Origin of the sequence: Palleronia abyssalis, from assembly GCF_900302445.1 — a bacterium.
Taxonomy (GTDB): domain Bacteria; phylum Pseudomonadota; class Alphaproteobacteria; order Rhodobacterales; family Rhodobacteraceae; genus Palleronia; species Palleronia abyssalis.
In genome coordinates this window covers 281,075-335,357 of sequence record NZ_ONZF01000003.1, presented here as the reverse complement: position 1 = coordinate 335,357, position 54,283 = coordinate 281,075, and the positions used below count along the sequence as shown (strand labels likewise).

The 54,283-nt window shown below is 64.7% G+C and carries 54 protein-coding genes and 1 tRNA gene (2 of these 55 cut by a window edge); 25 read left to right on the top strand and 30 right to left on the bottom strand.

The annotated features are described in order from the left end of the window. Both PAA8504_RS08920 and PAA8504_RS08915 read right to left on the bottom strand, forming a co-directional pair. On the bottom strand, positions 1 to 1,574 hold the 5' portion of the coding sequence (locus PAA8504_RS08920; RefSeq protein ID WP_108893833.1) for a TadE/TadG family type IV pilus assembly protein. It extends 28 nt beyond the left edge of the window; the window shows 1,574 of its 1,602 coding nt (coding positions 1-1,574); it begins with the start codon at positions 1,572 to 1,574; its stop codon lies off the left edge, out of view. Between the two features lie 275 nt (positions 1,575 to 1,849). After that, positions 1,850 to 2,332, bottom strand: a complete 483-nt coding sequence (locus tag PAA8504_RS08915; RefSeq protein ID WP_108893832.1) for a fasciclin domain-containing protein — start codon at positions 2,330 to 2,332, stop codon at positions 1,850 to 1,852. A gap of 170 nt (positions 2,333 to 2,502) precedes the next feature. Here PAA8504_RS08915 and PAA8504_RS08910 point away from each other — a divergent pair, with 170 nt between their 5' ends. The 5 genes from PAA8504_RS08910 to PAA8504_RS08890 all read left to right on the top strand — a co-directional run bounded on the left by PAA8504_RS08910 (position 2,503) and on the right by PAA8504_RS08890 (position 7,882). Next, the gene (locus PAA8504_RS08910) at positions 2,503 to 2,940 is read left to right on the top strand and encodes a hypothetical protein (protein ID WP_108893831.1); all 438 of its coding nucleotides are present in this window, start codon (positions 2,503 to 2,505) and stop codon (positions 2,938 to 2,940) included. Positions 2,941 to 2,980: 40 nt separating this feature from the next. Next, a complete protein-coding gene (gene dnaG / locus PAA8504_RS08905; protein WP_108893830.1) occupies positions 2,981 to 4,909 on the top strand; it encodes a DNA primase in 1,929 nt (642 codons plus the stop codon). A gap of 145 nt (positions 4,910 to 5,054) precedes the next feature. Beyond that, positions 5,055 to 7,061, top strand: a complete 2,007-nt coding sequence (gene rpoD, locus PAA8504_RS08900) for an RNA polymerase sigma factor RpoD (protein WP_108893829.1) — start codon at positions 5,055 to 5,057, stop codon at positions 7,059 to 7,061. Between the two features lie 128 nt (positions 7,062 to 7,189). Beyond that, positions 7,190 to 7,468: an HlyU family transcriptional regulator gene (locus PAA8504_RS08895; RefSeq protein WP_108893828.1), complete on the top strand. Its 279-nt coding sequence runs from the start codon at positions 7,190 to 7,192 to the stop codon at positions 7,466 to 7,468. Between the two features lie 63 nt (positions 7,469 to 7,531). Next, positions 7,532 to 7,882, top strand: coding sequence for a hypothetical protein (locus PAA8504_RS08890; RefSeq protein WP_245897572.1), 351 nt, complete (start codon positions 7,532 to 7,534; stop codon positions 7,880 to 7,882). 13 nt (positions 7,883 to 7,895) lie between these two features. On the opposite strand, the gene PAA8504_RS08885 is transcribed toward PAA8504_RS08890, so the two are convergent. Continuing rightward, entirely contained in the window at positions 7,896 to 8,096 is a 201-nt protein-coding gene (locus PAA8504_RS08885) for a hypothetical protein (protein ID WP_108893827.1), read from the bottom strand. Between the two features lie 110 nt (positions 8,097 to 8,206). On the opposite strand from PAA8504_RS08885, the gene PAA8504_RS08880 reads away from it, so the two are divergent. Continuing rightward, positions 8,207 to 8,278 (top strand) — tRNA-His (locus tag PAA8504_RS08880). Between the two features lie 19 nt (positions 8,279 to 8,297). Here the strand turns inward: PAA8504_RS08880 and PAA8504_RS08875 are convergent. Further along, complete coding sequence (locus PAA8504_RS08875; protein ID WP_108893826.1) at positions 8,298 to 8,588, bottom strand: DUF6476 family protein; 291 nt, start codon at positions 8,586 to 8,588, stop codon at positions 8,298 to 8,300. Here PAA8504_RS08875 and PAA8504_RS08870 point away from each other — a divergent pair. From PAA8504_RS08870 to PAA8504_RS08860, 3 genes are all read left to right on the top strand, one after another. Continuing rightward, positions 8,587 to 9,612 (top strand): RluA family pseudouridine synthase, encoded by a 1,026-nt coding sequence (locus PAA8504_RS08870; RefSeq protein ID WP_108893825.1) that lies wholly within the window; start codon positions 8,587 to 8,589, stop codon positions 9,610 to 9,612. The two genes, PAA8504_RS08875 and PAA8504_RS08870, sit on opposite strands and share 2 nt — an antisense overlap. A gap of 139 nt (positions 9,613 to 9,751) precedes the next feature. Then, a complete protein-coding gene (gene rpoH / locus PAA8504_RS08865) occupies positions 9,752 to 10,648 on the top strand; it encodes an RNA polymerase sigma factor RpoH (protein WP_108893824.1) in 897 nt (298 codons plus the stop codon). Between the two features lie 81 nt (positions 10,649 to 10,729). Beyond that, the gene (locus PAA8504_RS08860) at positions 10,730 to 11,710 is read left to right on the top strand and encodes a Gfo/Idh/MocA family protein (RefSeq protein ID WP_108893823.1); all 981 of its coding nucleotides are present in this window, start codon (positions 10,730 to 10,732) and stop codon (positions 11,708 to 11,710) included. Here the strand turns inward: PAA8504_RS08860 and PAA8504_RS08855 are convergent. The 6 genes from PAA8504_RS08855 to PAA8504_RS08830 all read right to left on the bottom strand — a co-directional run bounded on the left by PAA8504_RS08855 (position 11,707) and on the right by PAA8504_RS08830 (position 18,358). Then, complete coding sequence (locus PAA8504_RS08855; protein WP_108893822.1) at positions 11,707 to 12,231, bottom strand: hypothetical protein; 525 nt, start codon at positions 12,229 to 12,231, stop codon at positions 11,707 to 11,709. The two genes, PAA8504_RS08860 and PAA8504_RS08855, sit on opposite strands and share 4 nt — an antisense overlap. 105 nt (positions 12,232 to 12,336) lie before the next feature. Further along, on the bottom strand, positions 12,337 to 14,151 hold the full coding sequence (locus PAA8504_RS08850) for a M3 family oligoendopeptidase (RefSeq protein WP_108893821.1): 1,815 nt from the start codon (positions 14,149 to 14,151) through the stop codon (positions 12,337 to 12,339). A gap of 63 nt (positions 14,152 to 14,214) precedes the next feature. Then, entirely contained in the window at positions 14,215 to 15,147 is a 933-nt protein-coding gene (locus tag PAA8504_RS08845; protein WP_181375742.1) for an amidohydrolase family protein, read from the bottom strand. Next, entirely contained in the window at positions 15,140 to 16,735 is a 1,596-nt protein-coding gene (locus PAA8504_RS08840) for an ATP-dependent DNA ligase (protein ID WP_108893819.1), read from the bottom strand. The genes PAA8504_RS08845 and PAA8504_RS08840 overlap by 8 nt, the downstream gene beginning before the upstream one ends. 133 nt (positions 16,736 to 16,868) lie before the next feature. After that, positions 16,869 to 17,879 carry a ligase-associated DNA damage response exonuclease gene (locus PAA8504_RS08835; RefSeq protein ID WP_108893818.1) on the bottom strand — a complete coding sequence of 337 codons (1,011 nt, stop codon included), beginning with the start codon at positions 17,877 to 17,879 and terminating at the stop codon, positions 16,869 to 16,871. A 50-nt stretch (positions 17,880 to 17,929) separates the two neighbouring features. Continuing rightward, a complete protein-coding gene (locus PAA8504_RS08830) occupies positions 17,930 to 18,358 on the bottom strand; it encodes a BLUF domain-containing protein (RefSeq protein WP_108893817.1) in 429 nt (142 codons plus the stop codon). 153 nt (positions 18,359 to 18,511) lie between these two features. Between PAA8504_RS08830 and PAA8504_RS08825 the strand changes: the two genes are divergently transcribed. Genes PAA8504_RS08825 through PAA8504_RS08815 form a run of 3 tightly spaced genes read left to right on the top strand, consistent with a single transcriptional unit; the run spans position 18,512 to position 21,709 of the window. Continuing rightward, complete coding sequence (locus tag PAA8504_RS08825; protein WP_108893816.1) at positions 18,512 to 19,927, top strand: circularly permuted type 2 ATP-grasp protein; 1,416 nt, start codon at positions 18,512 to 18,514, stop codon at positions 19,925 to 19,927. Positions 19,928 to 19,931: 4 nt separating this feature from the next. Then, positions 19,932 to 20,888, top strand: a complete 957-nt coding sequence (locus PAA8504_RS08820) for an alpha-E domain-containing protein (RefSeq protein ID WP_108893815.1) — start codon at positions 19,932 to 19,934, stop codon at positions 20,886 to 20,888. Then, positions 20,885 to 21,709, top strand: a complete 825-nt coding sequence (locus tag PAA8504_RS08815; RefSeq protein WP_108893814.1) for a transglutaminase family protein — start codon at positions 20,885 to 20,887, stop codon at positions 21,707 to 21,709. Before PAA8504_RS08820 ends, PAA8504_RS08815 begins: the two co-directional genes overlap by 4 nt. Here PAA8504_RS08815 and PAA8504_RS08810 read toward each other — a convergent pair. Both PAA8504_RS08810 and PAA8504_RS08805 read right to left on the bottom strand, forming a co-directional pair. Further along, positions 21,675 to 23,576: a phosphatidylglycerol lysyltransferase domain-containing protein gene (locus tag PAA8504_RS08810; protein WP_146190470.1), complete on the bottom strand. Its 1,902-nt coding sequence runs from the start codon at positions 23,574 to 23,576 to the stop codon at positions 21,675 to 21,677. The genes PAA8504_RS08815 and PAA8504_RS08810 overlap by 35 nt on opposite strands. A 181-nt stretch (positions 23,577 to 23,757) precedes the next feature. Beyond that, a complete protein-coding gene (locus tag PAA8504_RS08805; RefSeq protein ID WP_108893812.1) occupies positions 23,758 to 24,255 on the bottom strand; it encodes a PRC-barrel domain-containing protein in 498 nt (165 codons plus the stop codon). A gap of 153 nt (positions 24,256 to 24,408) precedes the next feature. Between PAA8504_RS08805 and PAA8504_RS08800 the strand changes: the two genes are divergently transcribed. Next, positions 24,409 to 25,125 carry a proteasome-type protease gene (locus PAA8504_RS08800; protein WP_108893811.1) on the top strand — a complete coding sequence of 239 codons (717 nt, stop codon included), beginning with the start codon at positions 24,409 to 24,411 and terminating at the stop codon, positions 25,123 to 25,125. Here the strand turns inward: PAA8504_RS08800 and PAA8504_RS08795 are convergent. Further along, entirely contained in the window at positions 25,122 to 26,072 is a 951-nt protein-coding gene (locus PAA8504_RS08795; protein ID WP_108893810.1) for an alpha/beta fold hydrolase, read from the bottom strand. The genes PAA8504_RS08800 and PAA8504_RS08795 overlap by 4 nt on opposite strands. Beyond that, positions 26,072 to 26,356, bottom strand: a complete 285-nt coding sequence (locus PAA8504_RS08790) for an SCP2 sterol-binding domain-containing protein (RefSeq protein ID WP_108893809.1) — start codon at positions 26,354 to 26,356, stop codon at positions 26,072 to 26,074. The genes PAA8504_RS08795 and PAA8504_RS08790 overlap by 1 nt, the downstream gene beginning before the upstream one ends. A gap of 71 nt (positions 26,357 to 26,427) precedes the next feature. On the opposite strand from PAA8504_RS08790, the gene PAA8504_RS08785 reads away from it, so the two are divergent. The 6 genes from PAA8504_RS08785 to PAA8504_RS08760 all read left to right on the top strand — a co-directional run bounded on the left by PAA8504_RS08785 (position 26,428) and on the right by PAA8504_RS08760 (position 31,902). Then, positions 26,428 to 26,985, top strand: a complete 558-nt coding sequence (locus PAA8504_RS08785; protein WP_108893808.1) for a tetratricopeptide repeat protein — start codon at positions 26,428 to 26,430, stop codon at positions 26,983 to 26,985. A 143-nt stretch (positions 26,986 to 27,128) separates the two neighbouring features. Continuing rightward, the gene (locus tag PAA8504_RS08780) at positions 27,129 to 27,392 is read left to right on the top strand and encodes a hypothetical protein (protein ID WP_108893807.1); all 264 of its coding nucleotides are present in this window, start codon (positions 27,129 to 27,131) and stop codon (positions 27,390 to 27,392) included. A 103-nt stretch (positions 27,393 to 27,495) separates the two neighbouring features. Next, positions 27,496 to 30,408 (top strand): helicase-related protein, encoded by a 2,913-nt coding sequence (locus PAA8504_RS08775; protein WP_108893806.1) that lies wholly within the window; start codon positions 27,496 to 27,498, stop codon positions 30,406 to 30,408. Position 30,409: 1 nt separating this feature from the next. Next, positions 30,410 to 30,781 carry an Hsp15 family ribosome-associated heat shock protein gene (locus tag PAA8504_RS08770; RefSeq protein WP_108893805.1) on the top strand — a complete coding sequence of 124 codons (372 nt, stop codon included), beginning with the start codon at positions 30,410 to 30,412 and terminating at the stop codon, positions 30,779 to 30,781. Positions 30,782 to 30,860: 79 nt separating this feature from the next. Then, positions 30,861 to 31,196 (top strand): ferredoxin FdxA, encoded by a 336-nt coding sequence (gene fdxA / locus PAA8504_RS08765; RefSeq protein ID WP_108893804.1) that lies wholly within the window; start codon positions 30,861 to 30,863, stop codon positions 31,194 to 31,196. Between the two features lie 187 nt (positions 31,197 to 31,383). After that, positions 31,384 to 31,902 (top strand): CarD family transcriptional regulator, encoded by a 519-nt coding sequence (locus tag PAA8504_RS08760; RefSeq protein ID WP_108893803.1) that lies wholly within the window; start codon positions 31,384 to 31,386, stop codon positions 31,900 to 31,902. 76 nt (positions 31,903 to 31,978) lie between these two features. On the opposite strand, the gene PAA8504_RS08755 is transcribed toward PAA8504_RS08760, so the two are convergent. Then, the gene (locus PAA8504_RS08755; RefSeq protein WP_108893802.1) at positions 31,979 to 33,934 is read right to left on the bottom strand and encodes a monovalent cation:proton antiporter-2 (CPA2) family protein; all 1,956 of its coding nucleotides are present in this window, start codon (positions 33,932 to 33,934) and stop codon (positions 31,979 to 31,981) included. A 58-nt stretch (positions 33,935 to 33,992) separates the two neighbouring features. Further along, positions 33,993 to 37,154, bottom strand: a complete 3,162-nt coding sequence (locus PAA8504_RS22030) for a hypothetical protein (protein WP_181375741.1) — start codon at positions 37,152 to 37,154, stop codon at positions 33,993 to 33,995. 152 nt (positions 37,155 to 37,306) lie between these two features. Here PAA8504_RS22030 and PAA8504_RS08745 point away from each other — a divergent pair, with 152 nt between their 5' ends. Then, positions 37,307 to 38,011 carry an SIMPL domain-containing protein gene (locus PAA8504_RS08745; RefSeq protein ID WP_181375740.1) on the top strand — a complete coding sequence of 235 codons (705 nt, stop codon included), beginning with the start codon at positions 37,307 to 37,309 and terminating at the stop codon, positions 38,009 to 38,011. Here the strand turns inward: PAA8504_RS08745 and PAA8504_RS08740 are convergent. Both PAA8504_RS08740 and PAA8504_RS08735 read right to left on the bottom strand, forming a co-directional pair. Beyond that, positions 38,008 to 39,297: an O-acetylhomoserine aminocarboxypropyltransferase/cysteine synthase family protein gene (locus PAA8504_RS08740; RefSeq protein WP_108893800.1), complete on the bottom strand. Its 1,290-nt coding sequence runs from the start codon at positions 39,295 to 39,297 to the stop codon at positions 38,008 to 38,010. The two genes, PAA8504_RS08745 and PAA8504_RS08740, sit on opposite strands and share 4 nt — an antisense overlap. Positions 39,298 to 39,365: 68 nt before the next feature. Beyond that, complete coding sequence (locus tag PAA8504_RS08735; protein WP_108893799.1) at positions 39,366 to 39,884, bottom strand: DUF421 domain-containing protein; 519 nt, start codon at positions 39,882 to 39,884, stop codon at positions 39,366 to 39,368. Between the two features lie 84 nt (positions 39,885 to 39,968). Between PAA8504_RS08735 and PAA8504_RS08730 the strand changes: the two genes are divergently transcribed. After that, positions 39,969 to 40,382: a VOC family protein gene (locus tag PAA8504_RS08730; RefSeq protein ID WP_108893798.1), complete on the top strand. Its 414-nt coding sequence runs from the start codon at positions 39,969 to 39,971 to the stop codon at positions 40,380 to 40,382. Positions 40,383 to 40,397: 15 nt separating this feature from the next. Here PAA8504_RS08730 and mtnA read toward each other — a convergent pair whose 3' ends face one another. From mtnA to PAA8504_RS08680, 10 genes are all read right to left on the bottom strand, one after another. Then, on the bottom strand, positions 40,398 to 41,492 hold the full coding sequence (gene mtnA, locus PAA8504_RS08725) for an S-methyl-5-thioribose-1-phosphate isomerase (RefSeq protein ID WP_108893797.1): 1,095 nt from the start codon (positions 41,490 to 41,492) through the stop codon (positions 40,398 to 40,400). Continuing rightward, positions 41,489 to 42,427: a transaldolase gene (gene tal, locus PAA8504_RS08720; protein WP_108893796.1), complete on the bottom strand. Its 939-nt coding sequence runs from the start codon at positions 42,425 to 42,427 to the stop codon at positions 41,489 to 41,491. The genes mtnA and tal overlap by 4 nt, the downstream gene beginning before the upstream one ends. A 61-nt stretch (positions 42,428 to 42,488) precedes the next feature. Next, complete coding sequence (locus PAA8504_RS08715) at positions 42,489 to 43,175, bottom strand: M48 family metallopeptidase (RefSeq protein WP_108893795.1); 687 nt, start codon at positions 43,173 to 43,175, stop codon at positions 42,489 to 42,491. Between the two features lie 120 nt (positions 43,176 to 43,295). Continuing rightward, entirely contained in the window at positions 43,296 to 43,727 is a 432-nt protein-coding gene (locus PAA8504_RS08710; protein WP_108893794.1) for an OsmC family protein, read from the bottom strand. A gap of 129 nt (positions 43,728 to 43,856) precedes the next feature. Further along, positions 43,857 to 44,300 carry a DUF2383 domain-containing protein gene (locus PAA8504_RS08705; protein ID WP_108893793.1) on the bottom strand — a complete coding sequence of 148 codons (444 nt, stop codon included), beginning with the start codon at positions 44,298 to 44,300 and terminating at the stop codon, positions 43,857 to 43,859. A 12-nt stretch (positions 44,301 to 44,312) separates the two neighbouring features. After that, positions 44,313 to 45,137: a manganese catalase family protein gene (locus PAA8504_RS08700; protein ID WP_108893792.1), complete on the bottom strand. Its 825-nt coding sequence runs from the start codon at positions 45,135 to 45,137 to the stop codon at positions 44,313 to 44,315. A gap of 75 nt (positions 45,138 to 45,212) precedes the next feature. Then, positions 45,213 to 46,397, bottom strand: coding sequence for a vWA domain-containing protein (locus PAA8504_RS08695; RefSeq protein WP_108893791.1), 1,185 nt, complete (start codon positions 46,395 to 46,397; stop codon positions 45,213 to 45,215). Then, positions 46,397 to 46,564, bottom strand: coding sequence for an apolipoprotein acyltransferase (locus PAA8504_RS08690; RefSeq protein ID WP_108893790.1), 168 nt, complete (start codon positions 46,562 to 46,564; stop codon positions 46,397 to 46,399). Before PAA8504_RS08690 ends, PAA8504_RS08695 begins: the two co-directional genes overlap by 1 nt. After that, complete coding sequence (locus PAA8504_RS08685; protein ID WP_108893789.1) at positions 46,561 to 47,931, bottom strand: DUF2927 domain-containing protein; 1,371 nt, start codon at positions 47,929 to 47,931, stop codon at positions 46,561 to 46,563. Before PAA8504_RS08685 ends, PAA8504_RS08690 begins: the two co-directional genes overlap by 4 nt. Before the next feature lie 97 nt (positions 47,932 to 48,028). Then, positions 48,029 to 48,871, bottom strand: coding sequence for an AAA family ATPase (locus tag PAA8504_RS08680; RefSeq protein ID WP_108893788.1), 843 nt, complete (start codon positions 48,869 to 48,871; stop codon positions 48,029 to 48,031). Positions 48,872 to 49,152: 281 nt separating this feature from the next. Here PAA8504_RS08680 and dksA point away from each other — a divergent pair, with 281 nt between their 5' ends. Both dksA and PAA8504_RS08670 read left to right on the top strand, forming a co-directional pair. Continuing rightward, positions 49,153 to 49,575 carry an RNA polymerase-binding protein DksA gene (gene dksA / locus PAA8504_RS08675; RefSeq protein WP_108893787.1) on the top strand — a complete coding sequence of 141 codons (423 nt, stop codon included), beginning with the start codon at positions 49,153 to 49,155 and terminating at the stop codon, positions 49,573 to 49,575. 75 nt (positions 49,576 to 49,650) lie between these two features. Continuing rightward, positions 49,651 to 50,721: an FAD-dependent oxidoreductase gene (locus PAA8504_RS08670; protein WP_108893786.1), complete on the top strand. Its 1,071-nt coding sequence runs from the start codon at positions 49,651 to 49,653 to the stop codon at positions 50,719 to 50,721. A 6-nt stretch (positions 50,722 to 50,727) separates the two neighbouring features. Here PAA8504_RS08670 and tpiA read toward each other — a convergent pair whose 3' ends face one another. Beyond that, positions 50,728 to 51,483, bottom strand: a complete 756-nt coding sequence (tpiA, locus tag PAA8504_RS08665; protein ID WP_108893785.1) for a triose-phosphate isomerase — start codon at positions 51,481 to 51,483, stop codon at positions 50,728 to 50,730. Positions 51,484 to 51,585: 102 nt separating this feature from the next. Here tpiA and PAA8504_RS08660 point away from each other — a divergent pair, with 102 nt between their 5' ends. After that, positions 51,586 to 52,491 carry an isopenicillin N synthase family dioxygenase gene (locus PAA8504_RS08660; protein ID WP_108893784.1) on the top strand — a complete coding sequence of 302 codons (906 nt, stop codon included), beginning with the start codon at positions 51,586 to 51,588 and terminating at the stop codon, positions 52,489 to 52,491. 19 nt (positions 52,492 to 52,510) lie between these two features. Here the strand turns inward: PAA8504_RS08660 and PAA8504_RS08655 are convergent, their stop codons facing one another. After that, complete coding sequence (locus PAA8504_RS08655; protein ID WP_108893783.1) at positions 52,511 to 53,251, bottom strand: DsbA family protein; 741 nt, start codon at positions 53,249 to 53,251, stop codon at positions 52,511 to 52,513. A 142-nt stretch (positions 53,252 to 53,393) separates the two neighbouring features. Between PAA8504_RS08655 and PAA8504_RS08650 the strand changes: the two genes are divergently transcribed. Next, positions 53,394 to 54,283 carry the 5' portion of a pyridoxal phosphate-dependent aminotransferase gene (locus PAA8504_RS08650; protein ID WP_108893782.1) on the top strand. 250 nt of this gene lie beyond the right edge of the window, so 890 of the gene's 1,140 nt are visible here — the first part of the coding sequence; it begins with the start codon at positions 53,394 to 53,396; the stop codon falls past the right edge of the window.

Here is a 54,283-nt window from a genome sequence, read left to right as displayed (position 1 = left end):
GTAGTGGCGATCGCCGAGAAGGCGTAGGTGATCTGGCTTCCGGTGACGTTGAAATAATTGTTCCCCGAGCTGGCACAGTCTTTCAGAAGCGTGCTGTTCGCCTCGGAAATGTTGAAGGCAATACTGTAGACGACCACGCCGTTTGCCTTGATCGTGTCGCACATGTCGGCCATCCGATTGTTCTTCTCCGAGGCGCCGATGGACTTCACGACATCGGTGTACCACGCGTCGTAGACGGCAGATTTGGTGCTGTCGTAATAGTGCTGATCGGCACGGCCCGACCAAGCGTGCCAGCGTACGGAAAGATTGGCCCAAACCTCCGGCCAAGTCAGCGCCCGTGCCCAGTTGCCCGGATCGCTTCGCCAGTAGTCGCCGCCGGGCACATAGTAAGGTTCGTTGTAATAGCCGTCACGGTCGCGGTTTCCGTCTTCGATGTCGCGGATCGTAATACGCCAGTTGTCGCCGAAATACCCCACATAGACGTCCGATTCGACATTGGGGTAAAGTGCCGGGTCCAGCATGTACTGGGTCGTGTTCTGACCGTCAGTCATCACGATCAGGACCTTGATCGTCTGGGCGCGCCCGTAATCGTAAGGGCGTTCAGAAAAATTCGAATCTGCCGCACCCGAATTGACCAACGCGGTCCGCATAGTCGGATCAAGCAGGCCCATACCCCATTTCAGCCCGATCTCGACCGAGGTGTTTCCAGCGCCCCTCAAGTCATTGATCTTGTCTTTCAGCTTGGACTTGTCGTCTTGTAGATAGAGGGGGGCCATATCGCTGTCGGTCCGACAGGGTGCCCAGGATTCGTCCATCATCATGCCCGACGTGACGCCATCGAAATGCGCGGTCTGGACGATCGAAGTCGACGGATCGATGGCGGGCGTCTGGAAATCGCCTGCCCCGAAATCCAGGCAGTTCGAATAGCCATGGCGGTTGGTGACGGTCATCTGCGACAAAAGCCGGGGATCCGCTTGGACCTGGGATGAGTAGGGAATAATACTGATCGACACGCGGCGGTTCGTGTCCCCGTCCTTTAGCATGGCATCGATGAATTTGTTGGCAGCGGTCTTCAGATGCGTCAGCTTGCTATCGCGCGTCATCGAGCCGGACACGTCTAAGACCAGCGAAATCTCCACATCCTGGATCGCCTCGCGTGCTGTACCGCCGCTGGTAAGTCCCAGGTCGTCGACACCCACCGCGCTTATGAACCAGGTTGGAATCGTGGCTTTGGCGACGGCTCTGACCGTACGTGAATTGATCGTTTCGCTGACTTCCACGGAGTCCAGGGCGTCGGCGACGCCGGCCTTGTCGAAATAGTCGTTGACGACCGCGGTCGGGTCGAGGGTCTGGTTCAGGTCTGCCGCCGCAAGGGTCGCCGAGTCGATAGTGTTCTGGAGTCGGGTGCGCGCGTAATCGTGGCGCAGGATGTCGACCGCCAGGCCGCCGACGAGGATCATCGCTAGGAACAGGTACAACGCGAACAGGACGAAAGACCCGTCTTCGGACCGGCCGAACCTAGCGATCAGCTTGCCAACCTGCACTTCGGTCATGTCGCGGTCGCGATGTTCCACTGTTCCGGCCTTTCAAACCGTCTCTCGAAAGCGGACCTGCGTCGGAATGCATCGCGTGATGCCCGTATACGGACAACACGACTCGGTTCGCGTTCTAGGCGGTAAACGTAGCAGCAGATTTCGGGTGATATTGTGGCACCCCCACGCCGAAAGGGCGGCAGTTCGCGGAATCTGGCTCCAATCCGGTCGAACGGGACGGTTCGTTCAGGCAGTGGCGACAGCGCAAAAGAAAAGGGCCGCCCGAAGGCGGCCCCCGAAATTGGTGGATCGAAATCTTACATATCGCCGGAAGGCATCAGCACGGTGTCGATCACGTGGATCACGCCATTCGAGGCCTCGATATCGGCGGTTGTTACGGTAGCGCCGCCAACCATGACGGTTTCGCCGTCGATGGAAACCTCAAGCTCTTCGCCGTTCACCGTTTCGATCATCTGACCATCGCTCAGGTCGCCGGACATGGCGGCCATCGGAACGACGTGGTAGGTCAGGATGTCAGTCAATTCCTCTTCGCTGAGTTCGTCCAGCGTGCCTTCGGGAAGTTCCGCGAAGGCATCGTCGGTCGGTGCGAAGACGGTGAACGGACCTTCGCCCGACAGCGTTTCGGCCAATCCGGCCGTCTCGGCCGCGGAGAGGAGCGTGGAGAAGTTGCCGGCGTCCTGCGCGGTCTCGACGATGTTCATCGTGTGCGCGGCGCCGAAGGCGACCCCGGCGGCGACGGTGGCAGCTGCAGTGGTCGTAATGAAAGTTCTGCTAAGCATAATTTTCTCCCTAGATATCTGATCAGCCCGTTTTCGTTTGGGCTGGTTGGCAAACACGGAATGCGGGAATGCGTTTCTGCGTCATTCGCCCGCACTGCGGCAATCTGGCGGGATCGGTTGTGCCCATCGGCGGATTTGCGCAAGGTCGGTCCAAACACAGGAGATCACGTATGCTGCACCGTCTTGCCCTTCTTGCCCCCCTGGCCCTTCTGGCCTGTGCGCCGACCGGCCCCGCGCCCGAGGTAGAGATGACCGTAGATTCCGAAGGTGCCGCCCAAGCGGCGTCGACTTCGCCGCAACTGACTGCCGTCGCCGAGGCCCTGAACGCGCGCCAAGGGACGAGCCTTTCCGCCGAGTCCGATTTGACGATCACCGGGGCAGAGGCCCGCGGGAACCAGCTTTACATGCAGTTCCGACACAACCAGCCCGCGTCCGCGTTCGGCCCGGCCGCGCGCGAAAGCTATGAGATTGTCGCCGCGCGCACCTTGCGGCAGAACCTGTGCGCCGAGCCTGCGCTGGCCCGCTTCGTCGATACCTACGGGCTTGCCGCCGACATCACGACAAATGACGGTCAACCTTTGGCGACCGTGGCGGTCGACGACTGCTAGCCCTCTGGACAGTGGGGGGGCTGACCCAAATATAGGGGTCATGAGCCTCCCGCCCGGATTCCTTGATGAGCTTCGATCCCGCGTCAGCCTGGCTCAGGTTGTCGGACGCAAGGTCATGTGGGACACCCGGAAGTCCCAGCAGGGAAAGGGTGACATGTGGGCGCCCTGTCCGTTCCACCAGGAAAAGACGGCGAGTTTCCACGTCGAGGACCGCAAGGGCTTCTATTATTGCTTCGGATGCCACGCGAAGGGCGACGCGATCACCTTCGTGATGGAAAGCGAGAACGTGCCGTTCATCGAAGCAGTGAAAATCCTGGCCGACGAGGCGGGGATGCAGGTCCCAGAAAGCGATCCCCGCGCCAAGGAAAAGGCGGATCGGCGGACGATCCTGATTGGCGTGATGGACGAGGCGGTCAAATTCTTCCGTCTGCAGTTACGCACGGGCGATGGGGCCGCCGCCAGGGCCTATCTGGAAAACCGCGGCCTGACATCGGACGCGATCGACCGCTGGGAGCTGGGGTTCGCCCCGGATGACTGGCGCAGGCTGACCGATCACCTGAAGGCCAAGGGGATCGCGCCCGACCTCATCGCGGCGGTCGGCCTGTCCAAGACGAGCGCGAAGGGCGGCGAGCCGTACGACACGTTCCGCAACCGGATCATGTTCCCGATCCGCGATGCGCGCGGCCATACCATTGCCTTTGGCGGCCGCGCGATGGACCCGAACGATCAGGCGAAGTACCTGAACTCGCCCGAGACGGAGCTTTTCGACAAGGGCCGGCAACTTTACAACCACGGCAATGCCCGCGCCGCCGCCGGACGGGATGCCCAGCTGGTCGTGGCCGAAGGCTACATGGATGTCATCGCGCTGAGCGAGGCCGGGTTCGGCGCCACCGTTGCCCCCCTGGGTACCGCCGTGACCGAGGACCAATTGAACCTGCTGTGGCGGATTCATGACGAGCCTGTCATCGCACTGGACGGCGATACGGCCGGACAGCGCGCAGCGATGCGGGTGATGGACCTGGCGCTGCCCTTGCTTGAGGCCGGAAAATCCCTGCGGTTCTGCTTGATGCCAGAAGGCAAGGACCCCGACGACCTGCTGCGCGCCGAGGGGCCCGAGAAGATGCGCGACTTGCTGGGGCGCGCGCGCCCGATGGTGGATCTTCTCTGGACGCGGGAAACCGACGGCGTGAGCTTGGATAGCCCGGAACGGCGCGCCGCGCTCGATAAGAAACTGAAAGCTGCGCTGAACAGGATCAAGGACCCTTCGATCAAGCGCCATTATGGCGAGGCCATTCGGGAGCGCCGCTATCACCTCTTCAATCCGCGCCGGGCGTGGGTGCCGAAAGGCAAGGCGGTCGCACCGGTGGCGGTGACGTCCACCCGCAGCTCGGAGCTTGTAATGGGCGGGGAGGGGGACCGGGTGCGCGAGGCGGTCGTCCTTGCTGTGTTGATGAAGCACCCCCATCTGATCGAGGTGTTCGAGCCAGTTCTGGAAAAGGCGGAATTCGCCGATCCAACCCACCGGCGCCTTGTGTCCTGCCTGCTGTCGGTCGTTGCGTCGGACGCCGAGGGATGCCGCCGCGAGGTGGAGGGCATTGTCGGCGGTGATACCCTTGAAAAGCTGTATGCGACGCGCCATCTCGGGGTCGTGCCAGCCCTGCGGTCAAATGATCCTGACATCGCACGACAATGCATCGCCGAAGAGCTTGCGAAACTGGTTGCCCGTCGCGGGGCCGCCCGCGAGGTCGAGGAGGCGCTGACGGATATCGGTGCAGTTGCTGACGAAGCATTGACCTGGCGCCTGCGTCAGGCGGCGCAGGCGCTGGAGCGGGCAGGCAAGAGCCAGTCCGAGGACAAACGGGAGTTCAACGTCGCGCCGAATGGCGTGCGTCTTGATCGTGATGAAGTGAGTGCCTTCGACCGTCTGCTCAGCCAGATCGGATTCGATGGCGGCTCGGATGAAAAGTGAAGGCGGGACTCTGGGTTCGGGGTGCTGCAATTGGTAAGAGAATCGCGGTAACAACGTGTGATTAGTTGATTCGGTCGGCTGATTCGCGAAAGTTTGACCGGCGCCGTTATATCCGGCGCGGGACCTGCGTTAAGGGGAGAGCCGAATGGCTGCCAAGGACAACACCGACGAACGCAAGGATGATCAAGACGGCGAGGCCATGCTCGATATGAGCCAAGCCGCCGTCAAGAAGATGATCGCCGACGCGCGCGAGCGCGGATACATCACTTATGATCAGCTGAACGCGGTTCTTCCGCCCGAACAGGTCAGTTCGGAGCAGATCGAAGACGTCATGTCCATGTTGTCCGAGATGGGCATCAACGTCATCGAGGATGACGAGGCCGAGGAAGAAGAGAAGAAGTCCACCGAGGTCGTCACCCGCAACGACAGCCGCGAAGTTGCCGTGTCGTCCGGGGAGGGCGAGAAGCTCGACCGGACCGACGACCCGGTGCGCATGTACCTGCGCGAGATGGGGTCGGTCGAACTTCTGTCCCGCGAGGGCGAAATCGCCATCGCCAAGCGGATCGAGGCCGGTCGCAACACCATGATCGCAGGGCTTTGCGAAAGCCCGCTGACCTTCCAGGCCATCACGATCTGGCGTGACGAGCTTCTGTCCGAAGACATTCTTCTGCGCGACGTCATCGACCTCGAAACGACGTTCGGCCGGTCGATGGGCGAAGAGGGCGAGGAGCCTGTCGTCTCGGACCTTGGCTCGACCCCGCAGGAGATTCGCGAGGCGCCTTCTCCCAAGGCCGATACCATCAAGGAAGAGGTCGACGCTGACGGTAACCCGATCGGCAAGTCCGACGACGAAGACAGCGACGACGAGGACGAACAGGCGAACCTGTCGCTTGCCGCGATGGAAGCTGCGCTGAAGCCGCGTGTCCTGGAAATGCTGGATGCGATCGCCGGCGACTACGAGCAACTGGCCGAGATGCAGGATCTGCGGATGTCCGCGACCCTGAACGAGGATGGCAGCTTCACCACGGATGCCGAGGAAAAGTACCAGAAGCTGCGCGGCGAGATCGTCGTGCTGGTCAAAGAACTGCACCTCCACAACAACCGTATCGAAGCGCTGATCGACCAGCTCTACGGGATCAACCGCAAGATCATGTCGATCGACAGCGCCATGGTGAAGCTCGCCGACCAGGCCCGTATTAACCGGCGCGAGTTCATCGAGGCCTATCGGGGCGCCGAACTGGATCCGGCCTGGATGGACAAGATGCGCGAGAAGCCGGGGCGCGGCTGGCAGTCTTTGTTCGAGCGGTCGACCGGCAAGATCGAGGAACTGCGCGGCGAGATGGCCCAGGTCGGCACCTATGTGGGCGTCGACATCACCGAGTTCCGCCGCATCGTCCAGCAGGTCCAGAAGGGTGAGAAAGAGGCGCGTCAGGCCAAGAAGGAAATGGTCGAGGCCAATCTGCGACTCGTGATCTCGATCGCCAAGAAGTATACGAACCGCGGTTTGCAGTTCCTGGACCTGATCCAGGAAGGTAACATCGGCCTGATGAAGGCCGTCGACAAGTTTGAGTATCGCCGCGGTTACAAATTCTCGACCTATGCGACCTGGTGGATCCGCCAGGCGATCACCCGGTCCATCGCCGACCAGGCCCGCACGATCCGTATCCCGGTCCACATGATCGAGACGATCAACAAGCTGGTCCGCACGGGCCGGCAGATGCTGCACGAGATCGGCCGCGAGCCGACGCCCGAGGAAATGGCCGAAAAGCTCCAGATGCCGCTGGAGAAGGTTCGCAAGGTGATGAAGATCGCCAAGGAACCGATCAGCCTCGAAACCCCCATCGGGGACGAGGAAGACAGCCAGCTTGGCGACTTCATCGAGGACAAGAACGCTGTCTTGCCGCTCGACAGTGCCATTCAGGAGAACCTGAAGGAAACGACGACCCGCGTTCTGGCCAGCTTGACGCCGCGGGAAGAGCGGGTTCTGCGGATGCGGTTCGGGATCGGCATGAACACCGACCACACGCTGGAAGAGGTCGGCCAGCAGTTCAGCGTGACGCGCGAACGTATTCGCCAGATCGAGGCCAAAGCGCTGCGCAAGCTCAAGCACCCGTCGCGCAGCCGGAAACTGCGGTCCTTCCTGGATCAATAGGTGGACCGCGTCGGGGCGTTTTTTGATCCGCCCCGACGTCGCCCTAGCCTAAGCCGAAGTCGCCCTAGCCTAAGCCGAAAGCGTTGATCGACTTATGACGGCTGGGCTGCGCATAGGGGGAAACTGCGATGAGTATCTGGTCTAGGCTGTTTGGCAAACCGAAGTCGTCGGCACCCGAACAACGTCCGTCCGAAAGCTACAAGGGCTTCACGATATATCCGGCCCCGATGGAAGAAGGTGGGCAGTATCGCCTTGCAGCGATCATCGAGAAAGAAATCGCAGGCGAAACCCAAAGCCATCACTTGGTTCGCGCAGATCTTCTTCGCGATCCCGAGTTATGTGCCGAAGCCGCCGTGGCGAAAGCCAGGACCATGATCGACGAGCAGGGCGACCGGATCTTCGACTGATCCGGTCACTTCGCCCACGGGGTAGGTAAAGGTTCGAACCGTTTGCAGAAGGAACATCAGCCAATGCCCTTCGACGTGACAAACCCGTTCCCTGACCGGCGAAGCCACTTCGGCAGGCTGCCCCGTATCGTGCGCCTTTATATCGTCAACTGTGCCATTGGTTTTGCCGTGGCAGGCGCGTTCACTGCGGCGGTTCTGGCCTTCGATGTCGCGGGACTTGGCCACTTGGTAACAACCGTCTCAGGCGGCTGGCTGGCCGCCCTGGTTTTTTTCATGCTGAACGGAATTGTCTTCGCCGGCGTACAGACAAGCATCATCGTGATGACCCTAGACCGGCCGGGTGGGGGAGGGAGCGGTAAGCCTCGCAGAAACCTTGCCCCGCTGCCGGTCGAGATCTCGGATCGTTCTGCCTAGACGTCTTACAACCTCAGGTCCGATTGCCCTGGTTGGGGTCGCTCGTGCTTCCCGGTCCTGTCTTTGGGTCGTCCGGATCACTCTGATCGTTCTTGATTGACGGTTTGACGGGCGCTTTTTCTGGTAAATCCGTCCGGTTGGCTTGGTTCGGATCGTCCGTCGATCCGGGGCCCTTTCGGGGATCGGCCTTGTCGCGGTCTTCCATTTTGATCATGTCCTCTCTTTTGGCGTGAACTAGTCGAAATTACGCCCGCGCCCAGCCCGGTATGGACGGTGAACCTCTTGACCGCATGGCATTGTCTGTTTAGGTCCTGCGCACGCGTTGCCGAGGTAGCTCAGGGGCAGAGCACCTGATTGTGGATCAGGGGGTCGGCGGTTCGAAACCGCCCCTCGGTACGCGGCAAATCCCAAATAATCACTGCGTCGGTTCGATATGCCGGAACAGAGTGCCGTCCAGGTCAAAAAACAGGATGTCGCCGTCTTTGGTCACCACGACGGTGAGGTCCTCGGCCAGCGTGACGGCTGCTGGTGTCTTACCTTCCGGCAGGTCCAGCGTCTCGGGAACAGCGGGGGCCTCGTCATTCAGAGTCGTCAGAATGGCGAAGATCAGGACCATCCCCAGTGCGATCATGGTTGCGGTCAACGCAATCACCATCCATTTCACCACGCGAATGGTATGATCCGGCCGAGGGGAGTCGTCGCTCATGTCGCAGCGCCTTGTCGTCACGATCGGGGAAAATCCACCCGCGCGTCTGGATAAGGCACTCGCGCGGGACGTGCCAGAGCAGGCGCACTTGTCCCGCTCGCGGCTCGCGCGCTTGATCGGCGAGGGCGCCGTGAGCCGCGACGGGCGCGTCCTCGACAGCCCCAAGGCGCAGGTGGAGGCCGGGCAGGAGATTACCGTCGTGGTGCCTGACGAGGCCGAGACCGAAATGCGGGCCGAGGATATCCCCCTGAACATCGTCCACGAGGACGCCGATCTGGTCGTCGTCGACAAGCCGGCCGGCATGGTCGTCCACCCTGCGCCCGGCAGTCCCTCGGGCACGCTGGTCAACGCGCTTTTGCACCACTTCGACGGGCGGCTGTCCGGGGTGGGGGGAGAGAAGCGCCCCGGCATCGTCCACCGGATCGACAAGGATACCAGCGGTCTTCTGGTCGTGGCCAAGACCGACCGGGCCCATCACGGTCTGGCCGAACAGTTCGCCGCCCATAGCGTGATGCGCGAGTATCTCGCCCTCTGCCACGGGGTTCCCAGTCCGTCGGACCCGCGTATGGCGGGCATGAAAGGCGTGCATATCGAGGGGAACGGGATCATCCGAATTTCCTCTGGGTTGGCCCGGCATCCAACGGATCGACAACGACAGGCGGTTACGTTCGACGGCGGTCGGCACGCTGTGACGCGGGTGAGGCTGCAAAGGGACTGGGGCGCTGTTGCGATGGTTACGTGCCGTTTGGAAACGGGGCGGACGCATCAGATCAGGGTGCATATGCGCCATGTGGGTCACCCATTGGTCGGGGATCAGACATATGGCGGCCAGCGAAGGGTTTCTGTGCGCCTGCGCGCGGCCGAGGCGGTGAACCAGTTTGCCAGGCAAGCACTTCACGCCCGTGAGCTGGGCTTCGTCCACCCCGGGAGCGGCGAAAGAATGATATTTACCAGTAGGTTACCTATTGATCTCCAAGGTTTGGTCGACGAACTGGATGATGTGCCGGGCGACACAAACGCGTGAGATTATTCCGACATCTGAACCTGAAATCTTAGCAATCAGTTAGAGTACGAAGTCTAAACTGCGGCCAAGGACTTGAACTGAACCGATCGGTTCACCAAATAGTTGTCAGGCAGGAAAGCCGTTCGAAGGAGGGGGCCCCATGGCGAGCTACGCAAATCTTCCCGCACCGAGCCCGGAACAGGGACTCAACCGTTACATGCAGGAGATCCGGCGCTTCCCGATGCTGGAGCCGGACGAGGAATACATGCTGGCCAAACGCTGGGTCGAGCATGAGGATACCGAGGCGGCGCACAAGCTGGTTACGTCCCACCTGCGCCTCGCGGCCAAGATCGCCATGGGCTATCGCGGCTATGGCCTTCCGCAGGCCGAGGTCATTTCGGAAGCGAATGTCGGCCTGATGCAGGCGGTCAAGCGGTTCGATCCTGAAAAGGGCTTCCGTCTTGCGACCTACGCGATGTGGTGGATCCGTGCCTCGATCCAGGAATACATCCTTCGGTCATGGAGCCTTGTGAAACTCGGGACGACCAGCGCACAGAAAAAATTGTTCTTCAACCTGCGCAAGGCAAAGAACCGGATCGGCGCCCTGGAAGACGGCGACTTGCGGCCGGAGAACGTGAAGCAGATCGCGACCGATCTGGGTGTTACCGAGGACGAAGTGATCTCGATGAACCGCCGCATGGCGGGCTCGGACGCGTCGCTGAACGCCACGATTTCGAACGATGGCGAGGGCACGGCGCAATGGCAGGATTGGCTGGAAGATGAAGATGCCAACCAAGCCGACGACTATGCCGAGCGTAATGAACTCGAGACCCGCCGCGCGCTGCTGACCCAAGCGATGGACGTTCTGAACGACCGTGAAAAGGACGTTCTGACCCAGCGCAGGTTGCTCGACCAGCCTGTGACCCTTGAAGAGTTGTCGGGCGTCTACGACGTCAGCCGGGAGCGTATCCGTCAGATCGAGGTGCGTGCCTTCGACAAGCTTCAGAAGCGCATGACCGAACTGGCGGGTCAAAAGGGCATGATGGCCGACGCTTGACGTCGCGGCGAAATTGCTAGTTGTGGCATCGGGCCGGTCTTCGCACGTGAGGATCGGCCCGATGCAATTTGGAGGGACCTGATGACCGATCCGATCCGATGGGGCGTCGTAGGCGCGTCGAATTTTGCCCAGACGACAATGGCTCGGGCGATCCACCTTGCAAAGGGGGCGAAGCTGGCCGCGTTGGCGACGTCGAACCCGGCAAAAGCCAAAGGCTTCACCGACTTTGCACCAGATCTGCGGGTGGAAGACACCTACGATTCTTTGCTGTCCGCTGAAGATATCGACGCGATCTATGTTCCGTTGCCAAATCATCTTCATGTGGAATGGGTGATCCGGGCGCTTAAGGCGGGCAAGCATGTTCTGTGCGAAAAGCCGATCGCCATGCAGGAGTCCGATTTCGACGCAATGATCGAGGCACGGGACGCGGCCGGGAAATTGGCGGCCGAGGCGTTCATGATCGTCCATCATCCTCAATGGCAGCGCGCCCGCGCTCTCCTGTCCGACGGCGCAATCGGACGCCTCCGGCATGTCGAGTCGGTCTTCAGCTACAACAATCCAGACCCGTCAAACGTTCGAAACCGGTCCGGAATGGGCGGTGGCGGATTGCGCGATATCGGCGTCTATACGTTTGGTGCTGCGCGTTTCGCGACCGGCGAAGAGCCTGAGGAGATGTCGGCCATCGCCGAGTTCGAGCAGGATTTCGATGTCTATGCCGAAGTCCGCGCCCGCTTCCCGTCATTCACGTTCCACAGCCTGATCTCGACCCGCATCGCGCCGCGCCAACGTGTCGTTTTCCATGGCGAGGGTGGAACGATCGAACTGACCGCTCCGTTCAACGCCGGAACTTTCGATCAGGCGGAGCTGATCGTCGAGACCTCTGCGACGGCGCGGACGGTCGAACGATGGCCGGGGGTGAACCAGTATGTCCGGCAAGTCGAGGCGTTCGTTCAATCAGTCCAAGCCGGCGATACCTATCTCTGGACGCTTGAGAACGCAAAGGGCACACAAGCCATGATCGACAGCGCTATCCGCTTGGGACGGGAGCATGCCAACCGTTAGACCCCTTTCAGGACGATGGAATCGAGGTTTACGGGTCGATCGCTGCGGACCATGGCAACCACCACGCCACCGAGTACGACGGCCGAGATTCCATTGTCCCCTTCCTTTACCGACAGGCTTCCGGGGTCATTTTCTGCGGGGAACTCGATGACCAGTGTATCCATACCCTCTTCGAAATCGGTTACCTCTAGCTCGGTGTCGTAAAGTCCGAGTTCTTGGGCATTCGTAGCATTGCCCTCTGCCTCCGCCCCCAGCATCGGCAGCGCGAGGTCTTCGCTGTGAAGCATGTCGTACCAGCTGCTCAGATCCATGTGGGGAACGCCATCCTCCGCAGCCCCGAGAGGGTCGGTTCCAGCGTCCGCGCCACCCAACGCAAGGCTGGAAAGGTCTGCGTGCCGACCAGATGGAATGCTGTCATCGTCGGCCGGGCCAGGCTCGGACGGCGAGAAGTCGAGGAAGGCGAACATGCCCGCGAACAGGACGTAAAGTGCACTACCGAAGAGGTGAGGGTCAGATAACATGACACGTTTCCCGAATGACGGTTAACGCGCAGCTTTGACTCAGATTGTGGACAAACTAGGGAACTGACGTGGCGCGCGCCGAACAATTGCCCGGCGCGCTCGGGATTAGCCCTCCATGGCTTCCAATTCGTCGATCATGCCTTCGATCATGGACAGGCCTTTGTGCCAGAATGCGGGATCGCTGGCGTCGAGGCCGAAAGGCTGCAGAAGCTCCGAGTGGTGCTTGGACCCGCCGGCCTTCAACATGTCGAAGTATTTTTCCTGAAAGTCCGGGGTGCCTTCCTCATAGGCCGCGTAGAGGGCGTTTACCAATCCATCCCCGAACGCATACGCATAGACGTAGAAGGGAGAATGGACGAAATGGGGGATGTAAGCCCAGAACACTTGGTAGTCGTCCATGAAGTCGAACGCATCGCCCAGGCTTTCGGCCTGCACCGACATCCAGAGGGCATTGATCTCGTCCGGCGTCAGCTCCCCTTCGTTGCGGGCGGCGTGAAGCTTGCACTCGAAATCGTAGAACGCGATCTGGCGGACGACCGTGTTGATCATGTCCTCGACCTTGCCGGCCAGAAGAACCTTGCGCTGCTGCTGGTCCTTGGCGCCCGCCAGAAGCTTGCGGAAGGTCAGCATCTCGCCAAAGACGCTGGCGGTCTCGGCCAGGGTCAGGGGGGTGTTGGCCAGAAGCTCTCCCTGATCCGCGGCGAGCCGCTGGTGGACGCCGTGACCAAGCTCATGCGCAAGGGTCATGACATCCCGTGGTTTACCTAGGTAGTTCAGCATCACGTAGGGGTGCGCATCGGTGACGGTGGGGTGCGCGAACGCGCCGGGGGCCTTGCCGGGGGTGACGCCTGCGTCGATCCAGCCTTTGTCGAAGAAGGGCTGCGCAAGGTCGGCCAGCTTGGGCGAGAAGTCGGAATAGGCGTCCATCACCATTCCGCGGGCCTGGTCCCAATCGATCCGGCGCTCGTCTTCCATGGGCAGCGGCGCGTTGCGGTCCCACACATGCATCCGGTCGAGGCCCAGCCACTTGCGCTTTAACTCGTAATAACGGTGCGACAAACGTGGATAGGCCTCGACCACCGCATCGCGCAGGGCCTCGACCACCTCGGGCTCGACATCGTTCGAAAGGTGGCGGCCAGTCTGCGGCGTGGGCATGTTGCGCCAGCGATCCTCGACCTCCTTTTCCTTGGCGAGTGTATTATGCACGCGGGCGAAGGTCTTGACGTTGGCCGAGAAGACGCGGCCCAGCTCGCGTGCGGCGGCTTCGCGGGTGGCGCGGTCCTGCTCGGTCAGCAGGTTCAGCGTCGCCTCGATTCCCATAACCTCGTCGTTTACGGTGAATTCAAGGCCCGAGATCGTTTCGTCGAACAGCTTGTTCCAGGCCGTGGCACCCACCACCGACTGGTCGTGAAGGAACTTCTCCAGCTCGTCGGAGAGCTGATAGGGTCGCATCTTGCGCAGCCGGTCGAAAACGGGCTTGTAGCGGGCCAGCGCGGCATCCTCGAACAGTGCGTCCAGCTTCGCGTCCTCGATCCGGTTCACCTCAAGCGAGAAGAACACGAGCGGCGCGGTATAGGTCGTCAGCCGGTCCTGGCAGTCGGACAGGAAGGCCGCACGTTCGGGGTCGGTCGTCTGCTGGTAATAGCGCAAGCCGGCATAGGACATGATGCGGCCGCCCACCCGGTCGATGGCCTCGTAGCGGTCGATCAGCTTCAGCATGGCCTCGGCGTCGAGATCGGCCAGCTTGCCCTCGTACTCGGACGCGAAGGCGGCGCATTCCGTCTGCAACCAAGACAGGTCGCGCTCGATCTCGGGCGCGTCCGGCGCGGTATAAAGGTCGCTTAGGTCCCAGACGGGAAGGTTGCCCAGGTTCCTGCCCTGGGCGGTGGCGTTGGCGTCGAAAACGGGCTGGCTCGGCATGGTCGCTCCTCGGAAATGTCGAATTGGACATATGGGCTGAGCGGCGCCGCGCCAACCCGTCCGTCAGAAGCCGTAAAGGTCGGCCGGCGCGTCCACGAGGATCGCCTGGCGCCGCTCGGCATCGGTGACGTGGTCGAAGAACCGGTCGAGAAGCACGCCCGCGTCGGGCACCGATGCCCCGTTCAGCATCAGGTGGGGCCAGTCCGACCCCCACAGGCAGCGTTCCGGCGTGGCCGCCAGCGCGTCGACGAAGGGCGCCGCGGCGTCATAAGGCGCGTCGGCCAGGCGGTAGAGGCCTGTCAGCTTGGCATAGGCCTTGCCCTCAGCCACCAGCCTCCGCACCGCCTGAAAGCCCGGAGCATCCGCGCCAGCCGCGATATCGGGCCAGCCCAGGTGGCCGATCACAACGTCGCAGGGCAACTCGCTGATCTGTTCGGAAAGCTCCGCGATACGGTCGGCCGGTTGCAACAGTTCCAGATGCATGCCGCGCTCCGCCAGCCCGTGGGCAAGGTGCTTGGCCCCCTCCCAGCTGAGCGGGCCATCGAAGACCTCGTTCAGGCGGATGCCGCGCACGCGGGCCTCGGCCAGCCGGTCCAATACGTCTTCGTTCGCGTCGTCCCGGACAAGGCCGACGCCGACGTAGCCTTGCCCCAGCCGTTTCAGTGCTTCGATCGTGACCGAGTTGTCGTCGCCGTAAAGCGTGGAATGGACGATCACCCCGCGCGACAGTTCCAGCGTGCTCATGTGCGTGCGCAGCAGGTCCAGCCAGTCCTCGAAACCGCGGCCGGGGGCGGGATCCTCCTTTCGCTCGGCCCAGAGCGGGAAGTCGTTCTTGCCGCCGACAAGGTGCAGATGCGTGTCGCAAGCGCCCTGCGGCGGAAGGGTCGAGGGCACCTTGGGCCGGTCCGCGGGGAACATGCCGCAGGGCAGTTCCGAAACGGTGTCGTAGTCGCGGTCCGGGGTGGCGTCGGGGAGGTCTCTGTCATCGTCAACCATAGGCGGCCAGCATCTCCTTGAGATCATTCAACGTATTCGCCTCGGCCAACGGTTTGTCGTGGCGCCAGCGGGCCATGCGGGGGAAACGCAGGGCGACGCCGGACTTGTGGCGGGGGCTTTCCTGTATTCCCTCAAACGCGATCTCGAACACATGTTCCGGTTTGACCTGCCGAACCGGGCCATAGCGTTCGAGGGTGTTCTTGCGCACCCATGCGGTGATCTTGCGAAACTCGGCGTCGGTCAGGCCCGAATAAGCCTTCGTGAAGGGGACCAAATTGTCGTCGTCCCAGACAGCGAACGTGAAATCGGTGAAGAGGTTCGCCCGGCGGCCATGGCCTTGTTGCGCATAGATCATCACGGCGTCGATGGTCAGGGGATCGACCTTCCATTTCCACCAGTCGCCCTTCTTACGACCGTCCCGGTAAGGGGCGTCCCAGCGTTTGAGCATGATGCCTTCGGCGTTGTATTTGCGGGATTTCTCGCGGATCGCGGCCAGTTCATCCCAACTGTCGAACGTCAGCAAGGGCGACGCGCGGAGGGGGGCGTCGGACGGGACTTGCGCCACCAGATCGTCAAGGCGGGCGCGGCGGTCGCGGAAGGGGTGGGGGCGGATATCCTCGCCCTGCCATTCCAGCAGGTCGTAGGCATAAAGGATGACGGGCGCTTCGGTCAGGAGTTTCTTCGGGACGGTCTTGCGGCCGATCCTTTTCTGCAGCAAATTGAAGGACATGGGGCTGTCTTCGGCCCAGGCCAGAACCTCTCCGTCCAGAACGGTGCCGGGGGGAAGGTAGTCGATCAGGCGGGCAAGCTCGGGGAACCGGTCGGTCATCAGTTCTTCGCCGCGGGACCACAGGAAATGCTGGCCGCCACGCAGGACAAGCTGGCCGCGGATGCCATCCCACTTGCGTTCGGCCGCCCAGTCGTTGCTTGATGTGTCGAGTGAAGAAGGTCCTCCATCAAGTTGATAGGCCAGATAAAATGGATACGGCTTGGAGAGGTCCGTCTCGGGGTCCGGGGCGCGGATGAGGGCGTCGAAGCTAGTCGTCTCGGGACGCCAGTCACCCATGAGGCGGTGGGCGAGGTCGGGCTCGGGGATATGGGTGGCGCGTGAAAGGGCGCGGGTCATCAGTTTCTGACTCACGCCCATGCGGAAGCCGCCGGTCAGCAACTTGTTGAAAACGAACCGCTCCTTGGCGCGAAGCTGGTCCCACGCGCTGAGGATGGCGGCCTTGCGCTGCGCCTCGTCGAGGGTGGGCAGGGTACGGACCATGTCGATCCAATGCGTCAGCGTGTTGTCGCTCTCGCGGGTCGCATCGGGCAGGATAAGGGCGATGGTCTCGGCCAGATCGCCGACGATGGGGTAGGATTCTTCGAACAACCATAATGGGATAGACGCCCGTTCGGCGGCCCATTCGCGCAGATATGTCGTAGTAATCGCGCGTTTGGGGCGGCGTCCGGACAGAAGCGCGATGGTCCACAGGCGGTCGGTTTCGGGCGCGTCCTGGAAATAGGCGGCCAGCGCGTCGACCTTGGCGTTCGTCTTCGTCGTCTGATCGAGCCGCGTGAACAAGTCGGTGAACCGCTTCATCGCCCGCCCCCCGGAATCCCGTCGGGCACGCGTCGGGCATCCGTCGGACATCGGTCGGGCAAACGTCGGGCCTGCGCCCCGCGGCGGTCGGACAGGCGCCGGGCAACCGCCGGACATGTGCCGGGCAGGGCGGTCATGCCTCGTCCTGGGTCTCGACGCTCTCGCCCTCGTACTCGGTTTCCACCACGGCGGCGTCGTAGCCCTGGCTGTCCAGCCAACGCCGGAAGATCGAAGTGTATCCGTGGGTGGCGAAGATCCGGGTCGCGCCGGTCTCGCGGATCGCGGTGTTCAGCCCCTCCCAGTCGGCGTGGTCGGACAGGACGAAGCCGCGATCGGCGGCGCGACGGCGGCGCACCCCCCGCAGCGCCATCCATCCCGAGGCGAACCCGGTCGAGGCGGGGCCGAAGCGGCGCGCCCATGGAGTGCCGAGGGCAGAGGGCGTGGCGAGGATCAGCGCGCCGGGATGGTCCTTCGGGTCGAGGTCCGGGGTGACGCGGATGGTGTCGGGCAGGGCGATGCCCTGGGCGCGCAGTACCTCGTTCGTGTTCTCGACCGCGCCATGGGTCAGGATCGGCCCGATGGAGGCATCGATCGCCGATAGAAGACGCTGCGCCTTGCCCAGCGCGTATGCCCCGAGGATCGTCGCACGCCCGTCGGCCGCGTTCCGGCGCCACCAGTCGTCGATCTGGCCCGCGACGGTGGGCTGGCTGTCCCACCGGAAGACCGGCAGGCCAAAGGTGCATTCGGTGATGAAGGCGTGGCAGCGCACAGGCTCGAACGGCTCGGACAGGCCGTCATCCTCGACCTTGTAGTCGCCCGAGGCGACCCAGACCTCGCCCCCGACCTCGACCCGGATCTGGGCGCTTCCGGGCACGTGACCGGCGGGGTGGAAGCTGATCAAAGCGTCACCGATGCGACGCTGTTCGCCGTAGCGGGTCGTTTCGATTGCAACGTCGCCCAGCCGGTGGCGCATGACGGGGGCCGCCGCGTCGGTGGCGAGGTAGCGCGCCATGCCGGGCCGCGCGTGGTCGGCATGGCCGTGGGTGATCAGTGCGCGGTCCACCGGCCGCCACGGGTCGATGAAGACATCGGCGGCGGGACAATAGATGCCGCGGTCGGTGAAGGTCAGGACGGGATCGGCCATGAACCGGAGAGTAGGGCGGCCGTGCGGACGGTCGATGCCGCCTGAAGTCGTCAGTGTGACGCGGTCGCGTCTTCGACCGCGCGATGGGCCATCGCGCGGATGAGCGCGGTTGCCGGACCGGGGCCCGCGCCATCGTGAAGCTGCCGGACCAGATCGGCGACCCCGTCGCGCGCAGCTTCCTGCGGATCGGCGAAAGCCATGGCGAACCGGCTGAACGCGCGCAATTCGACCATGCGGTCGGATACGATATCGAGGCCGGTATGCCGGTGATCGTCGCGGATCTCTGCCACTACGTGATCGAGGACTTCGGGGTCACCTTCGAGAACCTGCACATAGGTCCCCGACGTCATCGTCAGTGCCCCGGTAATGCCCAGCGCCGGGTTGTTCCGCCGTGATACGGCCAGAATCCCGTCCAGCACCTCGCCCGGCGTGCCGGCGTCAGGGCAAGGGTCGCTGAGGTAGAGTATCTGACGGATCATTCGGAAGCTCGAAAATAACGCATGGGCAACAGGCTGCTTTGCATTCTGCTGTCCGACCCTTAATGCGAAGTGAACGCGCGGCGGGCGATTTGTTGATCTCGGCCAGCCAACCTCTAAGCTCAGAGGCAACAAACAGGGACAGGCCGCAACAATATGCCAGACTATTTCAACGAAATGTATCAGGACGGCCGGGTGCGCGAGCCCTATGCGGGGATCGAAGACTGGGCCAACGACATGCCGGTCGATCTTCGGGGCATGAAACAATCCGAGGCCGAGGCGCTTTTCCGGCGCATCGGGATCACCTTCGCGGTCTATGGCGAGGGGGGCAGCCCCGACCGGCTGATCCCGTTCGACATGTTCCCGCGCGTGTTCTCGGCGCGGGAGTGGGACCGGCTGGACCGGGGGATCAAGCAACGGGCGCGGGCACTGAACGCGTTCCTCGCGGATGTCTACGACCGCGGCGAGATCGTGCGCGCGGGGCGGATCCCGGCGCACCTTGTCTATCAGAACGACGCGTACGAGATCGCGGCGACCGGGTTTACGCCGCCGCAGGGCATCTTCAGCCATATCGTGGGCATCGACCTTGTGCGCACCGGCCCTGAGGATTTCTTCGTGCTGGAGGACAACTGCCGCACGCCCTCGGGGGTCAGCTACATGCTGGAGAACCGCGAGATCATGATGCGGATGTTCCCCACGTTGTTCCAGAACAACCGGATCGCCCCGGTCGAGACCTATCCCATGCAGCTCAAGCGGACGTTCGATTCCGTGGCGCCGAAGAAATGCGACGGAGATCCGTGCGTGGTGGTGCTGACGCCAGGTCACTTCAACTCGGCCTATTACGAGCATTCGTTCCTGGCCGACATGATGGGGGTCGAGCTTGTCGAAGGCTCGGACCTGTTCGTGGAAGGCGATTTCGTCTGGATGCGCACGACCGAAGGGCCAAAGCGCGTCGACGTGATCTATCGCCGGCTGGACGACGCGTTCCTCGACCCGCTGTGCTTCCGGTCGGACTCTATGCTGGGCGTGTCGGGGTTGATGAACGTCTACCGCTCGGGCGGGGTGACGATCTGTTCGGCCCCCGGGGCGGGGGTCGCGGACGACAAGGCGATCTATACTTTCGTGCCCGACATGATCCGCTTCTACCTGGGCGAAGAGCCGATCCTGAAGAACGTGCCCACATGGCAATGCGCCAAGTCCGACGAGTGCAAATACGTGCTGGAGAACCTGCACGAGCTGGTCGTCAAGGAGGTCCACGGATCGGGCGGCTACGGGATGTTGGTGGGTCCGAAATCCACCAAGGACGAGATCGCGCTGTTCCGCACCAAGATCGAGGATAACCCCGAGAACTACATCGCTCAGCCCACGCTGGCGCTGTCGACATGTCCGACCTTCGTCGAGGAAGGGTTCGCGCCGCGGCACGTGGATTTGAGGCCCTATTGCCTTGTCGGCAAGGACATCACGCTGGTGCCCGGGGGACTGACGCGGGTTGCGCTGACGGAAGGGTCGCTGGTGGTGAACTCGTCGCAGGGCGGCGGCGTGAAGGACACCTGGGTCATGGCGGAGGGTTGATGACATGCTGAGCCGGACCGCAGATAACCTGTACTGGATGGCGCGCTACATGGAGCGCGCCGAGACAAACGCCCGCCTGCTGGAGGTCGCCGCGCGCAACGCGCTGCTGCCCGATACGGGCGGGGGCAACCGCAACGAGTGGGATTCGGTGTTGCAGGCGGCGGGCACGCGCGACGCGTACCGCACCAAGTTCGGCCGCGATGCCGTGCAGCGCAATGTCGAGACTCACATGTTCTTCGACCGCGACAACGCGTCCTCGGTCGCGGCCTGCATCCATTCGGCGCGCGAGAACGCCCGGATCGTGCGCACCGCGCTGACCACCCAAGTGTGGGAGGCGATCAACGACGCCCATGCCGAGATGACCGAGTTGGCGCGGCAGGAACGTTCGACCCTTTCGACCTCGTTCATGAAGGATTTCGCGCTGCGCCACATGGCCCATGTCCGGGGCGCGATCCTGGCCACGCAGCTGCGCAACGACGGCTATGACTTCATGAATATCGGCCACTATCTCGAGCGGGCGGATTCCACCGCGCGGATCGTGGATGTGAAATATTACGTACTGCTGCCCAACGTCTCGATGGTGGGGTCCGGGCTGGACAACTATCAGTGGCGCACGGTGCTGCATGCCATGAACGCGCAACGGGCCTTCGCGTGGGTCTATGGCGGCGAGGTGACCGCGCGCAAGATCGTGGATTTCCTGGTGCTGAACCGGCAGTCGCCGCGGTCATTGATCGCTTCCTCGGACGGCGTGATGGAGCATTTGGAACGCCTGTCGCGGGGATATGGCCGAACGACGTCGGCCACGTCGCGGGCGCGGACGGTCAATGCGATGCTGTCCGAAGTCACGGTCGAGGACATCTTCGAAGAAGGGCTGCATGCGTTCCTGCAGCGGGTCCTCAATGAGGTGGGCGCGTTGGGCCACGAAATCACGACGAGCTACCTGAACGGAGAAGCGCGATGAAGCTTCATGTGACGCACCGCACGGAATACACCTACGACGCGCCGATCCGCAGTCTGGTTCAGTCGCTCAGGCTGTGGCCGTCCGAGTTCGATGGGCAGGACGTCCATGCCTGGAATGTCGGGATCGAGGGAACCGCGGTCGAGCGCGGCGCGGCCTTCCGCGACGGCGCGGGCGACTGGATCGAGACCGTCTCGGCCCGGGACGTGTCGCAACTGGCGATCGTGATCGCGGGCGAGGTCGAGACCCGCGACCTGACCGGGGTCGTGCGCGGCCTGCGCGAGAAGGTGCCGCCGCAAGCCTATTTGCGGCCGTCGAACATGACGCGGCTGAACCAGGACTTGCGCGAGCTGGCGCAGGATGCCGTCTCGGGGATCGACGACGAACTGTCCCGGGCGCATGCTCTGTCGCGGGCGGTGGCCAGCGCCATCGTCTATACCCCCGGATCGACCGAAGCCGATACCACGGCTACCCAGGCGCTGGAGATGGGCAAGGGCGTCTGCCAGGACCAGACCCACGCGGTCATCGCGGTGGCCCGCGCCGTCGGGATGCCTGGGCGGTATGTCGTTGGCTATCTTCATGCCACGTCGGACGGAACGACCCATCAGGCCAGCCATGCCTGGGCCGAAATCTGGGTCGAGGGGCTGGGCTGGGTCGGATTCGACGCGGCGAACGGATGCTGCCCGGACGAGAAGTATATCCGTCTGGGATCGGGCCTCGACGCCCATGCCGCCGCGCCCATTCGCGGGCGGTCCCTGGGCGGGGGCCTCGAGGACATGTCCGTGGATGTCAGGGTGCTGGACGAGCAACAGCAGCAACAGTGATCCCGGTGGGCACTGCCCCGGCCGGGGCGGCTCGGGTCGGCGCCTCGTCTTGCTTGGCGGGACGGGCGATTTCCCGCGCAAGGTCCGTCCAGACAATGGCCAGTTGCAGGGCACTGGGGGCGGCGATATAACGCCCTTCCCACGCCGGGGCGAAGGCGGTCTTGAACTGCCGCAGACCGGCGGTGCCCATCTTTCTTTCGGCTATGCATCGCAGGCGGGCGGGCAAGACGCGCGGGGCCGTGGGAACGGATGCGAGGCTGAGCCGGTGGCATCCTTCCGACCCGGCGGCAGCGATCGCGTGCGCGACGAGAGCGTGCATCGTCCCGTCCGGCGCGCCGTCATGCCGCACGAGGTCCAGAACCCATTCCCGCGCCGACGTGTGGAAGCTGACGAACGCGCGAACCTGGCCGTCGATCTCGGCCGTGAACAGGCGTTGGGCAGCAACGTATTCGGCGTCGAACCGTCCCATCGTGACCCCCCGTGCCCCTGAATTGGCTGCGACCCAGTGCCGGTCGATCCGCTCAAGCTCGGGCAGGGTGGGGCCGAGGTCGGCGACCTCGCGCAGGACCACGCCGGCCTTGAGCGCTTTCTTCAGCTTGCGCCGCAATTGCGCCCGAGCCGGACCGTCGATCGTCCACCCGGTGGGGTCGAGGATGGCTTCGGCCCCCGTGCGGGCCACCGTCCAGCCGGTCTTCCGCACGGCTGCGGCGAGTCGCGCGTCGATCCGGTAGAGGCAGGCGATCCGCCCTGATTCCTTCGCCGCGGTCGCGAATCCGGCCAGCAGATCAGGCACGGTTCCCGGCAGAACGCGATCGAGGAAGGCCAGATGCACAAGGCCGTGGCCGGTGCGCGTCACGACCTGCCGCGCGGATTCGGGAGTGCACAGAAGGCCCATGTGACCCTGGCGCGCCAATCCGGCCTCGGCCTGGACTGGGTCGTTCAGCCGCCAGTCCGTTGGCGATAGAGGCGTATCCGTGGCAATTGCTTCGGCCGCCCGGGGGCCCTGCAGCAGGACCAAAAGTCCGAGGATTGCCGGTCCCGCGAAATAGACCACCCGGTAGGCCACTATGGCCGAGAGCAGGGTTGCGGGATCGACGCCGGGCAAAAGGGCGATCAGCGTCGCCTCGAACGGGCCGACCCCGCCTGGCACGCCCGAGACCAGGCCGACCCCATAGGCCACCACGAAAGCGGCGAGGACCTGGGTGCCGGGGGCGTCGGGCAAGAAGCAGATCAGGACCATTCCCGCGGCAAGAAGGTCGGCCGCGGCCAACGGAAGGATGGCCGCGGCCGTCCTGAGACTGGGCATGGACCGCCCCATGCGACCCGGTCGCCAAGCGATGACCGGGATCGCAGCGGCGGCCAGCGCCAGGATCAGCACAGAGAGGGGGCGCAAACCAGGCAAATCTGGCGACAGGACCAGGGTTGCAGCTGCTGCAAGGACAGCCCACGCGGCGAGAAAACTGATCGAGACGTAGAAAGACAGGCGTGCGGCCGTCCAGAGCCCCAGGGACGGGATCAGGTGACGGCGGATGAACGCTCCGACAACAAGGCCGAATCCGGTCGTCTGCGAGACTGCGATGGCGGCAATTCCCGCGCGGGTGGCTAAGGCGGGCGGCGTCGCGGTGCCCATATGACGGTGAAGGACGCGGTCGTAGCGGCCAATGGCCCAGAACCCGAGCGCGGCGAACGCCGCGGCCACGCCCCACCGCCAGGTGCCGAAATCGCCCAGATCCGCGATCGCCGCCGCTGCGTCGAGATCGAGGTTCGACAGGCAAAGCCACGCGATGGCAAGGCAGGGGACGGCTAACAGAGTTTGCCTGAGGATTGCGCCGCGCAGGGGCATTGCGCGCGAGTGGTCTGTACGCACCGGTCTGTTCGCCTTCCGTTCTGTCCTCTTCGAACCCGGTCTTCGTCCGACTTCGTGGCCAGACCGGGGCAGGACTTGAACGCTGTGCGGTTCTTTACGCCGGATTCGAGGTGAATGTAGTTCGACTGCGCATGAAAAAGGGGCCCCGAGGGACCCCTTTCATAGCTTCAATCGGACTGGATCAGTTCCAGAAGCCTTCGTCGACGCCTTCGCGGCTTTCCAGCTCTTCTTCGCTGTAGCGCGTGACGTAGGCGTAGGTGGCATCGTCGACGGCGACGAGGTTCAGATCGTCGACCGAGATGACGACGTGCTTGTCGGCCACGTCGAGGAAGCCGCCGACCTCGGCCACGATGCCCCGGATCTGGCCGTCTTGGGTCAGGATCAGGTCCTCGATCTCACCGATCTGGTTCCAATCGGTGCCGACGGAGGTATAGCTGTTTTCGCTGTCCCAACCTTCGTCATTGGCTGCGTTCGTCGTGTAGACGTTACCACCAGTGATGTCGCGCGAGCGGATCAGGTCGCCCTGCATGCCCATCAGGTCATCGCTGGAATAGCTGTCGCCCGATGACATGGAGGTGTCGGAATTCATGTCGGCCTCGTCGTTGGACGTGTGGCTCTCGGCAAAGGCCGTGCCGCTGGCAAGGATCAGGGCGATGGCGCTGGTTGCAATAGTCTTCATATCGAGACTCCTTTTGTGACTTGTTACGCCTAAACAATGAGCACTCCCGGGGCCTGGTTCCTCACAATTTGTTAGGAAACATCTGGTGATTTGAACGTTGCGAGACGATCCACGGGGCATTACCTACCCATAGTAACCTTTGAAGGCACCAAAATGACTTACTGCGTCGGCCTCCTCCTCGATGCGGGGCTGGTCCTGTTGTCCGATACGCGCACCAATGCGGGTGTCGACAATATCTCCACCTACCGAAAGATGTTTACCTTCGTCGATCCTGGAGAACGGGCGATCGTGATCCTGACGGCCGGATCGCTGTCGGTCACGCAAACCACGCTGGCGCGCATGGACGATGCCAATTCCGATCCGGACAAGCGGTCGATCATGAATGCGGGCACCATGCTTGAGGTAGCCGAGATCGTGGGCGAGACGTTGTCCGAGGTCTCGGCGCAGGTGGCAGACCGCATGGGCGCCAAGGCACAGTCGGCGCGCGCGTCGATGATCGTGGCCGGCCAGAGACGGGGCGGCGCGGCGCGCATGTTCCTGATCTATCCCGAGGGGAACTTCATCGAGGCGACCGAGGATACGCCCTATCTGCAGATCGGCGAGCACAAGTACGGCAAGCCGATCCTCGACAGAGTGGTCACGCCCGAGACGACCATCGAGGACGCGAAGAAAGCCGTTCTGCTGTCCATGGATTCGACGTTGAGGTCGAACCTCAGCGTGGGAATGCCGCTTGATATGTGCATCATCAAGACCGACACGCAGGATATTGGCGAACGCCGCCGGATCAGCGCCGAAGACGAGACGTTTCAGGCGATGAGCGTGGCGTGGTCGCAGGCGTTGCGCGATGCCTTCGCCGAGATCGAGATCTAGGACCCGACGGGCGCGGGTGCCGAAAGGTGGCGGCGCATCGCGTCGAGGACCAGGGCGCGCCGCTTGGGCGTTTCCATCAGACACTCGTGGCGTCCTCCGTCGACTGACAGAAGTTCTCCGTTGCGCCATGTCGCCATGCGCTCGGTGATGCGCTGGGTGTCGACGATCAGCTCTTCGGTGCCCACGAAGGTCAGGCACGGCGTCGCGGGCGAGGACAGACGTGACAGGCGCCGACACTCGACCAGTGCTTCGTTCAGCCAGCCCAGGGACGGACCGGCCAGACCCAGTTCAGGGTGCCGCTCGGTCTGGAGGGCCATGCGGGCGTACTGATCCTGGTCATGGGTCAGAAGGTTCCCCTCGAACGCGGCGGCGTTCTGGTATGCGCCTTTCGATGTGCCAGGCGCATAACGGTCGTGGAAGCCGAAGCTGCGGGCCGCGTAGGACAGTGTCCACGCCGCGGGACGCAGGGCCGCGGACAGCGAAATGCCCCACATCGGCGAAGAGAACACGGCGCGTTCCACGGTTAGCCCGTCGATCAGGGCGCGCAAGCCGATGGCGCCTCCCATCGAGTGGGCGACCAGATACCAAGGTTTGGGCATGCCCGCCGCGGTGGCGTGGTCCACCAGCGCCGCAAGGTCGGCCTGGTAATCCGAGAACGAATTGACGTGCCCCGACAGCGGATCGGCCAGCAGACGGTCCGACAGACCCTGTCCACGCCAGTCGATCGAGACCGTGGAAAGCCCCCATTCGGCCAAGTCACCGGCGAGGCCCGCGTATTTTTCAACGTATTCGGTGCGGCCGGGCAGCAGCAGGACCGTGCCCCGCGCCCCATCGACCGGCCAAGTCGCCGCGCGCAAGCGAAGCCCGTCCCGCGTGCGAAGCCACGCGGCCTCGACCCGCTCGGGGCCGCCGGCGACATCGCCGTGGAACGGGGCGGGCCCTGTCATCAAAGCGCCTGGGCGAGCTTCATGGCCTGGCCCATGTCGCCGTCGATGGTCAGGCGGCCGGACATGAACGCGGCGGTCGGGTCAAGCTCGCCCTCGAAAATCTCGCGGAAGGTGTCGGCGGAGGCGGTCATGGTGACTTCGGCCTCTTCATCGGCGGCGCGCGCGCCTTCGCCGTCGAGCATGATGGTCCCCTCGTCCTCGACCACGAACTTGGCCGACCCGTCGAAGCTGCCACCGGTCTTCTGGTTCAGCTCTTTCACGGCTTCATCGATCATCTGGCTCATCTTCACGCTCCGTTGATATGACGGACGAAGGGAATGACATCGGCCGCCTGTGAGTTAGGATAGGTCGAGATATGGCCCGCATGACCCACAATCTCAAATACGTCGTTGCGACACTTCTGCTTTCCACCGGTCTGGGGTGGGCGCAAGGGAGCGATACGCGACTCGACGATCTGTTCGCCGCGCTGAAACAGGCCGAAGGATCGGATGCCGAACAGATCGTGGGGAAGATCGCGTCGGAATGGTCCCGTTCGGGCTCGCCCGCGATGGACATGCTGCTGGAACGGGGGCGCGAGGCGCTCGCGATGGGGCAGACGCAGGTCGCGATCGGCCATTTCTCGGCGCTGGTCGATCACGCGCCGGACTTCGCCGAAGGCTATAATGCGCGGGCGACGGCCTATTTCCAGTCCCAGCAGTTCGGCCCGGCGCTGGCCGATATCGGGCGGGTCCTGGACCTGAACCCGCGCCATATTGGCGCGCTCACCGGGCTTGCGGTGATCCTGTCTGACCTTGGCGAGGCGCAGACCGCGCTTGCGGCCTGGCGCGAGGTCGAGCGGCTGTATCCGGCCAGCCCGCAAGCCGCTGCCGCGATTCCCCTGCTCGAGCGTGAGGTGGATGGCAGCCGGCTGTGAAATTCGCGGATCGGTTGTGACTCGAAAGACACGTTCGCAAAAGTCACGAAAATGACCGATTCACACGGCGATCTTGCCGTGATGTGATTCCTTCATGACCTGCGCACCAAGATGCAGGCAGAGGCAGATCGAGGCATGAAACCATGAAAATGTCGAAAGTCGCGGGTTTGACCGCGCTGGTCGTGCTTGCGCTGGGACAGGCGCGGGCCGACGAAGTGCCGGCATCGGGGCTGGGGTTCGGGATCGCGAAAGCCCCCTCCACGATGTCCGTGTCGAAGGCGCAACGCGACGACGCGATCTGGGGCACCATGGCGGAGCTCTCCTCGTCCGAGGGGCTGGGCCATGGATTCCTCAGGGTGACGAACGTGAAGCGGGTCAAGGGCCTGCTTCCCCACGAGGGGCAGTGACGACACCCGCCGCCGGGCGTCCCGGCGGCGGTTCTTCCCGGGGGCGGGGTTGAGTCTCGGGTCGTCTGCCCTCACTTAGGGGGTGGGCAGAGAAGAGGCACCGATGGGACGGATCACGGCGGTCCTTGGCCCCACCAATACCGGAAAGACGCATTACGCGCTGGAACGGATGCTGGGCTATCGCACCGGCATCATTGGCCTTCCGCTGCGTCTTCTTGCGCGCGAGATTTACGACAAGCTGGTGGCGCTGCGCGGACCTTCGGTCGTGGCGCTGGTCACGGGCGAGGAACGGATCGTTCCCGAACGCACGCAATACTGGGTCTGCACGGTCGAGGCGATGCCCGAGGCGATGGGCACCGATTTCCTGGCCATCGACGAGGTCCAGCTTTGCGCAGACCCCGAACGGGGCCATGTCTTCACCGACCGCCTTCTGCGCGCGCGCGGCACCCACGAGACGCTTTTCCTGGGCGCCGAAACCATGCGCGGCGCCATCGCGGCCCTGGTCCCCGAGGCGCAGTTCATCAAACGCGAGCGGTTCTCGACCTTGATCTATACAGGCAGCCGCAAGATCAGCCGGATGAAGCCGCGTTCGGCCATCGTCGGGTTCTCTGTGGAAAACGTCTATGCCATTGCCGAGCTTCTGCGCCGACAGAAGGGCGGGGCGGCCGTGGTGATGGGCGCGCTCAGCCCGCGCACCCGCAACGCCCAGGTCGAGATGTACCAGAACGGCGATGTCGATTTCCTGGTGGCGACAGATGCCATCGGAATGGGGTTGAACCTGGACATCGACCATGTCGCGTTCTCTTCGACCCGGAAGTTCGACGGTCGGCGAATGCGCGAGCTGCAACCGAACGAGCTGGCGCAGATCGCCGGTCGTGCGGGGCGCTATACCAATGACGGCACCTTCGGCGTGACGGGAGAGGCGGCCCCGCTGGATGACGGCGTGGCCGAGGCGATCTGCGACCACCGGTTCGCCCCGCTCAAGGTACTGCAATGGCGCAATGCTCGGCTGAATTTCGGGTCGACCAACGCGCTGATCGCTTCGCTGGAAGAGCGGCCGGATCACGAAAGATTGCAGCGCGCGCGTGAGGCCGACGATCTGGCCGCGCTGAAGACCCTTTCGGCCATCCCGGAGGTCGCGCGCACGATCCGCGACGCGCATGGCGTGCGCCTTTTGTGGGATGTTTGCCGGATTCCCGATTTCCGTGGGATCAGTGCGGGCGAACATGCCGGCATGCTGGAGCGGATCTACGGCTTCCTGGGCGAGTGGGGGCGGGTGCCCGACGACTGGCTTTCGCGGCAGGTGAAGCGAATCGATCGAACCGATGGCGACATTGATACGTTGTCGAAACGTTTGGCGTATATCCGCACGTGGACCTACGTCGCGCAACGAAAAGACTGGGTCGACGACGCGCACCATTGGCGCGGGGCGACCCGCGCGGTAGAAGATAGGTTGTCGGATGCGCTTCACGATGCACTGACGCAAAGATTTGTGGACCGGCGCACCAGCGTGCTGATGCGGCGGCTCAAGCAGAAGGAGGCCATGGTGGCCGAAGTGAACGACAAGGGCGAAGTGAGTGTCGAGGGCCAGTATGTCGGCCGGATCGAAGGGTTCCGGTTCCGTCAGGACAAGTCCGGCAGCCCCGACGAGGCGAAGACTCTGAGGCAGGCCAGCGCGGCGGCACTGGCCCCCCAGTTTCACCTGCGTGCAGACCGGTTCTACAACGCCCCCGATACCGAGATCGACTTTACCGAACAGGGCGGTCTCATGTGGGGCACTGAAGCCGTGGGCCGCCTGGCGAAGGGCGACGATCCGCTGAAACCGCGCGCCGTGGGATTCGTCGACGACGAGGCCGGGGCCGAGGTCATGCAGAAGGTCGAGCGCCGCCTGCAGCATTTCATCGACCGCAAGATCGCCGCCCTGTTCGAGCCGCTGGTCGCCATGCAGCGAGACGAGACCCTTGAAGGGTTGGCCAAAGGCTTCGCCTACCGCCTGGTCGAGGCCATGGGCGTGGTGCCGCGCGCCGATGTCGCATCGGATGTCAAAGGGCTGGACCAGCAGGCCCGCGGTCTGTTGCGCAAGCACGGGGTGCGGTTCGGCCAGTTCACCGTCTTCCTGCCCGCGCTTCTGAAACCCGCGCCCACGCGGCTGCGGCTTGTTCTGTGGTCGCTGTCGCAGGGCTTCGACGAGTTTCCCGAAAGCCCGCCACCGGGTCTTGTGACCATACCTGTGGTCAGGGACGTGCCCGAAGGCACCTACACCATGGCCGGGTACCGCGCTGCGGGCGATCGGGCGATCCGCATCGACATGCTGGAACGGCTGGCTGATCTGCTGCGGGCCAAGGACGGCCGCGCCGGGTTCGAGGCGACGCCTGACATGCTGTCGATTACCGGCATGACGCTGGAGCAGTTCGCCAATCTCATGGAAGGCCTAGGCTACAAGGCCGAAAAAGCCGAGCGCGAGAAAGTGCCAGGCCCGAAGGAAACGCCTCCCGCCGAAGCGACGTCCGAATCGCCTGCCGAAGCCGGATCGGACGTGTCCGAGCCGCCGTCGGAGATGCCGCAGGCCCCGGCCGAACCCGAGGCCACGCCCGCCCCCGCCGAAGAGTCCGAGGTCGCGGCGGTAACCGACGCGGATCCGGCGCCCGCGCCTGCTGATGACGCCACGTCCGAAGCACCTGCATCCGAAGCCGGCGACGAGGTCGCGGCGGTCACTGATGCCGAGATGGCCGATGCTATTCCCCAGGGCGAGGTAGCGAAGCCCGAAGCCGCGCCGGAGGTCGAGACGTTCTATACCTTCACCTGGGGTGGCCGGGCCGAGCGGCGCAGCGGCGGCAAGCCGCGCGGGGAACGGGCGGATCGCAATTCCAAGCCGAAGGGCAAGCCCCGGGGCAAGGGGCAGGGGGATCGCAAGAAGCCTCAGACGGCTGAATCGCGCCCACCCCGCAAGGAGAAGGCGATCGATCCGTCGAACCCCTTTGCCGAGGCCTTGATGGGTCTCAAGGACAAGGGCTGACTTGCAGGGCGCGCCCTCGATTCGCCTGGACAAGTGGCTGTTCTTCGCGCGGTTCTTCAAGACCCGCAGCCTGGCGGCCAAGATGGTCACCGATGGCGGGGTCCTGGTGAACGGAACGCGGGTCTCCAAACCCTCGGCCTCAGTCCGGGTGGGCGATGTGCTGACCTTCAGCCAGGGCCGTGCGATCCGGGTGGTCGAAGTCCTTTCGCCCGGTGACCGCCGTGGACCGGCGAACGAGGCGCAGACCCTTTATGACGATCGCTCGCCCCCGCCGCCGCCGAAATCCCCCGACGCCCCCCGATTCGACAAGGGGGGCCGGCCCAGCAAACGCGACCGGCGCGAGATTGACCGGTTCGAGCAAGGCCACGACTGAGCCGCGCCGACCTGTCGCTTGAACCCCGAGCGACGAAGGTCTATCCCGCCCCCGACCTCTCATCCGACGGAACGCACGCATGACCTATATCGTCAACGACAATTGCATCGCCTGCAAATACACCGACTGCGTCGAAGTCTGCCCCGTGGACTGCTTCTACGAGGGGGAGAACATGCTGGTGATCCACCCCGACGAATGCATCGACTGTGGAGTCTGCGAGCCCGAGTGCCCGGCCGATGCGATCCGCCCCGATACCGACCCCGAGGCCGAGAAATGGGTCGAGTTCAATCGTAAGTATTCAGAGATGTGGCCGGTCATCGTCACGAAAAAGGACCCCCTCCCCAACGCGGAGGAGATGGATGGCAAGGACGGCAAGATGGAGCTGTTCTCGGAAGCGCCGGGCGAAGGCGGCTGACCCGCTGACCGCAGCGACTGTTTCAGGCCCCTTGTGCCGCACTGGCACGGGGCCCATTTTTGTGCTATAGTATATGGACATTAGCAGGATCGGGTGCGGCGCACCCTTGGCGACGGGAAAATGTGTGTGTTCCCGGCGTCATTCTTGCGGTTGTAACCCTGGGGCCTGAAAAGGAACTTTGTCTGCGATGAGCAAATCAAAAAAGCCGGAATTCCGTCCGAACGATTATGTTGTGTATCCCGCCCATGGTGTGGGTCAAATCCTGTCTATCGAAAAACAGGAGATTGCGGGGCTCGAACTCGAGCTGTTCGTGATCTCGTTCGAGAAGGACAAGATGACCTTGCGTGTTCCGACGCACAAGGCGTCCGAGGTCGGAATGCGGCAACTGTCCTCGCCCGACGTGGTGACGAAGGCGATGACGACCCTGAAGGGTAAGGCCAAGGTCAAAAAGGCCATGTGGTCCCGCCGGGCCCAGGAATACGAACAGAAGATCAATTCGGGAGACTTGATCGCCATCGCCGAAGTGGTCCGTGACTTGCACCGCACCGACGACCAGCGCGAGCAATCCTATTCCGAGCGTCAGCTTTATGAAGCCGCGCTAGAGCGTCTGACCCGTGAAATCGCTGCCGTGTCCGGTGACGACGAAGCGGCAGCACAGCGCCAGATCGATTCGGTTCTGGAAGCGCGGAACGCCGCGGCCGCCTGATCGCCACCGCATCTGCCGAACATCGAAAAAGCCGCGCCCTGGAAGCGCGGCTTTTTTGCATGCGGGGCTGGCGAAGTTAAGCGACTTGTGCCGCTTCGTCATCCTTGTCGCCCAACCCCTCGTCCGTGTCCTCATCGTTGGAATCGATCTCGCGCTGGCCGCGCAGTTCGTCGTACTTGGCCGACAAAGCGGATTCCAGGTCGGCGTTCAGCGCCCGCGCGCGCTCCATGTAGGGCTCGTTCTTCGAGATAGGCACCCCGGGCTTCCAAAGCTTTGCCAGTTCGCGCAAGGCGGACCGGTCGATCTTGAAGAACGCCTTTTCCAGCTCTGCCGCCTCGAATTCGGACAGGCCGATATTCTCCAACACGTACCGTCCCGCCCGCAGGGACGAATCGAAGACCTCTCGCACGATGTCGTCGGCGCCCGCGCGGTAAAGCTCGTAGACGTGGTTCCGGTCGTAGGCGCGGGCGATGATATGCAGGTCCGGCCGGGCCTTGCGTGCGTATTTCACCAGGGCGGTGACGTTCTTCGGCTCGTCCATTGTGCAGACCAGGACCTTCGCCTCATCCAGACCGGCCGCATGCAGCAGCTCAGGTCGGGTGGGGTCGCCGAAGAATCCCTTGAATCCGAACTTGCGCATCAGCTGGATGGTGTCGAGGTCATGGTCCAGCACCGTCGTCTCGAACCCCGCAAGCTGCAGCATTCGGTTCACCACCTGCCCGAAGCGCCCGACACCCGCGATGATGATCGGTGCCTGATGGTCGATCTCGTCGGCGGGGGCGCTTTCCTCGCGGCCGTCGGACAGGCGGGCGTTGATCTGCTCCCACAGGATAAAGAACAGGGGCGTCAGCAGCATCGACATGGCAATGACCAGAAGCAGAAGCTCGCTGATGCCGCGACCCAGCACGCCGGTCTGGACCGAGAACGAGGTCAGCACGAACCCGAACTCCCCCGCCTGCGCCAAACCCAGGGTGAACAGCCAGCGGTTGCGCCGCCCCAGACTGAAGATATGGGCCAGCCCATACAAGACGGCGCCCTTCAGAAGCATCAGGCCCAGCGCCAGGCCCATGATGGTGAACGGTTGCTCGAATAGCAGCGGGAACGAGATCCCGGCCCCTACCGTGATGAAGAAGAGCCCGAGGAGAAGGCCCTTGAACGGCTCGATATCCGATTCAAGCTCGTGCCGGAATTCCGAGTTCGCCAAGACCACACCCGCTAGGAACGCACCCAGGGCGGGGGAGAGACCCACCAGCGTCATGACGTAGGAAATCGAGATGACGATCAGCAGCGCCAGTGCGGTGTAAAGCTCGCGCAGGCGCGCCCGGTGAATATAGCGGAAGACCGGGCGCGTGCCAAAGACGCCGGCGATGATGATCGCGGCCACGGCGCCTATGGTCATCAGCGTGATTCCCCAGCCGGGCAGGCTTTCGATCATCTGCGTCATGGTCTGCGCATGGGCTGCCGCGGTGGTATCGCCTGCGACTTCGGCCCCACCGCCATGTCCGCCGCCGTCATCCACATGCCCCGACCCCAGCAAGGGCAGAAGTGCAAGCATCGGGATGACCGCGATGTCTTGCGTCAACAGCACCGAGAACGAAGACCGCCCCCCCGCCGTCTGCATCAGCCGTTTCTCATTCAGGGTCTGAAGGACGATGGCGGTCGACGACAGGGCAAGGATCATGCCGATGGCGATCGAGTCGGTGCCTGGCTGGCCCAATGCATAGGCTGCCGCGGTGACAAGGCCCATCGTGACCAGAACCTGTGCGCCACCCAAGCCCAGAAGCCTGTGGCGCATATCCCAAAGGGCCCGAGGCTCCAGCTCGAGGCCGATCAGGAACAGCATCATTACGACGCCGAACTCGGCAAAGTGTTGAAGGTCCTGCGTTTCTCCGACCAGCCCGAAAACCGGACCGATCAGAATGCCCGCGGCAAGATATCCCAGGACCGATCCCAGCCCCAGACGCGCGGCGATGGGAACGGCGATCACCGCCGCCCCGAGATAGATCAAGGCTTGAAAAAGAAAGGATTCCATATGTTCTCCGGCATCGGGCGTCCGATCGTCAGAGACCTAGCAGGATCGCCCTTCGTTCCTACCCCTGCGGGATCGCCAAGGTGACGGATCGCCCGCCTTTGACGTATTGAAGCTGATCGGACCCGATCGCGCTGACGCGACCGCCATCCACCCGGTCGCCGACCTTTACCTTCACGAAGCGCCCCGAGGGCAGTCGGACCAGCGCGCGGCGATTGGACTGGGTGCCGTAGACACCGATCAGGTTGACCCGGTTGAGACGGATCGCATTCGACTGCGTCGCGCGCGACGCAACGGACCCGGCCGTGGGAGCGCGCGGCGTGACGGTGGCGGCCGCCGCGGCGACCTGTGTCGGGCGGGCCTGTTCCACGCGGTTGGCCAGATTGCGCGGACGCGCATCGGGGCGGACGGACCGGCCGACGGCGTAGGGGCTGATCTCCTCGGTCTCGGGGATGATCGACGCGATGGCGGCCGCGACGGCTTCCGCCTGTGCGGTGGTCTCCTGCTCCGAAAGCTGCGGGACCTCGGGCGCCTCGGCGGCTTCGACGACCTCCGGGGCCAGATCCTGCGGCCGGGCACGCGGCGTGAACGAGGCAAGATAAACCTCCGCCGGCGAGGACGGATCGGCCTCGTCGTCCGCCAGTGCGGCGAGCGATGTACCGCCCAGCCCGCCCGGGCGGGCCAGCGGGATCGGATCGGTGGCGCGGCTGACCTCGGTCACGGGGATATCCGGGGTAATTTCGATCTGCGGGGACGTGGCCTGGTCGAGCGCCGCGGCCTGATCGTCGGCCTCGGGTGTTACTTCCTCGGGTCGTGCCGGCGGGGTCGCGGACGGCTGTCCTTCGGTCACCGGGATCGTCAGATTGCTTTCGTCGACCGGCAGTTCGGCTGCGGGTTCGGCGTCGGTTTCCGGCGTGGCCTCGGGTGTCGTCTCTGCCGCCGGCTCGGCGGGGGCCGCGGCCGTCCGGCCCGGAGCAGCCGGTGGAACGGCGGCCGGACGCCCGGCTGTGATGCGGACGCCTTGCGGCGACACCGTTCCCTCGGGCGTGGCAAGGACACGCCCGTTCGCGTCAAGCTCGAACCGGCTGCCAGCCGGGGGCGGCGGTATCAGGGCCGCGGGGCGGGTGAACGCGGCTGTTTCGGGCGCTGAGGGGGCGGAAATGCTGTCGAGAGTGCGGATCGTGCTGTCGGACAGTTCCGCGGGCGCAGAGTCTAGAGATTCGACAGACGGTGCGGCCGATCCCGATGGCGCCTCGGTGGAAACGCCCGTGGCGGCATAGCGTGTCGCCTCGGGGGCTTCGGGCGAACGATTCAAGGGGTCGTTCGGACCGGGCTGAAGCGCGGGCTCCACGGGGTCGAGCGGTTCGGCCGTTTCTTCCTCGACGGTCGCTTCATCCGTTTCCTGCTCCGTGGCCCCCTCCGTTTCGGCGGTCGCCTCATCGGACGCTGTGCTGCTGCTGGTGTCGGGCACGATCTCGATCTCGGGGACGACGATATCGACATCATCCGCCGGGGGCGCGGGCTCGGTCTCCGGGGCGGGTGCAAGAAGGGCCGTGTCGACCGAGTCCGACTCCGGTCCGGGCGGCCGGATTTCGTCCGGTGTCACCTCGGGCGCAATCGGCTGCGCCTGATCCGCAGGGGCGGGCTCTTCGACCGGCTGGACGGGCAGCGACGCGCTCTCGACCGGCTCTTCGGGGCCCACCAGGAAAAAGAAGACGGACCACACGGCCAGCGCGAGAAGCAAGGCGACCACGAGGCCGATCGCGACGGGCAGCAGGGCCGCGAAGCGAGAGCGAGGCGGTTCGCGCATCCCGAACACCGTCAGCGCCTCGGCCTCCGACAGGTTGTTGCGCGACCGGATCGTGCCGGGAGTGTTCCCCCCGAGGCTTCGGGCCGCATCGGTCGCCGCGTCCGGCGCCTCGACCTTGCGGACCGTCGGGGTCGGCGCACCCGGCCCCGGCTTGACGCCGGATCGCGGCTGCGGCGTCACCCCCGGCGCGTTCAGTGGAGGGGGCGCCTTCTGGGTGGCAGCGCTGTCCGGCGCGATCCCGGCGCCGTTCGGACGCGGCGGGACCTTCGGCGTCGCGCCGCCGTCGGGTAGCATCTGGATACGGGGGGCGATCGAATCCAAGCCCGGCGCCCCGGCGGGCGCCATCGGCGCGGCGGTAGCGGTGTCGGATTGCCGCCGCGAACTGAACGACGCCGGGGCCTTCCCCTCGTCGACCGAAGCGGCACCCGGGGCCAGCGCGGCCTTGGCAGCCGCATCCTCGGACGCCTTCGCGCGGCTCGGGGCGACATACCCGCGCCTGGCTTGCCGTGCCGTGGGATCCACGGGATCGAGGGGCGAGAGCGGCTGCCGAGTCGGGCCGATCTCGGCATAATCGTCGATCAAGGCTGGCCGGGTAGGGTCCGACTCCGGGGTTTTTTCCGGGTCGGAGCCGGTCTTCGACGCCGCCGCCCCGGCGGATTTTCCGGGCGGTGTCGTCCCCGTGGGCTTGTCCGACGTGCCGTCGGCGGACTTGGATGCGTCGCCGGTCTTCGGCTGGGAGGCCGACGCCTCCTTCGCGGGCATGGTGCCCTTTGCGGCCGGTTCGGTCGTTTTCGACGGCGGCGGGACGGCTGGCGCATCCGCTTTCGGCGGTGCCTCGACCGGCGCGGGCTTCGTGTCGAGTAGCGCGGGTGGGGGGGCGACCGGTTCGGGCGCGGGCTCCGGCTCCGGTTCGACCAGAGGTTTCGGCGCCGGGCGTGCCGAGGCGCCGAAGTCCGGCTGGCCGCGGAAGGCCCCGGCCTTGGGATGCGTGGTGAAGGGGCCCGGGCCAAAACCGTTATGCGCGGCGAATCCGTCCGCCTCGTCCAGGGTGTCGCGTGCGACAGCCGCGACCTGCACCTGCGTCTTGGAAATGGATTTCCAATCGTAGACCAGGTCGTCGATCCGGTAGGGCGTCAATCCTTCAAGTTCAGACCGGACCTTCGCCTCACGTTCCGCATCGTCTTCGTCCCCCAAATTCATGGTATGAAAAAGGATTTCCGAATGCGGAATCAGAAGCGCGGGCGACACAGGTTCGCCTGTTTCGGCCTCGACCTCCTTGCGTAGGTCTTCCAAACGGGTTTCGAAATGGGGATCGTTCAGCGCGACCTCGCCCATGACGATCTGATCCTTGCCCGATCCCTTGAGCAGGCGCACCCCTTCGGGGGTGAAGTCGAGCGCGTAGTCGTATGTCATGGGTCCTGCTTTAGCATAAGCGCGGCGTGCCACCACCTGCTTCCCGGGCCAGTCAACAATTTAGCGCAACTTCCCGCCCATGAAAAGAAACCGCAAGACGTTTGATGCGCAAAGGCTATTTTTCGATTTTTCCGCCAATCTGGGAGAATGGCATGAAAACTTGGTGTGGTGCGCTGGCCGTGGGGATTGCCCTTGCGGCGCCGGCACTGGCGCAAGAGGCCGATGCGGTCCTTTCGGTCACGGGTGAGGGGCGGATCTCCGCCGCGCCCGATATCGCGACGGTCGAGATGGGCGTGGTCGCAGAAGGGGACACCCCGGCCGAGGCCATCGACGGCATGAGCACCGAGATGGGATCGGTCCTGACCGCGCTGACCGAAGCGGGCATCGCCCCCGAAGACATCCAGAGCGGAACCCTGTCCCTGCAGCCGATCTATGCGGACCGGACCGAGATCCAGCCCGAACAGGGGCCGCGGATTACCGGATACCTTGCCGTGACGGATTTGTCTGTACGGGTGCGGGCGCTGGACGATCTGGGCGGCGTTCTGAATACGGCGGTGGATCAGGGGGCGAACCAGCTGAGCGGCCTGCGATGGGCCCTGTCCGATCCGCAGCCGGCCGAGGACGCGGCGCTGGCCGCCGCGGTGGCCGAAGCTGTCCGCAAGGGCGCGATCATGGCCGAAGCGGCGGGCGTCGCGCTGGGACCCATCGTCGAGCTGGTTGAAAGCGGCGGCCCGTTGGGCGGGCCGCAGCCGATGATGATGGAAGCGCGCGCCGCCGACATCCCGCTGGCACGTGGAGAGATCGACGTGACCGCCCGCGTGACGGTGCGATTCGCGCTGCCCGACCAGCCGGACTAGGCGGTGGCCTTCGTGAGCGCCTGATCGAGGTCGGCGATCAGGTCGTCGGCATCCTCGATCCCGATCGACAGGCGCACGACCTCGGGGTCGGCGCCAGCCGCGCGCTGCTGGTTCTCTTCCAACTGGCGGTGCGTGGTCGACGCGGAATGGATGATGAGACTGCGCGTGTCGCCCAGGTTCGCCACATGGCTGAACAGTTCCAGCGCCTCGATCAGTTTCACGCAGGCGTCGTAGCCGCCCTTGACCGCAAAGGTGAAAAGGCTGCCGGCCCCCTTGGGGCAGATCCGCCCGACCCGGTCGTAATAGGGCGAGGAGGGCAGGCCGGCATAGGTCACGTAGTCGACGCGGTCGTCCTTCTCCAGCCACGCGGCGATCTTCTGGGCGTTGGCCACGTGACGCTCCATTCGCAGGCTCAGCGTCTCGATCCCCATCAGCGTGTAATGCGCCGCCTGCGGGTTCAACGTCATCCCCAAGTCGCGCAGGCCGATGGCGATGCCGTGGAAGGTGAAGGCCAGCGGGCCGAAGGTCTCGTGGAACTTCAGGCCGTGATAGGCAGGCTCAGGATCCGACAGGGACGGGAACTTGCCGCTGGCCGACCAGTCGAAATTGCCCGAATCGACGACACAACCGCCGGTAACCGTGCCGTTGCCGGTCAGGAACTTGGTGGTGGAATGCACGACCAGCGTAGCACCATGCTTGATTGGGTTGCACAGGTACGGCGTGGCCGAGGTGTTGTCGACGATCAGGGGCAGGCCGACCTCGCCCGCGAGTTTGCCGATCGCATCGAGGTCGGTAATATAGCCGCCCGGGTTGGCCACGGATTCGCAGAAGATCGCGCGGGTGTCGTCATCCAAGGCCGCGCGCACGGCGTCCAGATCGTCGAAATCCACGAACTTGGCCGACCAGCCGAAGCGCTTGATGGTCTGGGTCATCTGCGTGACCGTACCGCCGTAAAGCCGGGTCGAGACGACGACATTCTTGCCCGGCGCCATCAGCGGGAACAGCGCCATGATCTGTGCCGCGTGCCCCGACGAACAGCAGACCGCGCCGACGCCGCCTTCCAGCGTGGCGATCCGCTCTTGCAGGACGGCGACGGTGGGGTTCGTCAGGCGCGAATAGATGAAGCCGACTTCCTGCAGGTTGAACAGCGCAGCGGCGTGGTCCGCGTCGCGGAACACGTAGGCCGTGGTCTGATAGATCGGCGTCTGCCGCGCGCCGGTGGCCGGGTCGGGGCGGGCGCCGGCGTGGATTTGCAGGGTGTCGAAGCCGTAGGTCTGGTCGCTCATTGGGTCCTCCGCGATGATTTGCGCGAACCCTAGATCACGGCCTCTCGCTTCACAACGAGGGCGAGGGTCTAGCGCAACCCGGCCTTGGCGTAGTCGGACCCCTCATCGGACCCTTCCCGCGCCACCACGCTGAACGAGCCGTCGGTTTCCAGGATCACGGCAGAGGTGTTGTCCAAAGTGCGCGCGCCGCTTTGGCGCACGACGGTCTCCAACTCGCGCTCGGTGATCCGCTCGCGCGTCAGGGCGCCGTGCAGCACATCGCCGTTTCGGACCAGCAGGGCCGGTTCCGACCGGACGATGCGTGCCACTGTCCGGAACCGCACCGACCCCCAGGCGACGATCCATTGCAGCGCGACCAGCGTGACGAAGGCCGCCAAGGCCTCGGTCAGGGGGGTGCTGCGCGACAGGATGGCCGAGGCCAGGGTCGACCCCAGCGCCACCGTCACGATCATGTCGAACGCGTTCAGCGTGGCCAGCGTCCGCTTGCCCGAGATGCGCAGGATCAGCACGACCGACACATAGGCCATGGTCGCGAACAGGATCATGCGGGCAATGCCGCCGAAGCTTTGGAAAAGGGCGTCGCTCATGCGGGGGCAATGCGCGGGCCGGCCGTTGGTTCATTTGCGCGTCGGCGCGTGGCGGCCTATGTCCGGCGAAACAGGAGGATCCCCATGCTGACGCCGTTTCACCTTGCCATCCACGTGACCGATCTGAATGAGGCGCGTGCCTTCTATGGCGGCGTGCTGGGCTGTGCCGAGGGGCGATCCACCGACACGTGGGTCGATTTCGACTTCTTCGGGCACCAGCTGTCGCTGCACCGCGGGACGCCGTTTGCCACGTCCGACACCGGCAAGGTCGGCGATCACATGGTCCCGATGCCCCATATCGGGCTGGTGCTGCACCTGCCCGACTGGCAGGCGCTGCGCGATCGTCTGGAAGAGGCGGGAACCGACTGGGTGCTGCCCCCCTCCGTCCGGTTCGAGGGGGAGCCGGGCGAGCAATGGACGATGTTCTTCCGCGACCCCTCGGGCAACCCGATCGAGATCAAGGGCTTCCGCGAGATGGACGCCGTCTTCGCCAGCTAGCGGCCGCGGTCCACGTCAGGCGGACCGTTTCGCCTCCTGCGGGAACAGCCCGGTCAGCCCATCCTCGCTGGCCTCGCAGATGCCGCGTTCGGTGATGAACCCGGTCACCAGCCGCGAGGGCGTGACGTCGAACGCGTCGTTGCGGGCGGGCGTGCCTTCGGGCGTGACGCGCACCTCTCCGATGCCGCCCTCGGTCGCGCCTTGGATATGGGTGACCTCGCGGGGGTCGCGTTCCTCGATCGGGATCTCGGCGATGCCGTCCGACACGCGCCAATCGATGGTGGGCGAGGGCAGGGCGACGTAGAACGGCACCCCGTTATCCTGCGCGGCCAGCGCCTTCAGATAGGTGCCGATCTTGTTGCACACGTCGCCGCGGCGGGTCACTCGGTCGGTGCCTGTGATGACAAGGTCCACCAGCCCGCGCTGCATCAGGTGCCCGCCCGCGTTGTCGGTGATGTAGGTGTGGGGCACGCCGTGGGACCCAAGCTCCCACGAGGTCAGGGCGCCCTGGTTGCGCGGCCGCGTCTCGTCGACCCAGACATGCAGCGGAATCCCGGCGTCATGCGCCTGGTACAGCGGTGAGGTCGCGGTGCCCCAGTCGACCGTGGCGATCCAGCCCGCGTTGCAATGGGTCAGGACGTTGACCGGGCCGTCCTTTTTTGCCGCGATGTCGCGCAGAAGATCCAGCCCGTAGGCGCCGATGGCGTGGTTGATGCCCACATCCTCGTCCGCGATCTCGTGCGCGAGGGCAAGTGCCGCGTCCTTGCGCCGGTCGGGGTCCAGCGCGCCCAAGGCATCCCGCAGCCGGTCCAGCGCCCAGCGCAGGTTGATCGCGGTCGGGCGGGTGGCGTGCAGCTTGTCGTAGGCCGCCGACAGCGCCGCGTCCGACGGGTCGTTCGACATCGCCAGCGCCACGCCATAGGCCGCGGTCGCCCCGATCAGGGGGGCGCCACGCACGCGCATCTGGACGATGGCGTCGGCATACTCGTCCAACGTTCGCACCGTCTGGATCCGCAGGTCATGCGGCAGCCAGCGCTGGTCGATGATCTGAAGCGCATCCTCGGCCTCGGACCACCACAGCGAGCGGTAGGGAACGCCGTCGATCTTCATTTCCCGGTCCGCTCGGCGATCAGCTTCTCAAGCTTCACGTAATCGGCGTGGAACTTGCGGATCCCCTCGGCCAGCTTCTCAGTCGCCATGGCGTCCTCATTCAGGTCCCATCGGAAGTTGGGCTCGTCGATGGGGGCGGCGGTGCCCTGGCTCTCGGCCCCGGCAGAGTTCAGGCGGCGGGGTAGATCGCCCTGATCCTGATCCAGATCATCCAGCAGATCGGGCGAGATCGTCAGCCGGTCGCAGCCCGCCAGCGCCTCGATCTGCTGGGCGCTGCGGAAGGACGCGCCCATCACCACGGTGTCGATCCCGTTCGCCTTGTAGTGATCATAGATCGCGCGCACCGACTTCACGCCCGGATCTTCGTCAGGCGCATAGCTTTCGACGCCCTCGGACGCCTTGTACCAGTCCGTGATGCGCCCCACGAAGGGTGAGATCAGGAAGGCGCCGGCATCCGCGCAGGCCCGCGCCTGCGCCATGGAAAACAGCAGCGTCAGATTGCAGTCGATCCCATCCTTCTGCAACCGCTCGGCCGCGCGGATGCCTTCCCAGGTCGAGGCGAGCTTGATCAGGATGCGGTCCGACGGAACGCCGCGCTTGTCGTAGCTTTCGATGATCGCCTTCGCCTTGGCGACTGACCCTTCGGTGTCGAAGGACAGTCGCGCATCCACTTCCGTGGAAACGCGGCCCGGCACGATGCCCGCAAGTTCCGCGCCGACGGCAACAGTAAGGCGTTGCGCGATGTCCGAGATCTCGCCGCCCTTGCCAATGTTTTCGTTCACGATGTCGTTGAAATAGTCCGATCCCACGGCCTTCAGCACGATGGACGGGTTCGTGGTGCAATCCTGCGGCTTCAGGCGGCGGACGGCGTCCACGTCGCCGGTATCGGCGACGACGACGGTCATGTCGCGAAGCTGGTCGAGTTTGCTGGCCATGGGTTCCTCCGGAACTGATGTTTGCGCCCTAACTAAGCGCCTTCGCGGCAGAGTGCCAGCATCAGCCGCCCAACCACTTGGCCTCGTTTGCTTCGATGGCGGCGATGCGCTCATCCGTCTTGGGATGTGACAAAAGCCAGGCGGGCTGATTGCCGCCGCCGCCGCCCGACAGACGTTCCAGCTTGCGGAACATGGCCTTTTGCGGGGCCGTCCCGATCCCGGCCTTGATCAACAGCGCCGAGGCATAGCTGTCCGCCTCGTACTCGTCCTGCCGCGACAGACGCGCGGCCAGAAGGGAGGCGAGGCCGTTCGCGATCCAGATGCCGATGCCGGGAATGATCCGCCCGAGGACCATCATCAGCGCCGTGCGCAGGGCGTTCTGGCCGGAAAAGTCGATCATCCGGCGCTTGGAATGGCCAAGGGCCACATGCCCCAGCTCGTGTGCGATGACGGTCGCCATCTCCTCGGCCGAGACCTCGCCGGCGCGGTAGCGGTCATAGAAGCCGCGGGTGATGAAGATGCGCCCGTCGGGGGCCGCCAGACCGTTGATCGGCGCGATCTCGTAGATATGCACCTTGATCCGGTCGATATCCAAGGCGCGGGCCATCTTGTCGGTCAGTGCCTTCAGGCGCGCATCGGCCAGTTCGGTCGATTGCCCGTCGAGCTGCTTCTTCGTCCGCCACACCGAAAACCGGTACATGACGAGAGCATAGCCAATGGCCAGAAGGATGGGGGTCAGCTTCAGCATGACCTCAAGATGGTGCGGTCCCGGGTCCGGCGCAATGGTGCTGCGTCATCGGGACGGGAACGTGAAAAGGGCGCGGACCCTGCGGCACGCGCCCTTCGTAATCTTAAGAAAGTTCCGCGATCAGGCCAGCTTGGCGTCCATTGTGATCTCGCTCACGCCGCCCAGCGCCTTCGAGATCGGGCAGCCCGACTTCGCGGCGTTGGCGGCGTCCATGAACTGATCCTCGGTCGCGTTCGGGACCGAGGCCGTAACGTCCAGATGGATCTTGGTGATTGCAAAGCCACCGTCGACTTCGTCGAGGGTCACGGTGGCTTTGGTATCGATGTTCGACGGCTCCAGATCGCTTTGGCCGAGGATCATCGACAGCGCCATCGAGAAGCACGAGGCATGCGCCGCGCCGATCAGTTCCTCGGGGTTGGTGTTCGTGCCGCCTTCGAAGCGTGACTGGAAGCCATAGTTTGCCTTGTCGAGCACGCCGGTCTGCGTGCTGATGGTGCCGGTGCCCTCTTTCAGGCTGCCTTTCCAGTTGGCGGATCCTGTCTTCTTGACCATGTTGATGCTCCCTCGGGTTCGTTTCGATACGATGGCGGGTGCCGTCGTTTGCGGATTGGGAAACGTCGCCGGGGGCATTGGCGTTCCGGGCCCCGGGGCCGGAGTTGTCCGGCCCCGGGGCTTTGGGTGTCAGGCCGTCTGGCTTTCCATCCAGCTGCGGTGACGCTTCTCGTCCGCCAGCGCGGTCTCGAAGGCGCTTCGCATCTCGGGGTCGGCCTTGGCGTTCCCCGAAGCCTGTTCATAGGCCTGTACCGTGTCATCCTCGTTGGTCTTCATCGCCTTGAGGATGGCGCTGTCGCCGGCAAGGTCCGCCAGGGCGATCTTCCCGGTGGTCAGCATCTCCTTCATGTCGCCACCTTGCGGAGCTTCGATGCCAAGCTTCGTGGCAAACCCCTTCAGTGCGTCGACATGCCGGATGTGATCCTGCCGGAAGTCCTCGATCTGGGTCTTGTACGCCTGATCGTCGATCCTCTCGATCGTCGACTCGTATGCCGCGATCGCGTCATGCTCGAGCTTCAGAAGATTGCGGACCAGCGTTTCGGCGTCGTTCTCGGTACCTACTGTCGTAACCATATCCGTTGCTCCTCAAATCTGCTCGGTCTGGGCGCCGCTGTTCGGCTTGGCCTTGCCGAGGTCGGGCTTCTGACCTTGCGGCTCGGGCTTTTCCTTGATCGAGAACTCGGCACGCCCGTCCAACGACTTGCCGCTGGTCCAACGACCTTCGGGCGTCGGCTCGTCCAGCGAGGTGTTGAGGAAGTAATAGCTGTGCTCGGTTGCCTCGTGATCCTGCGGGGTCGAGTTCGGGACGGGAAGCTGCGCTTCCATGCCGCCCAGTTCCTCGATCACGGCCAGCCACTGCTGCTGGTGCATCGTGTCGCGCGCGATCAGGAAGGACAGCATGTCCTTCATGCCCGCATCGTCGGTCATGTTGTAAAGCCGGCTGGCCAGCACGCGGCCGCCGCCTTCGGCGGTGGCGTTGGCCATCATGTCGGCCGCCAGGTTGCCCGTGGCGTAGACATGGCTCATGTCGAAGGGCACGCCGTTGGCGTTGACCGGCATCGCGGACAGGCCGGAGGACAGGATGTGACGCGGGTTGGCGCCGCCCATGATGGCGTGAACGATGGGATCCTTCGCCGCCTCTTCCTGCGCCGTGACCGGGGCACCTTCGAGGTTCAGCGCGACCGCGTGGCCAAGAAACTCGATATGGCTCAACTCTTCGGTCGCGGTCATCATCAGCATGTCGCGGTACTTCGCGTCGCCGCGCGCGCCCATCGCCTGGAAGAAGTACTGCATGGCGACGCGGATTTCGCCCTCAACGCCGCCGATGGCCTGCTGAAGGTACTTCGCGAAGACGGGATCGGGGGTGTCGACCCGGACCTGATACTGAAGTTTCGACGAATGGTGGAACATGGTGTCACTCCTTACTTATCGACTAAGGTATGAAACCGGTTCGCCCCGCCTTGTTCCGAACTTTTCGCATGCAGATCAGGTCAGCAACTTCATCCCACGTGTCAGCCCGTCGAGGGTCATCGGCACCATCCGGTCGGCCCCGAAAATCTGCTGGATCATCTGCGTGGACTGCGTGTAGCCCCAGTATTTTTCGGGCACCGGATTGATCCACAGATGCTCGGGCCACTGGGTGCGGGCGCGCTCCAGCCAGGTATGGCCGGCCTCGGGGTTCCAGTGCTCATTTGCCCCTCCGGCCATCGCGATCTCGTAGGGGCTCATCGCTGCGTCGCCGACGAAGATGCAGCGCCATTCGGGGCCGTAGGTGCGCAAGACCTCCCATGTGGGGGTCTGCTCGGTCCAGCGGCGGCGGTTGTCGGTCCACACGCCTTCATACAGGCAGTTGTGGAAATAGAATTGCTCCAGGTGCCGGAACTCGGACTTCGCGGCCGAAAACAGGTCCGACACGACCTGGATATGATCGTCCATCGATCCGCCCACGTCCAGAAACAGCAGCACGCGCACGGCGTTGCGCCGTTCGGGGCGCGTCTTGACGTCGAGATAGCCGTTATTCGCGGTCGAGCGGATCGTGCCGGGCAGGTCCAGCTCCTCGGTGGCGCCGTCGCGGGCCCAGCGGCGCAGGCGCTTGAGGGCCACCTTGATATTGCGCGTCCCGATCTCTCGATCCTCGTCGAAATTCTTGAACTCGCGCTTGTCCCAGACCTTCACCGCGCGGCGGTGGCGGCTTTCATGCTGACCGATGCGCACGCCTTCGGGGTTGTAGCCGTAGGCCCCGAAGGGCGAGGTGCCGGCCGTGCCGACCCACTTGTTGCCCCCCTGGTGACGGCCTTCCTGTTCCTTCAGCCGCTCGCGCAGCGTCTCCATCAGTTTGTCGAACCCGCCCAAGCTTTCGATCTCGGCGCGTTCCTCGGGGCTCAGGTGTTTCTCGGCCATCTTGCGCAGCCAGTCCTCGGGCAGGTCCATCGCCTCGATCACGGCCTCGGGCGGGATCGCCTCTATGCCCGCGAAGCTGGCGGCGAAGGCCTGGTCGAAGCGGTCGATATGCCGTTCGTCCTTCACCAGACTGGCGCGGGCCAGATAGTAGAACCCGTCGACGTCATAGGTCACGAGGCCGGTCTTCAGAACGCCCAGAAAGTCCAGGAATTCGCGCAGGCTCGTCGGAACCTTGTGACGGCGGAGCTGGTCGAAGAAGGGCAGGAACATCAGGCGATCAGGTTTTCCAGCGTGACGGTGACGATCAGACCCAGAAGCGCGCCCGCGATGGCGCAGGCCAGCGCGTATTGCACCTTGTCGGCGCGTTTTCCGCCATGCCGTCCGGCCAGGCGGATACCCAGGATGACGCCGGCGGCGACGCAAAGAATGACGATCATGAACCTGTCCCCCGTCTTGGCGCGATGGCCGAGATTTCCTCGGCGCGGCGCAGGACCTCGTCCGTATCACCATATCCATAGCGCGCCCAGCCCAACGCCTCGTGCCTGAGGCGATCCGCCTCGGAGCCGCGGTCCAGGCTGCGCAACGCCTCGGACTTGACCAGCAGAAGGGTGGACAGAAGCGCCGCGTTCTCGGCCGCGATGACAGCGTCGGTATTGGCGTCCACGATGGCCAACGTCGCCTGCGGCTGCCCCGAGGACAACGCGAAGGCGGCCAGTTGCATCGCGATATGGGCGCCATGGACCTGCGTGGCCGGGTCGGAACCATAGATGCCGGCGGCTTGCAGGAACGAGCTCAACGCCAGTTCGGGGTCATCGCCCAGCGACAGCCGGCCCAGCGCGAACAGCGAAAAGGCCAGCCGGTTGTCATTCCAGCCGCCCTGCCGCGCGATGATCACCGCGCGGCGAGCCGCGGCGCGGCGCTGCGTCATGCGGGTGCGCGGGCCCAGGGCGTGCTCGATCTCGTCGATCCAGGCGCGTGTGGTCGCCGGGCGAACCCGCGGGGCGCGCTGGGCGCCGGCCGGGTTCAGCCGCCGCAGCACCCGCGGCAGAACCGCGGCGACCTGATCGCGGTTCATCCCCGAGCGTAGTTCGGGCGCATAAGTTGCCCGCAGGATCAGCATGTCGAAGCCCGTCAAGATCGTGTGGAAATTGTCGTCGTTGAAGACCGAGTCGGTCAGCCGGTACAGATCGTTCAGCGGCCCAAGCGCCTGCGCCAGCTCTTCGTGCAGGCAGTCGCGCACCTCCTGCGGGGGCACGTCGCCGGGGATGAACACGGCCAGCGTCTCGCGCGTGGGCAGGGTGGCCCAGTCGATCCGATCGGACCGGCGGTTGCGCGTGAATTCGGACCACGACCTAATCCGGGGGACCACGAAACAGGCGGCTTCGGGCACCGCGCGTTGCAGCTGGGCGCGGGGCACGACCTCGACCGTGATGTTGGCCTGCCGGTTCGCGGGCACCCGGGCAATGTCGATCCCCGCCTCGCTGCGGAACCGGGTCAGCAACCGCGCCAGATCGGTGTCCAGGTTGACAGGCACCGGCCCCGTCACCCGCACGCTGATCGGCCCCTCGAACCGGGTCAGGACGGGAAGGGCACGCCCCGATTCCAGCGTGAAGGACAGGTCCAGGAAATCCTGCGCGATCTCGACATTCGACCGCGCGGGGCGGGTAACGCGATGGGCTGTGAAGGTGCGCATCGTCGGCAGATCGGCCAGGTCGTAGGTCGCGCGACGCTCGGATACGGTTTCAGGCGCGGCGCAGGCCGACAGCGCAAGAAGCGATGAGATGAGGAGGGCGCGAAGCTGCATTGACGGCATCCTCAATCATGGCACCGGGAATGTGAACCGCGCGCACCCGAACATGAGAACTTCCCCGCCGATGCGCGTATCTGGCAACGCCCGCGCCCTAGCGGCCCTGCCGCTGTGCCATGAAGGCCAGCCGCTCGAACAGTTGGACGTCCTGTTCGTTCTTCAAAAGCGCGCCGTGCAGTTTGGGCAGCGCGTCCTTGCCGTCCTTGCGCAGGTCTTCGGCCGTCAGATCTTCGGCCAGAAGCAGCTTCAGCCAGTCGATCACTTCCGAGGTCGATGGCTTCTTTTTCAGCCCCTGCTGGTCGCGGATCTCGTAGAACTGGGTCAGCGCGGCGGTCAGCATCGCGTCCTTGATGCCCGGGTGGTGCACTTCGACGATACGCTTCAGCGTGTCCATGTCGGGGAAGCGGATATAGTGGAAGAAGCACCGGCGCAGGAAGGCGTCGGGCAGCTCTTTCTCGTTGTTCGAGGTGATGATGACGATGGGCCGTTGGCGGGCACGGATCGTCTCGCCCGTCTCGTAGACATGGAACTCCATCCGGTCGAGCTCTTGCAGAAGGTCGTTCGGAAACTCGATATCGGCCTTGTCGACCTCGTCGATCAGAAGGACCACGCGTTCGTCGGCCTCGAACGCCTCCCACAGCTTGCCTTTGCGGATATAGTTCTTGACGTCGTGGACCCGTTCATCCCCCAGCTGGCTGTCGCGCAGGCGGCTGACGGCGTCATACTCATAAAGCCCCTGCTGTGCGCGGGTGGTGGATTTCACGTGCCATTCGATCATCCGCAGACCCAGGCTCTGGCTGACCTGGCGCGCAAGCTCGGTCTTGCCGGTCCCAGGCTCGCCCTTGACCAGAAGCGGCCGTTCCAGAGTGATCGCGGCATTCACCGCAAGCTCCAGATCGGCGGTGGCGACATAGGTCTCGGTCGAACTGAACTGCATGGAACACCCCCTTATGACGGCCCAAGGCCTAGTGGCGGGCGGGGGACGATGCAAGCGGGCCGCCTCTCGCCGGGCGACCTGTAAATACGCGCAAAAGTGGAAGGATCCCGCCTGAGCTTTGGAGGAAACACGTATAACGCGAGAAAGTGCGGCAATCCAGCCCGACGGTTGACGCTAGGGCGAAGATGTCACGTGACAACATAAAATCCTTGGAGTATGCCGCGCCCATGGGCTGATCAGGGATGGGACAGATCGGTCCACAGTAAAAGGGAGTAGGGTGAATGAGGGTCGAAACCTTCTTGTCGGACGACTACCGTCCCGCCGAGGACGAGCCGTTCATGAACGAACGCCAACTCGAATACTTTCGCCGTAAGCTGCACGACTGGCGTGAAGAATTGCTTAACGGAAGCCGCTCGACGATCGAGGGCCTTCAGGACGGCACCCGCAATATCCCCGACGTCGCCGATCGCGCCAGCGAGGAGACCGACCGCGCGCTGGAGCTTCGGACCCGGGATCGCCAGCGCAAGCTGGTCGCCAAGATCGACGCGGCCCTGCGCCGGATCGAAAACGGTGAATACGGCTATTGCGAAGTCACGGGCGAGCCGATCTCGCTCAAGCGACTGGACGCACGGCCGATCGCCACGCTCAGCCTCGAGGCGCAGGAGCGTCACGAGCGGCGCGAGAAGGTTCATCGCGACGACTGACCGCATGTTTCGACGTATGGCAGGCAAACGCCGGGGCAGGGGTCCCGGCGTTGTCGTTTCTGCAAGGGCCCGCGCATGACGCCCGTGACCGTGATAGGCGCCGGGATCGCCGGATTGACCGCGGCGCTGTCCCTGTCGGCCCGGGGCGTTCCGGTCCGCGTGGTCGAACGCGCCAAAGGTCCCGCCGAACTGGGCGCCGGCCTTCAGATCAGCCCCAATGGATACAAGGTTCTGGAGGCGCTTGGCCTCGGCCCCGCGATCGAGGCGCGGTCGCTGGCCAACCTTGCGGTGGTACTGGCCGACGGTCGTACCGGGGCGCAAGTTCTGCGGATGCCGCTTTCAGGTCCGTTCCGCCTGGTGCGGCGGCCCGACCTGATCGCCATTCTGTCCGAGGCCGCCGACGCCGCCGGGATCGATGTCGCCTATGGCCGGCCGATCGACTCTCCGCCGCCCGAGGGCGCGGTTCTGGGGGCCGACGGCCTGCATTCGGTCGTGCGGCCGCATCTGAACGGGGCCGACGCGCCGTTCTTCACCGGCCAGGTCGCGTGGCGGGCCGTCGTGCCCGGGGACCGTCCGCCCGAGGCGCGGGTGGACATGGACGCCGCGCGTCACCTCGTGCGGTATCCGCTTCCGGGGGGCTTGGTGAACCTCGTCGGGATTCAGGAGCGGGCGGACTGGACTGCGGAAGGATGGCGCCAACCCGGCGACCCGGACGCCTTCCGCGCCACCTTTGCCGGGATGCCCGCGGCCGCTGACGATCTTGCTAAGATCGACACCTGCCATCTGTGGGGCCTATTCCGCCATCCCGTTGCCCGCCGCTGGCAGGACGGACGTGTCGCGATCATTGGCGATGCTGCGCACCCGACGCTGCCCTTCTTGGCCCAGGGCGCGAACCTCGCGCTGGAGGATGCGTGGACCTTCGCCGCGGCCCACTCCGCGGGCGACCTGCCGGGGTGGGAGGCCGCGCGCCGCCCCCGGGTCGAACGGGCGATCGCCGCCGCCAACGCCAACGCACGCAATTATCACCTGTCGGGTCTGACGCGGCTTGTCGGGCATGCCGGCCTGCGGGTGCTGGGGCGTGTCGCCCCGGCTTTCATGCCGTCGCGGTTCGATTGGCTCTACGGCCACGACGTGACCGCCCGGTGATCGACGTCAGGAGCTTGCCAGCGCCTCGATGATGCCGCCGAAATCGGCCGCCTTCAGCGAGGCCCCGCCGACCAGCGCGCCGTCCACGTTCTCGACCGCGAAGATCTCGGCCGCGTTGCCCGGCTTGACCGACCCGCCGTAAAGAAGCCGCACCGACCGCCCCACGCCCGGGCCGAACCGCTTTTCCAGCTGCGCCCGGATGACGCCGTGAACCTCGCTGATCTGGTCGGTGGTGGGAACCTTGCCGGTGCCGATGGCCCACACGGGTTCGTAGGCGACGACCAGGTTCAGCCCGGTCGCTTGTGTCGGCAGCGATCCGGCCAGCTGGCCCTTGATGATGTCGATGGTGTTCGACGCCTCGCGCTCGCTCAGCGTTTCGCCCACGCAGACGATGGCCGTCAGGCCCGCAGCCCAGGCGGCCTTGGTCTTGTTGCGCACGACCTCGTCTGTCTCGCCATGGTCGGCGCGGCGTTCGGAGTGACCCAGGATCACGAAGCTGGCGCCTGCGTCCTTTAGCATCCCGGCCGAGACGTCGCCGGTATGGGCGCCCGACTCCTCCCAGTGGCAGTCCTGGCCGCCCACCGCGATGGCCGTGCCGTCGGCCTTCTGCGCAAGACGCTCGACCAGCGTGGCGGGCGGGCACAGCAGGATTTCGCAGCCCGCATTGGCGTGGGTCTCTGCCAGTGCCGCGACCTCTGCCAGCTCGGCGCTGGTCCCGTTCATCTTCCAGTTTCCGGCAGCCAGTTTCTGTCGCTCGGCCATGGTATGGTCCCCTTCGTTCCCTTTTGCGCCTAGAGGTAGCGGCTTTCAGCCCGTGTCAAAAGCGATTACGTCAACGCGGCACACGCGACCAGGAGAGTGCCCATGATCCCGCAGATCGACGCCGCCCGCCTTCATGCACCCGAAACGCAGGACGCGCTGCGCCATGCCGCGACCGAAACGGGGTTCCTGACGCTGACGAATACCGCCATCGACCGCGCCCAGGTCGAGGCGGTGATCGCCGCCTATCTGTCGTTCTTCCGTCTGGACGAGGCGCACAAGGCCCAAATCGACATGGCGCGTACAGGCTCGAACCGCGGCTGGGGCGCGTCGGGGGCCGAGCAGGTCGACCCGGCCGCGAACCCTGACTACAAGCAGGTCTTCGACATGGGGATGGAGCTGTCGGCGGACGATCCCCTGGCCGCGCACGGGCTGAAATACTACGCCCCCAACCATTGGCCTGCGGATCTGCCGGGCTTTCGTGAAACGCTCGAGGCCTATTACGGCGGCGCCCGGCACGTGGCGCTGGACCTTCTGGCAGCGCTGTCGACGGCCATCGGTCAACCGCGGGACTATTTCGCGGACCGGTTCGACAAGCCGATGGCGCTGTTGCGCGGCAACTATTATCCGCCGCGGCCCGACGATGCCGGCGCGCGCGATTTCGGCATCGCCCCGCATACCGATTACGGCTGCCTGACGCTTCTGGCCACCGACGGCACCGCCGGGCTGGAGGTTCAACTGCGCGACGGTACATGGATCGACGTCGCGGCCAACCCCGGCACCTTCGTCGTCAATTTCGGAGAGATGCTTGAGATGTGGACCAACGAGTTGGTCCGCGCCACGCCCCACCGGGTGATCGGCACCGCGACCGAGCGTGTGTCGGTGCCGTTGTTCTTCAATCCGAACTACGACACCAACGTGGCCCCCATGGGGTCAGGCCGGACGATCCTTGCGGGCGACCACCTGTCGCGCCGCTATGACGAGACCTACCTGCACCTCGCCAAGGGGTGATCCCGGGGGGGGCGGGGCCTCAGCCCCGCTCGTCTTCGACGATCTGGCGCATCGCATCCAGGGGCACATAGCCGCGCACCATCTGGTCGCCGAAGACGAAGGACGGCGTACCGTTCACGCCCATTGCCTGACCCAGTGCCAGCGTCTCGGAGATCCGGGTGTTCACCTCCTCCGAGTCCATCCGCGCCTCGATCTCGGCGAAGTCGAGGCCCGCCTCCTCGGCCAGATCGGCCAGGCTGTCGGGCGTCACGTCGGCGCGCATCGTCATCAGCCCGTCATGCACCGCCTCGTAGGCGTCGTCGCCGGCGACCAGCTGCGTGGCGATGGCAAAGCGCGAGGCCAACGTGGATTGCTCGCCCAGGATCGGAAATTCCTTCACGATCAGGCGGATGTTGCCGTCGCTTTCGATCAGCTCTTCCACCTCGGGGAAAGCGCGCCGGCAATAGCCGCAGCGATAGTCCAGGAACTCAACCACGGTGATGTCGCCATCGGGGTTGCCGCCCACCCAGTCGTCGCCGTCAAACAACGCGGCGGCGTTCTGCGCGATCAAATCGGCATCGGACGACGCCTGCGCCTGCTGTTCGCGGCTTTCCAGAACCGCGATCGCCTCCATCAGGACTTGCGGGTTCTCCAGAAGGTAGGCGCGGACTTCATCGCCGAAGGCCTGACGCTCGGCCTTGGTCATGGCGGTCATGTCGAACGCGGCGGCGGGCAGGGCCAGCCCCGTGGCAAGGGCGGCGGCGCAAAGGGTCTTCAGCATCGGCGGGGCTCCATCAAAACTCGGGCGCGACCCTGCGGGAAGTGGGCCGGTGTGGCAAGCCGATTGGCGGACCCATTGGCGGGAACGTGATTGACGCGCGCCGGGCAGGGGGGCAGGCAGGGCCGCGACAGGAGGATCCAACATGCGACAGTCGAACCGGGGCAAGGTCGATCCGTTCATTGTCATGGACGTGATGGAACGCGCCCGCGCCGCCGAGGCGCAGGGACGCCGGATCATACACATGGAGGTCGGCCAGCCCGGCACCTCTGCCCCCGAAGGCGCGCGCGCCGCGCTGGCGGCGGCGATGGCGGCCGATCCGCTGGGGTATACCGTGGCGCTGGGCCTGCCCGAACTGCGCGCCCGGATCGCAAAACATTACCGCGACTGGCACGGCGTGGACTTGGACCCGGCGCGGGTCGTGGTCACGGCGGGGGCGTCGGCGGGGTTCGTGTTGGCCTTCACTGCACTCTTCGACGCGGGCGACCTGGTGGGGCTGGGGCTGCCGGGATACCCGTCCTATCGTCATATCCTGACCGCGCTATCGCTTGAGGCGGTGGGGATCCCCACCACGATGGAGGACCGCTTCCAGCCGCGCCCGGACCAGATCGGCACGGATCTGGACGGGCTGATCGTCGCCTCGCCCGGCAATCCGGCTGGCACGATGCTGTCGCGGGACGGGCTGGGCGCGCTGGTCGACCGCTGCGCGTCCGAAGACGTCGCGCTGATCTCGGACGAGATCTATCACGGCCTGCATTACGACCGCCCCGCCGTCTCGGCGCTGGAACTGACGGACGACGTGTTCGTCATCAATTCCTTCTCGAAATACTTCTCGATGACGGGCTGGCGCGTCGGCTGGATGGTCGTCCCCGAGTCCCATATCCGCACGGTCGAACGGCTGGCGCAGAACATGTTCATCTGCCCGTCCCACGCCAGCCAGGTCGCCGCCCTTGCCAGCTTCGACTGCACGGCCGAGCTCGAGGCCAACCGCTCGGTCTATGCGGCGAACCGGCAGCTGATGATCGACGGTTTGGC

What these genes read in the sequence shown, in the direction of transcription:
- PAA8504_RS08915 (WP_108893832.1), bottom strand. Translation starts at nt 2,332, where the DNA reads ATGCTTAGCAGAACTTTCATTACGACCACTGCAGCTGCCACCGTCGCC.
- PAA8504_RS08910 (WP_108893831.1), top strand. Translation starts at nt 2,503, where the DNA reads ATGCTGCACCGTCTTGCCCTTCTTGCCCCCCTGGCCCTTCTGGCCTGT.
- dnaG (WP_108893830.1), top strand. Translation starts at nt 2,981, where the DNA reads ATGAGCCTCCCGCCCGGATTCCTTGATGAGCTTCGATCCCGCGTCAGC.
- rpoD (WP_108893829.1), top strand. Translation starts at nt 5,055, where the DNA reads ATGGCTGCCAAGGACAACACCGACGAACGCAAGGATGATCAAGACGGC.
- PAA8504_RS08895 (WP_108893828.1), top strand. Translation starts at nt 7,190, where the DNA reads ATGAGTATCTGGTCTAGGCTGTTTGGCAAACCGAAGTCGTCGGCACCC.
- PAA8504_RS08890 (WP_245897572.1), top strand. Translation starts at nt 7,532, where the DNA reads ATGCCCTTCGACGTGACAAACCCGTTCCCTGACCGGCGAAGCCACTTC.
- PAA8504_RS08885 (WP_108893827.1), bottom strand. Translation starts at nt 8,096, where the DNA reads ATGATCAAAATGGAAGACCGCGACAAGGCCGATCCCCGAAAGGGCCCC.
- PAA8504_RS08870 (WP_108893825.1), top strand. Translation starts at nt 8,587, where the DNA reads ATGTCGCAGCGCCTTGTCGTCACGATCGGGGAAAATCCACCCGCGCGT.
- PAA8504_RS08875 (WP_108893826.1), bottom strand. Translation starts at nt 8,588, where the DNA reads ATGAGCGACGACTCCCCTCGGCCGGATCATACCATTCGCGTGGTGAAA.
- rpoH (WP_108893824.1), top strand. Translation starts at nt 9,752, where the DNA reads ATGGCGAGCTACGCAAATCTTCCCGCACCGAGCCCGGAACAGGGACTC.
- PAA8504_RS08860 (WP_108893823.1), top strand. Translation starts at nt 10,730, where the DNA reads ATGACCGATCCGATCCGATGGGGCGTCGTAGGCGCGTCGAATTTTGCC.
- PAA8504_RS08855 (WP_108893822.1), bottom strand. Translation starts at nt 12,231, where the DNA reads ATGTTATCTGACCCTCACCTCTTCGGTAGTGCACTTTACGTCCTGTTC.
- PAA8504_RS08850 (WP_108893821.1), bottom strand. Translation starts at nt 14,151, where the DNA reads ATGCCGAGCCAGCCCGTTTTCGACGCCAACGCCACCGCCCAGGGCAGG.
- PAA8504_RS08845 (WP_181375742.1), bottom strand. Translation starts at nt 15,147, where the DNA reads ATGGTTGACGATGACAGAGACCTCCCCGACGCCACCCCGGACCGCGAC.
- PAA8504_RS08840 (WP_108893819.1), bottom strand. Translation starts at nt 16,735, where the DNA reads ATGAAGCGGTTCACCGACTTGTTCACGCGGCTCGATCAGACGACGAAG.
- PAA8504_RS08835 (WP_108893818.1), bottom strand. Translation starts at nt 17,879, where the DNA reads ATGGCCGATCCCGTCCTGACCTTCACCGACCGCGGCATCTATTGTCCC.
- PAA8504_RS08830 (WP_108893817.1), bottom strand. Translation starts at nt 18,358, where the DNA reads ATGATCCGTCAGATACTCTACCTCAGCGACCCTTGCCCTGACGCCGGC.
- PAA8504_RS08825 (WP_108893816.1), top strand. Translation starts at nt 18,512, where the DNA reads ATGCCAGACTATTTCAACGAAATGTATCAGGACGGCCGGGTGCGCGAG.
- PAA8504_RS08820 (WP_108893815.1), top strand. Translation starts at nt 19,932, where the DNA reads ATGCTGAGCCGGACCGCAGATAACCTGTACTGGATGGCGCGCTACATG.
- PAA8504_RS08815 (WP_108893814.1), top strand. Translation starts at nt 20,885, where the DNA reads ATGAAGCTTCATGTGACGCACCGCACGGAATACACCTACGACGCGCCG.
- PAA8504_RS08805 (WP_108893812.1), bottom strand. Translation starts at nt 24,255, where the DNA reads ATGAAGACTATTGCAACCAGCGCCATCGCCCTGATCCTTGCCAGCGGC.
- PAA8504_RS08800 (WP_108893811.1), top strand. Translation starts at nt 24,409, where the DNA reads ATGACTTACTGCGTCGGCCTCCTCCTCGATGCGGGGCTGGTCCTGTTG.
- PAA8504_RS08795 (WP_108893810.1), bottom strand. Translation starts at nt 26,072, where the DNA reads ATGACAGGGCCCGCCCCGTTCCACGGCGATGTCGCCGGCGGCCCCGAG.
- PAA8504_RS08790 (WP_108893809.1), bottom strand. Translation starts at nt 26,356, where the DNA reads ATGAGCCAGATGATCGATGAAGCCGTGAAAGAGCTGAACCAGAAGACC.
- PAA8504_RS08785 (WP_108893808.1), top strand. Translation starts at nt 26,428, where the DNA reads ATGGCCCGCATGACCCACAATCTCAAATACGTCGTTGCGACACTTCTG.
- PAA8504_RS08780 (WP_108893807.1), top strand. Translation starts at nt 27,129, where the DNA reads ATGAAAATGTCGAAAGTCGCGGGTTTGACCGCGCTGGTCGTGCTTGCG.
- PAA8504_RS08775 (WP_108893806.1), top strand. Translation starts at nt 27,496, where the DNA reads ATGGGACGGATCACGGCGGTCCTTGGCCCCACCAATACCGGAAAGACG.
- fdxA (WP_108893804.1), top strand. Translation starts at nt 30,861, where the DNA reads ATGACCTATATCGTCAACGACAATTGCATCGCCTGCAAATACACCGAC.
- PAA8504_RS08760 (WP_108893803.1), top strand. Translation starts at nt 31,384, where the DNA reads ATGAGCAAATCAAAAAAGCCGGAATTCCGTCCGAACGATTATGTTGTG.
- PAA8504_RS08755 (WP_108893802.1), bottom strand. Translation starts at nt 33,934, where the DNA reads ATGGAATCCTTTCTTTTTCAAGCCTTGATCTATCTCGGGGCGGCGGTG.
- PAA8504_RS22030 (WP_181375741.1), bottom strand. Translation starts at nt 37,154, where the DNA reads ATGACATACGACTACGCGCTCGACTTCACCCCCGAAGGGGTGCGCCTG.
- PAA8504_RS08745 (WP_181375740.1), top strand. Translation starts at nt 37,307, where the DNA reads ATGAAAACTTGGTGTGGTGCGCTGGCCGTGGGGATTGCCCTTGCGGCG.
- PAA8504_RS08740 (WP_108893800.1), bottom strand. Translation starts at nt 39,297, where the DNA reads ATGAGCGACCAGACCTACGGCTTCGACACCCTGCAAATCCACGCCGGC.
- PAA8504_RS08735 (WP_108893799.1), bottom strand. Translation starts at nt 39,884, where the DNA reads ATGAGCGACGCCCTTTTCCAAAGCTTCGGCGGCATTGCCCGCATGATC.
- PAA8504_RS08730 (WP_108893798.1), top strand. Translation starts at nt 39,969, where the DNA reads ATGCTGACGCCGTTTCACCTTGCCATCCACGTGACCGATCTGAATGAG.
- mtnA (WP_108893797.1), bottom strand. Translation starts at nt 41,492, where the DNA reads ATGAAGATCGACGGCGTTCCCTACCGCTCGCTGTGGTGGTCCGAGGCC.
- tal (WP_108893796.1), bottom strand. Translation starts at nt 42,427, where the DNA reads ATGGCCAGCAAACTCGACCAGCTTCGCGACATGACCGTCGTCGTCGCC.
- PAA8504_RS08715 (WP_108893795.1), bottom strand. Translation starts at nt 43,175, where the DNA reads ATGCTGAAGCTGACCCCCATCCTTCTGGCCATTGGCTATGCTCTCGTC.
- PAA8504_RS08710 (WP_108893794.1), bottom strand. Translation starts at nt 43,727, where the DNA reads ATGGTCAAGAAGACAGGATCCGCCAACTGGAAAGGCAGCCTGAAAGAG.
- PAA8504_RS08705 (WP_108893793.1), bottom strand. Translation starts at nt 44,300, where the DNA reads ATGGTTACGACAGTAGGTACCGAGAACGACGCCGAAACGCTGGTCCGC.
- PAA8504_RS08700 (WP_108893792.1), bottom strand. Translation starts at nt 45,137, where the DNA reads ATGTTCCACCATTCGTCGAAACTTCAGTATCAGGTCCGGGTCGACACC.
- PAA8504_RS08695 (WP_108893791.1), bottom strand. Translation starts at nt 46,397, where the DNA reads ATGTTCCTGCCCTTCTTCGACCAGCTCCGCCGTCACAAGGTTCCGACG.
- PAA8504_RS08690 (WP_108893790.1), bottom strand. Translation starts at nt 46,564, where the DNA reads ATGATCGTCATTCTTTGCGTCGCCGCCGGCGTCATCCTGGGTATCCGC.
- PAA8504_RS08685 (WP_108893789.1), bottom strand. Translation starts at nt 47,931, where the DNA reads ATGCAGCTTCGCGCCCTCCTCATCTCATCGCTTCTTGCGCTGTCGGCC.
- PAA8504_RS08680 (WP_108893788.1), bottom strand. Translation starts at nt 48,871, where the DNA reads ATGCAGTTCAGTTCGACCGAGACCTATGTCGCCACCGCCGATCTGGAG.
- dksA (WP_108893787.1), top strand. Translation starts at nt 49,153, where the DNA reads ATGAGGGTCGAAACCTTCTTGTCGGACGACTACCGTCCCGCCGAGGAC.
- PAA8504_RS08670 (WP_108893786.1), top strand. Translation starts at nt 49,651, where the DNA reads ATGACGCCCGTGACCGTGATAGGCGCCGGGATCGCCGGATTGACCGCG.
- tpiA (WP_108893785.1), bottom strand. Translation starts at nt 51,483, where the DNA reads ATGGCCGAGCGACAGAAACTGGCTGCCGGAAACTGGAAGATGAACGGG.
- PAA8504_RS08660 (WP_108893784.1), top strand. Translation starts at nt 51,586, where the DNA reads ATGATCCCGCAGATCGACGCCGCCCGCCTTCATGCACCCGAAACGCAG.
- PAA8504_RS08655 (WP_108893783.1), bottom strand. Translation starts at nt 53,251, where the DNA reads ATGCTGAAGACCCTTTGCGCCGCCGCCCTTGCCACGGGGCTGGCCCTG.